Origin of the sequence: Polynucleobacter sp. Fuers-14 (genome assembly GCF_018882045.1) — a bacterium.
Taxonomy (GTDB): domain Bacteria; phylum Pseudomonadota; class Gammaproteobacteria; order Burkholderiales; family Burkholderiaceae; genus Polynucleobacter.
This window is the reverse complement of record NZ_JACVPG010000021.1, coordinates 57672-115342: the sequence shown is the minus strand read 5'-3', so window position 1 is coordinate 115342 and position 57671 is coordinate 57672. Positions and strand designations below refer to the sequence as shown.

At 46.3% G+C, this 57671-nt stretch carries 55 protein-coding genes (2 of these 55 cut by a window edge); 31 read left to right on the top strand and 24 right to left on the bottom strand.

Features of this window, described 5'->3' with window-relative positions; genetic code table 11:
• The 3 genes from ICN40_RS10525 to ICN40_RS10515 form a co-directional block, all read left to right on the top strand.
• On the top strand, positions 1-429 hold the end of the coding sequence (locus ICN40_RS10525) for a right-handed parallel beta-helix repeat-containing protein (protein WP_216243883.1). It extends 1635 nt beyond the left edge of the window; 429 of the gene's 2064 nt are visible here — the last part of the coding sequence; the start codon falls outside the window, past its left edge; its stop codon occupies positions 427-429.
• Positions 430-543: 114 nt separating this feature from the next.
• Entirely contained in the window at positions 544-942 is a 399-nt protein-coding gene (locus tag ICN40_RS10520; protein WP_216243882.1) for a hypothetical protein, read from the top strand.
• 56 nt (positions 943-998) lie between these two features.
• A complete protein-coding gene (locus ICN40_RS10515; RefSeq protein ID WP_237767789.1) occupies positions 999-1256 on the top strand; it encodes a hypothetical protein in 258 nt (85 codons plus the stop codon).
• 32 nt (positions 1257-1288) lie between these two features.
• On the opposite strand, the gene ICN40_RS10510 is transcribed toward ICN40_RS10515, so the two are convergent.
• Positions 1289-2167: a hypothetical protein gene (locus tag ICN40_RS10510; protein ID WP_216243881.1), complete on the bottom strand. Its 879-nt coding sequence runs from the start codon at positions 2165-2167 to the stop codon at positions 1289-1291.
• Positions 2168-2384: 217 nt separating this feature from the next.
• Between ICN40_RS10510 and ICN40_RS10505 the strand changes: the two genes are divergently transcribed.
• Positions 2385-2600, top strand: coding sequence for a YdcH family protein (locus ICN40_RS10505; RefSeq protein WP_216121390.1), 216 nt, complete (start codon positions 2385-2387; stop codon positions 2598-2600).
• Between the two features lie 39 nt (positions 2601-2639).
• On the opposite strand, the gene ICN40_RS10500 is transcribed toward ICN40_RS10505, so the two are convergent.
• Positions 2640-2984 carry a zinc ribbon domain-containing protein YjdM gene (locus ICN40_RS10500; protein WP_216243879.1) on the bottom strand — a complete coding sequence of 115 codons (345 nt, stop codon included), beginning with the start codon at positions 2982-2984 and terminating at the stop codon, positions 2640-2642.
• 65 nt (positions 2985-3049) lie between these two features.
• On the opposite strand from ICN40_RS10500, the gene ICN40_RS10495 reads away from it, so the two are divergent.
• Positions 3050-4849: an AsmA family protein gene (locus ICN40_RS10495; RefSeq protein ID WP_216243877.1), complete on the top strand. Its 1800-nt coding sequence runs from the start codon at positions 3050-3052 to the stop codon at positions 4847-4849.
• A gap of 27 nt (positions 4850-4876) precedes the next feature.
• Here ICN40_RS10495 and ICN40_RS10490 read toward each other — a convergent pair whose 3' ends face one another.
• Genes ICN40_RS10490 through ICN40_RS10480 form a run of 3 tightly spaced genes read right to left on the bottom strand, consistent with a single transcriptional unit; the run spans position 4877 to position 5717 of the window.
• Positions 4877-5224 carry a phage holin family protein gene (locus tag ICN40_RS10490; protein ID WP_072583858.1) on the bottom strand — a complete coding sequence of 116 codons (348 nt, stop codon included), beginning with the start codon at positions 5222-5224 and terminating at the stop codon, positions 4877-4879.
• A 60-nt stretch (positions 5225-5284) separates the two neighbouring features.
• On the bottom strand, positions 5285-5485 hold the full coding sequence (locus ICN40_RS10485) for a SlyX family protein (protein ID WP_072583859.1): 201 nt from the start codon (positions 5483-5485) through the stop codon (positions 5285-5287).
• A gap of 10 nt (positions 5486-5495) precedes the next feature.
• Complete coding sequence (locus ICN40_RS10480; RefSeq protein ID WP_072583860.1) at positions 5496-5717, bottom strand: hypothetical protein; 222 nt, start codon at positions 5715-5717, stop codon at positions 5496-5498.
• Between the two features lie 33 nt (positions 5718-5750).
• On the opposite strand from ICN40_RS10480, the gene ICN40_RS10475 reads away from it, so the two are divergent.
• Positions 5751-6749, top strand: coding sequence for an LLM class flavin-dependent oxidoreductase (locus tag ICN40_RS10475; protein ID WP_072583861.1), 999 nt, complete (start codon positions 5751-5753; stop codon positions 6747-6749).
• Here ICN40_RS10475 and ICN40_RS10470 read toward each other — a convergent pair.
• Both ICN40_RS10470 and ICN40_RS10465 read right to left on the bottom strand, forming a co-directional pair.
• Entirely contained in the window at positions 6744-7160 is a 417-nt protein-coding gene (locus tag ICN40_RS10470) for a putative toxin-antitoxin system toxin component, PIN family (RefSeq protein ID WP_216243875.1), read from the bottom strand. The two genes, ICN40_RS10475 and ICN40_RS10470, sit on opposite strands and share 6 nt — an antisense overlap.
• A 9-nt stretch (positions 7161-7169) precedes the next feature.
• Complete coding sequence (locus tag ICN40_RS10465) at positions 7170-7715, bottom strand: YaeQ family protein (RefSeq protein ID WP_072583863.1); 546 nt, start codon at positions 7713-7715, stop codon at positions 7170-7172.
• Between the two features lie 120 nt (positions 7716-7835).
• Here ICN40_RS10465 and ICN40_RS10460 point away from each other — a divergent pair, with 120 nt between their 5' ends.
• From ICN40_RS10460 to ICN40_RS10450, 3 genes are all read left to right on the top strand, one after another.
• Entirely contained in the window at positions 7836-9449 is a 1614-nt protein-coding gene (locus tag ICN40_RS10460; protein ID WP_216243873.1) for an NAD(P)/FAD-dependent oxidoreductase, read from the top strand.
• An 18-nt stretch (positions 9450-9467) separates the two neighbouring features.
• Positions 9468-10883: an oxygen-independent coproporphyrinogen III oxidase gene (gene hemN, locus ICN40_RS10455; protein ID WP_216243872.1), complete on the top strand. Its 1416-nt coding sequence runs from the start codon at positions 9468-9470 to the stop codon at positions 10881-10883.
• A 169-nt stretch (positions 10884-11052) separates the two neighbouring features.
• Positions 11053-11691 carry an OmpW family protein gene (locus ICN40_RS10450; protein WP_216243870.1) on the top strand — a complete coding sequence of 213 codons (639 nt, stop codon included), beginning with the start codon at positions 11053-11055 and terminating at the stop codon, positions 11689-11691.
• A gap of 59 nt (positions 11692-11750) precedes the next feature.
• Here the strand turns inward: ICN40_RS10450 and ICN40_RS10445 are convergent, their stop codons facing one another.
• Positions 11751-12347: an AAA family ATPase gene (locus ICN40_RS10445; RefSeq protein ID WP_216243868.1), complete on the bottom strand. Its 597-nt coding sequence runs from the start codon at positions 12345-12347 to the stop codon at positions 11751-11753.
• A gap of 67 nt (positions 12348-12414) precedes the next feature.
• Here ICN40_RS10445 and ICN40_RS10440 point away from each other — a divergent pair, with 67 nt between their 5' ends.
• Positions 12415-14349, top strand: coding sequence for an ATP-binding cassette domain-containing protein (locus ICN40_RS10440; protein WP_072583867.1), 1935 nt, complete (start codon positions 12415-12417; stop codon positions 14347-14349).
• A 9-nt stretch (positions 14350-14358) separates the two neighbouring features.
• On the opposite strand, the gene ICN40_RS10435 is transcribed toward ICN40_RS10440, so the two are convergent.
• From ICN40_RS10435 to ICN40_RS10420, 4 genes are all read right to left on the bottom strand, one after another.
• Entirely contained in the window at positions 14359-14667 is a 309-nt protein-coding gene (locus ICN40_RS10435) for a chaperone modulator CbpM (RefSeq protein WP_072583879.1), read from the bottom strand.
• A 5-nt stretch (positions 14668-14672) separates the two neighbouring features.
• Positions 14673-15653, bottom strand: a complete 981-nt coding sequence (locus ICN40_RS10430) for a DnaJ C-terminal domain-containing protein (protein ID WP_216121406.1) — start codon at positions 15651-15653, stop codon at positions 14673-14675.
• Positions 15654-15714: 61 nt separating this feature from the next.
• Positions 15715-17262 carry a UxaA family hydrolase gene (locus ICN40_RS10425; protein WP_216243866.1) on the bottom strand — a complete coding sequence of 516 codons (1548 nt, stop codon included), beginning with the start codon at positions 17260-17262 and terminating at the stop codon, positions 15715-15717.
• 53 nt (positions 17263-17315) lie between these two features.
• Entirely contained in the window at positions 17316-18017 is a 702-nt protein-coding gene (locus ICN40_RS10420; protein ID WP_216243865.1) for a pirin family protein, read from the bottom strand.
• A gap of 86 nt (positions 18018-18103) precedes the next feature.
• Between ICN40_RS10420 and ICN40_RS10415 the strand changes: the two genes are divergently transcribed.
• Positions 18104-19513, top strand: a complete 1410-nt coding sequence (locus tag ICN40_RS10415; protein ID WP_216243864.1) for a TAXI family TRAP transporter solute-binding subunit — start codon at positions 18104-18106, stop codon at positions 19511-19513.
• A 4-nt stretch (positions 19514-19517) separates the two neighbouring features.
• Here the strand turns inward: ICN40_RS10415 and ICN40_RS10410 are convergent, their stop codons facing one another.
• From ICN40_RS10410 to ICN40_RS10400, 3 genes are all read right to left on the bottom strand, one after another.
• Positions 19518-19976 carry a phosphate-starvation-inducible protein PsiE gene (locus ICN40_RS10410; protein ID WP_143143912.1) on the bottom strand — a complete coding sequence of 153 codons (459 nt, stop codon included), beginning with the start codon at positions 19974-19976 and terminating at the stop codon, positions 19518-19520.
• A gap of 108 nt (positions 19977-20084) precedes the next feature.
• Positions 20085-21359, bottom strand: coding sequence for an NAD(P)/FAD-dependent oxidoreductase (locus ICN40_RS10405; protein WP_216243863.1), 1275 nt, complete (start codon positions 21357-21359; stop codon positions 20085-20087).
• Between the two features lie 14 nt (positions 21360-21373).
• Positions 21374-21706, bottom strand: a complete 333-nt coding sequence (locus ICN40_RS10400) for a c-type cytochrome (RefSeq protein WP_072583593.1) — start codon at positions 21704-21706, stop codon at positions 21374-21376.
• A 180-nt stretch (positions 21707-21886) separates the two neighbouring features.
• Between ICN40_RS10400 and ICN40_RS10395 the strand changes: the two genes are divergently transcribed.
• The 6 genes from ICN40_RS10395 (at position 21887) to ICN40_RS10370 (ending at position 28646) form a co-directional block, all read left to right on the top strand.
• The gene (locus ICN40_RS10395) at positions 21887-23608 is read left to right on the top strand and encodes a glycosyltransferase family 39 protein (RefSeq protein WP_216243862.1); all 1722 of its coding nucleotides are present in this window, start codon (positions 21887-21889) and stop codon (positions 23606-23608) included.
• Entirely contained in the window at positions 23605-24843 is a 1239-nt protein-coding gene (locus ICN40_RS10390) for an exo-alpha-sialidase (protein WP_216243861.1), read from the top strand. The genes ICN40_RS10395 and ICN40_RS10390 overlap by 4 nt, the downstream gene beginning before the upstream one ends.
• An 8-nt stretch (positions 24844-24851) precedes the next feature.
• Positions 24852-25454 (top strand): hypothetical protein, encoded by a 603-nt coding sequence (locus tag ICN40_RS10385; RefSeq protein WP_255561310.1) that lies wholly within the window; start codon positions 24852-24854, stop codon positions 25452-25454.
• Positions 25455-25635: 181 nt separating this feature from the next.
• Entirely contained in the window at positions 25636-26820 is a 1185-nt protein-coding gene (locus ICN40_RS10380; protein WP_072583467.1) for a DUF3300 domain-containing protein, read from the top strand.
• 22 nt (positions 26821-26842) lie between these two features.
• Complete coding sequence (locus ICN40_RS10375; RefSeq protein WP_216243858.1) at positions 26843-27211, top strand: Rap1a/Tai family immunity protein; 369 nt, start codon at positions 26843-26845, stop codon at positions 27209-27211.
• A gap of 83 nt (positions 27212-27294) precedes the next feature.
• Positions 27295-28646 (top strand): IS3 family transposase gene (locus ICN40_RS10370; RefSeq protein ID WP_374222789.1). Its coding sequence is split into 2 segments (ribosomal slippage): positions 27295-27757 and positions 27757-28646, totalling 1353 coding nucleotides; the frame shifts between segments, so codons are not numbered across the junction.
• 64 nt (positions 28647-28710) lie between these two features.
• Here ICN40_RS10370 and ICN40_RS10365 read toward each other — a convergent pair.
• The 6 genes from ICN40_RS10365 to fabI all read right to left on the bottom strand — a co-directional run bounded on the left by ICN40_RS10365 (position 28711) and on the right by fabI (position 35091).
• Entirely contained in the window at positions 28711-29700 is a 990-nt protein-coding gene (locus tag ICN40_RS10365) for a tripartite tricarboxylate transporter substrate binding protein BugD (RefSeq protein ID WP_216243857.1), read from the bottom strand.
• Between the two features lie 94 nt (positions 29701-29794).
• Entirely contained in the window at positions 29795-30640 is an 846-nt protein-coding gene (locus ICN40_RS10360; protein WP_216243856.1) for a CoA ester lyase, read from the bottom strand.
• 38 nt (positions 30641-30678) lie between these two features.
• Entirely contained in the window at positions 30679-32055 is a 1377-nt protein-coding gene (locus tag ICN40_RS10355; RefSeq protein ID WP_216243855.1) for an MmgE/PrpD family protein, read from the bottom strand.
• Between the two features lie 18 nt (positions 32056-32073).
• On the bottom strand, positions 32074-32958 hold the full coding sequence (locus tag ICN40_RS10350) for a MaoC family dehydratase N-terminal domain-containing protein (RefSeq protein WP_216243854.1): 885 nt from the start codon (positions 32956-32958) through the stop codon (positions 32074-32076).
• Between the two features lie 22 nt (positions 32959-32980).
• Complete coding sequence (chrA, locus tag ICN40_RS10345) at positions 32981-34297, bottom strand: chromate efflux transporter (protein WP_216243999.1); 1317 nt, start codon at positions 34295-34297, stop codon at positions 32981-32983.
• A gap of 8 nt (positions 34298-34305) precedes the next feature.
• Positions 34306-35091: an enoyl-ACP reductase FabI gene (fabI, locus tag ICN40_RS10340; protein ID WP_072583474.1), complete on the bottom strand. Its 786-nt coding sequence runs from the start codon at positions 35089-35091 to the stop codon at positions 34306-34308.
• A 50-nt stretch (positions 35092-35141) separates the two neighbouring features.
• Between fabI and ICN40_RS10335 the strand changes: the two genes are divergently transcribed.
• From ICN40_RS10335 to ICN40_RS10315, 5 genes are all read left to right on the top strand, one after another.
• Complete coding sequence (locus ICN40_RS10335; protein ID WP_216243853.1) at positions 35142-37010, top strand: extracellular solute-binding protein; 1869 nt, start codon at positions 35142-35144, stop codon at positions 37008-37010.
• A gap of 11 nt (positions 37011-37021) precedes the next feature.
• Complete coding sequence (locus tag ICN40_RS10330; RefSeq protein WP_192846863.1) at positions 37022-38086, top strand: microcin C ABC transporter permease YejB; 1065 nt, start codon at positions 37022-37024, stop codon at positions 38084-38086.
• Positions 38083-39108 (top strand): ABC transporter permease, encoded by a 1026-nt coding sequence (locus ICN40_RS10325; protein WP_072583477.1) that lies wholly within the window; start codon positions 38083-38085, stop codon positions 39106-39108. The genes ICN40_RS10330 and ICN40_RS10325 overlap by 4 nt, the downstream gene beginning before the upstream one ends.
• The gene (locus ICN40_RS10320) at positions 39105-40742 is read left to right on the top strand and encodes an ABC transporter ATP-binding protein (RefSeq protein ID WP_216243852.1); all 1638 of its coding nucleotides are present in this window, start codon (positions 39105-39107) and stop codon (positions 40740-40742) included. The genes ICN40_RS10325 and ICN40_RS10320 overlap by 4 nt, the downstream gene beginning before the upstream one ends.
• 137 nt (positions 40743-40879) lie before the next feature.
• The gene (locus ICN40_RS10315) at positions 40880-41527 is read left to right on the top strand and encodes a C40 family peptidase (RefSeq protein ID WP_216243851.1); all 648 of its coding nucleotides are present in this window, start codon (positions 40880-40882) and stop codon (positions 41525-41527) included.
• A 26-nt stretch (positions 41528-41553) separates the two neighbouring features.
• Here the strand turns inward: ICN40_RS10315 and ICN40_RS10310 are convergent, their stop codons facing one another.
• The gene (locus ICN40_RS10310; protein WP_143143913.1) at positions 41554-42477 is read right to left on the bottom strand and encodes a patatin-like phospholipase family protein; all 924 of its coding nucleotides are present in this window, start codon (positions 42475-42477) and stop codon (positions 41554-41556) included.
• Positions 42478-42663: 186 nt separating this feature from the next.
• On the opposite strand from ICN40_RS10310, the gene scpB reads away from it, so the two are divergent.
• The 9 genes from scpB to ICN40_RS10265 all read left to right on the top strand — a co-directional run bounded on the left by scpB (position 42664) and on the right by ICN40_RS10265 (position 55755).
• A complete protein-coding gene (gene scpB, locus ICN40_RS10305) occupies positions 42664-43392 on the top strand; it encodes an SMC-Scp complex subunit ScpB (RefSeq protein ID WP_072583481.1) in 729 nt (242 codons plus the stop codon).
• Positions 43393-43398: 6 nt separating this feature from the next.
• Positions 43399-45195 (top strand): pseudouridine synthase, encoded by a 1797-nt coding sequence (locus ICN40_RS10300; protein ID WP_216243850.1) that lies wholly within the window; start codon positions 43399-43401, stop codon positions 45193-45195.
• Positions 45196-45368: 173 nt separating this feature from the next.
• A complete protein-coding gene (gene rimP / locus ICN40_RS10295; RefSeq protein ID WP_072583483.1) occupies positions 45369-45860 on the top strand; it encodes a ribosome maturation factor RimP in 492 nt (163 codons plus the stop codon).
• Positions 45857-47338, top strand: a complete 1482-nt coding sequence (nusA, locus tag ICN40_RS10290; protein WP_072583484.1) for a transcription termination factor NusA — start codon at positions 45857-45859, stop codon at positions 47336-47338. Before rimP ends, nusA begins: the two co-directional genes overlap by 4 nt.
• 13 nt (positions 47339-47351) lie before the next feature.
• On the top strand, positions 47352-50111 hold the full coding sequence (gene infB / locus ICN40_RS10285; protein ID WP_216243849.1) for a translation initiation factor IF-2: 2760 nt from the start codon (positions 47352-47354) through the stop codon (positions 50109-50111).
• Positions 50112-50116: 5 nt separating this feature from the next.
• Positions 50117-50497 (top strand): 30S ribosome-binding factor RbfA, encoded by a 381-nt coding sequence (gene rbfA / locus ICN40_RS10280; RefSeq protein ID WP_072583486.1) that lies wholly within the window; start codon positions 50117-50119, stop codon positions 50495-50497.
• 3 nt (positions 50498-50500) lie between these two features.
• Positions 50501-51412: a tRNA pseudouridine(55) synthase TruB gene (gene truB / locus ICN40_RS10275; protein ID WP_216243848.1), complete on the top strand. Its 912-nt coding sequence runs from the start codon at positions 50501-50503 to the stop codon at positions 51410-51412.
• A 51-nt stretch (positions 51413-51463) separates the two neighbouring features.
• A complete protein-coding gene (typA, locus tag ICN40_RS10270; RefSeq protein WP_072583488.1) occupies positions 51464-53281 on the top strand; it encodes a translational GTPase TypA in 1818 nt (605 codons plus the stop codon).
• A 110-nt stretch (positions 53282-53391) separates the two neighbouring features.
• A complete protein-coding gene (locus ICN40_RS10265; RefSeq protein WP_216243847.1) occupies positions 53392-55755 on the top strand; it encodes a Tex family protein in 2364 nt (787 codons plus the stop codon).
• 48 nt (positions 55756-55803) lie between these two features.
• Here the strand turns inward: ICN40_RS10265 and ICN40_RS10260 are convergent, their stop codons facing one another.
• Both ICN40_RS10260 and ICN40_RS10255 read right to left on the bottom strand, forming a co-directional pair.
• Positions 55804-56757, bottom strand: coding sequence for a transglutaminase family protein (locus ICN40_RS10260; RefSeq protein WP_255561309.1), 954 nt, complete (start codon positions 56755-56757; stop codon positions 55804-55806).
• Positions 56735-57671 carry the 3' portion of a circularly permuted type 2 ATP-grasp protein gene (locus ICN40_RS10255; RefSeq protein ID WP_255561321.1) on the bottom strand. It continues 1625 nt past the right edge of the window, so 937 of the gene's 2562 nt are visible here — the last part of the coding sequence; the start codon falls outside the window, past its right edge; it ends in the stop codon at positions 56735-56737. The genes ICN40_RS10260 and ICN40_RS10255 overlap by 23 nt, the downstream gene beginning before the upstream one ends.

The window sequence follows — 57671 nt, the reverse complement described above, 5'->3', positions numbered from 1 at the left end:
TACAACAATTCTGTTATTCCGCAAAACACCTTCTCTGGCAACGCAAGATACGGAATTGAAATTGTCGGTACTGCAAATAACAATACTGTATTTAACTCTGTAATTGGCCTTGGAACCACTCAGGTTTCTGCTTTTGGTAATGGACTGGGTGGTATTTATATTGGCGGAGGAAGTAACAATAACTCTGTTATCGCCTATACACCTTCCAGTTCATATACTGCAATGTCTAGTGTAATCAGCGGAAATACAGGGGATGGTGTTCTTATTGCTGATACTGCATTTAATAATACCGTTCAAGGAAATTATTTTGGTTATGGTAAACGTTCTATTGTCGGTAATTTGGTTGCGGGGCTGTTTCCCAATTCACTACTTCCGGTTCATGTAACGAGCTCTGGCTCGGGGAATGTGACCACCCCGAACAACCCTTAATATGAGCATTAGTCTAAAACTTACTTAAGTTGCCGTTGATTTATAAAAGCCAGCTAGTCTTTGACTGGTTGGCTTTTTTATTTCCTGGCATGCCAATATGAAAGAGATTGTGTCATGACAAAACTCATCATTTATTTATTAGTAATCGCAGAATTCTCTAGTTTTGCTTTCGCACAAATGCCGCCCCCAATGATGCCTCCTCAAGGAATGCAGCAGGGCATGCCTAGATCACCTCAAGGGGGTCCAGTTGGCCCAGGAGGCATGATGCGCGATGATCCTCATGGACCCGTTGACCAAATTAGTCGTGGTCTTGGAGTGACGCCAGACCAATTTAGAGCTTGCTTTAGTGATGTCAATCCTGCACCCCAAGGGACATTACCGGGTTCCAATCAGAAGCACGCCAATAAGCAAGTTCTCTTAAGCTGCCTCCAGCGTGCAAATCCGGGTATTACCAATGACAGCCTAGATGCAGTGATGGACCAATATAGGCCTGGGGGCAGGGCGGCTCAGTAATTTGGGCGTCCTAAGATAGAATCAATCTATCCCTCATCTTTTAGGCGGCATTGAAAATGGTAAGTCATTACTTAGTGGTTTTTCTAGGCCTGATGTTAGCGGCCTGCTCAACACCAGTCAGTCAGTTTGGTGTGTACAGGCAATCAGATGGCACGGTTGGTGTTCATGCGCCCAAAGATGCAAAAGAAAATGAAGCCCAGGAAGTGGCATTAGAGGAGTGTAAAAAGGAAGGGAAGAGAACTGCGACGATTCTAGAAAGCAGAAAAACGGTCAATGACCGTTTTCCCTTAACTTATATCTACCTTTGCAGATAGTGACGATTAGTTAAATCGCCATTGATTAGTGCTTAGCTAAGCAACCACTTCTTAATCGACTTATTGACACACATCGCATCTAAAGCAAGGCCAAAGAACTCAGAACCATTGGTAACCATGCTTTCGATTGCTTCCACTTTGCCAGACTTGATGCCACGCAAATAGGTTGCAGCACGGTAACGCAAGAAGTGCTCAGTTTCACCATTTTCATTCTCGGTTGGGCAGATTTCTAGGCTGCCATAGCGAGTTTCTGGGTTAATGTTGAGAACGGCTAGGCTTAAAGCCCCAACCAATTTCTCAGGCACTGGGATAGGCACATAGGAGTAGAGGGAGATCATCATTTCCTCTTCATCTACTTCAATGATGTGATCAATATCCAGCACATCTTTTTCGGTTAACTCTGTCTCGCCAGAATCGCCACCACCAAATGTGGATTCAAACTGCAACATAGCAGTATTGCTTCCTTTGGAGATCTCGATCATGTCAGGGTAGCCAAGCAAACCTTTCCACCAATACATCAGCGAGAAAGTGCAGGGCTTTACTTCAACCAATCCCTTGTTAGTAGACTTTGCAAAATACAGGCCGTAAAACTCATCATCTTGCTCTAGACCATATTGGTCAACTTTAGGTGATTTAGATGAAGCAGGTTTTGCAGTCTTCTTGGCAACTTTTTTCACTGCTGGCTTTTTGGCCGCAGGTTTCTTTGCCGCTAATTTTTTAACTGCTACTTTTTTGGCAGCAGGCTTCTTTGCGGCCACTTTCTTGGCTGCTGGTTTTTTCACTACCTTTTTGACCGTCTTTTTGCTTGCTACTTTCTTAGCGGCAACTTTCTTGACAGCTTTTTTAACAGGGGCTTTTTTTACCACCTTGGTAGCTACTTTCTTTTTTGCTGGAGACTTCTTTGTAGCCATGGTTTATTACCCTTCTTTCGGTAGTTATCGTGCTTGATGCACTATCTGATATTACTGCAAATTCCCTCGGGAATTCGCCTTTCCTATATGGGGTTTGTCCCCCAGATTGCAAGGGGAGGGGTGAAACAAATAGATTGAGGAAGGCATTGTTCTTGGAATGGAGGGTTGCTACACTAAAAGCGTGAAGTTTTGTGCAACCTAAATATCAAGAGGGCTTATGTTTCCTGAATATCGCGAACTCATCACCAAGCTGAAAACGACAGATCGTCATTTCTCGCATTTATTTGATAAGCACAACAATTTAGATCAAAAGATCCAAAGAATGGAGTCCCATTCAGAGCCGAGTACCCCAGAAGAAATCGAGACCTTGAAAAAGGAAAAACTCCTTTTAAAAGACCAGATTTATGCCGTCTTAAAGAAGGCTAGTAGTTAAGCTCCTGGTGAATTAGAAAAGCCTAGATGCAAAATGCTTCTAGGCTTTTTTCAGGAAGCAGGCTTTGAGTAGCATATTGCCTGCTTCTGTTTTGCAGTCGACTTCGTGATCACCTGATACCAGGCGTATCCCTTTAATCTTGGTGCCGACCTTCAGGGTAGTGGAGGAGCCTTTGACTTTGAGGTCTTTGATGAGGGTGACTGTATCGCCATCTGCTAGAAGATTGCCATTGGCATCTTTGACAATGAGCCCAGCCTCAACCTCTTCTAAAGCAGCGGCCAAAGGCCATTCATGGCCACACTGGGCGCAAACATAATTTTCCCCATCGGGGTAAGTCATATCTTCCTGGCAGGCAGGACACTTCGGTAGATTATCTGTGCTCATCACTTCATTTTAGTCTAGGGGTGATGGTCTTGGCTCATATCTAGTACTCGATTTAGAATGGGTAGGTGAACAAAACCCTGAAGATTTCTCTTATTGCTCTGGTAGGCTGTCTTGCCCTAGTGGGTTTGGGCGCATGGTACGCATCATCTTTTATAAATCCTGCTCAGGTAACCAAGCTTCTGAGTTCTTCGGTCAAAGATGCAACTGGGCGTGAGTTGAAAATCACCGGTCCAGTAAGCCTGAGTCTTTTCCCATCAATTAGCGTAAAAGCCGAACAGGTGTCTTTGAGCAATGCCTCATGGGCAAGCAATCCTGATATGTTTGTATTCAAGCAGATTGAATTAGATATTAGGATACTTCCGCTTCTGAAAGGTAGCGTTGAAATCAGCAGAATCGGTGTAAGAGGACTAGAGGCGAACTTACAAACCAATAAGGCTGGGGAGGGTAATTGGAATCTCACTCCGCCTACGATAGTTGCCAGTGGTTCGGCAACACAGGCTGTAACTAGCGATTCTTCTAGTAATGCCCTTGTCTCCATTAAAACTCTTGATGTCGTAGATGCCCGTATCAATTATCAAGACGGAGAAAAAGCAGCCAGCCCGATTAGTATTCCTAAACTTTCTTTAGATGCCGGTGACGGGAAGTCTACGATTCTGGTGGATGTTCAGCGTGCTAACTACGCCCTGAATCTAAAGGGTAAAACAACTTCACTGCGTAATACTTACTTCGCTTGGAATCAATCTCCAGTAAACCTAGATCTAGATTTGGTTCTAACCTTAAACGGTAAGTCGCTTGCGATTACGGGCGACATTGATAAAAAGCCAGATCTATTACCAAAATTCAATATCAATCTCAATTCAAAGTCCTTTGATTTAGCGCCTTTAGCGGGTTCTGTTGTTATTGCTGGAGCAGCTGGAAAAACTTCCTCGGCTTCCACACATAAAGCCCAAGGAAAGTATTTATTCTCCGATGACGCGCTGCCTTTTGATCTTTTACCTTTAGCTGATGGCTCGGTCAACATTAATATTGCTGAGCTTGGGATTCCGCATCAGGCGCCGTTTACTAACTTCAAAACGACACTCCAATTTCAGAAGGATAGGATTGATGCGAGCAATGTCAGCTTTAATATAGGCAAGGGAAGTGCCCAAGCGCAACTTTCCATTACTCAGTTCACCAGCCTTGCGCCTAAGATTTCTGTGAAGGGTATTGCTAAGGACTTTACTTTAGAGCAAATTATTGCCGTCACCGATTCAAGCGCTAGAGTTTCTGGTGGTGATACAAAAGTGGCCTGGAACATACAGGGAAGTGGTGTGAGCCCACATCAAATGGTTAGTCGAGCCAATGGGGCTATTCAGGTTTCAGTAGGGCAAAGTAAATTAGATTCGAAGTTCATCAATAAAGGCGGGGACTTTGTCATCACTGTAATAGATGCAATTAATCCGATGTATAAGAAATCTAATCAAACTACTTTGAATTGTGCTGTTGCCTACTTACCCATCAATAGTGGGCTGGTAAATATTCAGAATTCAGTTGGCATTGAGACGGATCGTCTTGACATCACCCTAGCGGGCTCGATCAATCTTGCCAGCGAGGCTCTCAATATCAGTATTAATCCAAGAGAAAAATCAGGCCTGACAACGGGCTTGGATCTGGCCGGACTTGTAAAGATTGAGGGAACATTACAAAACCCGCAAACTGGGGTGAATAAGGCAGGGGTGGTGAATAGCGCCGTCTCTATTGGATTGGGTTTCTTAACCGGCGGTATTAGTATCGCAGCGGAGAATGCTAAATCATTGGCGACCAAGTCGCAGCCATGTAAAACAGCGCTGCACTCTTGGTCTGATATCTATCCTGCTAGCAAGTAAGCCTAGCGAAGCTCGTAAATCAGCTTCTTAAAAAACTAAGCCGCTGACAAAGAGGCTAAATAAAGAAATAAAGATGCTGGCAAAGAATGCGGTCCAGAAGCTGGAGATCGTAAAGCCACTCACCACTGCAGAAACCAGCATCAATACCAAGGCATTAATCACGAGCAAGAAGAGGCCCATGGTTACTACCGTTAATGGTAGCGTGAAAAGAACGAGCAAAGGCTTAACGATCGCATTAGCAAATCCTAAGAGGAGGGCAGCAATTAATAATGAGCCGCCATCCGCAAAGCGCAAGCCACTAAAAATATAACTGGCAACCCAAAGGGATAAAGAAGTTAAGCCCCACTGGACTAGAAATAGAGTTAAGTTACTCATGGATGATTCCTTTGCTGGTGTTGAAAGGGGTTTATGCCTAGTGACTATATTAGCAGTTGATTAATAGTGCGGGGGGATTTCATCCTGAGAACTTGCGCCGCCGCCTCCACCGCTGCTGGCTTGTTCTTTAATTGCCTTTAATTCGCGATACAGAAATTCGATTTGCTGTTGCTGTTTATAGACGGTCTCATTGAGTTTCTCAATTAAGTCTTCCGTGAAGCTCAATTTGATTTCTAGATTAGTGATGCGTTCTTCTGACATAACTTACTTTCTATTCTGAGATAAGCTCAAATCGCCCATCTTCCATTTCTGCTTTGGGTCTAATCCAAAAATCATGCGATTGCATGGATTCGTAAACATAAGCTGGCTCCAGATTTGCCTCTACGTTAGCCAAGAAGGCCACCTTATAAAATCCACCAGTCTTAATGTGGCGCAATCTACTGCCTGGCTTAAATAGGCCATCGTCAGGATCAGCCATTTTGGGTTTACTCATGTCAACAATGCACTTTCTCGGTATGATCTAGCGATGGCAAATTCCATCCCATACTCCATTCTAGATATATCTCCGATTCCTCAGGGTTTTACTGCTGCCGATGCACTGCGCAACTCCTTGGATGTGGCAAGGCATGCCGAAAAATGGGGCTATACCCGCTATTGGGTAGCAGAGCATCACAATATGACGGGCAATGCGAGCTCTGCAACTGCAGTTTTGATTGGCTATATTGCTGCTGGCACCTCCCATATCCGAGTGGGCTCTGGCGGCGTTATGTTGCCAAATCATGCTCCTTTAGTAATTGCTGAGCAATTTGGCACCCTAGAAGCTTTATACCCAGGAAGAATTGAGCTTGGCTTGGGTCGTGCACCTGGTACCGATCAAATGACTGCCAGGGCATTGCGCAGGGATTTATTGGGTAGCGATGATCGTTTTCCACAGGATGTCCGTGAGTTACAGCATTATTTTGGCCCGTTACAAGAAGGGCAATCTGTAAAGGCGATACCAGGGGTCGATAGCAATGTTCCGATCTGGATTTTAGGTTCTAGTTTGTATGGAGCTCAATTAGCCGCTCACTTTGGCTTACCTTATGCCTTCGCTTCTCACTTTGCGCCAGAGCAACTTTTAGAGGCAATGAAGATTTATCGTGAGCTCTTTAAGCCATCGGCACAACAAGATAAACCCTATTCAGCATTTGTGATGAATGTAGTTGCAGCAGATACAGATGAAGAAGCTCAACATCTATTTACTACACTGCAACAGAATGTTGTCAGAATGCGGCGCAATACCCGCGGGCAATTACCACCCCCAATTACTGACATGAATGAATTTTGTGAGCCTCATGAACTAGCAGCGGCAGATCATACCTTGCAGGTTTCAGTAGTGGGTTCGCTAGAGACGGTAAAGCGGGGGATTCGTCGTTGGTTGGATCTTACTGGCGCAAACGAAATCATCTTGACTGGGCAAATTTTCGATCATCAGGCTCGTCTCAGATCTTTTGAGATTGCCGCACAGGCCGCGCAAAGCCTATAAGATCGCTGCGTTGTAATCTGCGGTAATGAATACTTGTTCTTTTGCAGCCTGATTCGCAAATCGCAGCACTGCATTGTCTTTGCTGATTAAGAAGCAGGGCTTTGCAGTGTAAGCAAGGTCTAAAAAGACTTGATCATCTGGGTCTTGGCATATCCAGGGGGCTTTGGCCAAGTTTTTATCATCCATCAATCTTGCTAAACCATGCCATTGCTGGCGAATTTGCTCTTGTTGCACTTCATCGAGCGAAAACAGAGGGCGAGCAATCACATCAGCAAATTCTTCTAAAGTGTTTGGAGTTGCGAGCGCATCTATTTTGCCTTCGATCAGCGTTTGCTTTAAATGAAGCGCTCTAAAGTCATTAAAGACAAAAAGATCTAGCAAGACATTGGTATCGAAAACTACTACCTTCATTTTTAAGGCCTATTGATTGTTGCGCCAAATCTCTGGAGTAATGGTGACCTGCCCTTTATCAGAGGAGACGTAAGCTTCACCATCTTGAACATTGACATGGATCACCATGCTGCGCTCAACCAACTTGTTCAGCTCTTCCGCTTGTTCTGCTGGTATAGCGATTATTTGTAAATTGCGAGCACGAGTGAGTTTGTTAGCAATGCCATCCCACCAGATTTTGCTGGTATGTCCGCCATAGCAATAGACAATTACTTGATCAGCACGACCACAGGCTTTCAGAATACGACGCTCGTCTGGTTGGCCGATTTCAATCCACAACTTGATTGCATCGGTAAGATCTTTAATCCACAGATCGGGTTCATCGGTATCACTCAAACCCTTTGTAAACGCTAGATCCTCATTTGCCTGCAATGCAAAGGCGATGATGCGGACCATCATGCGCTGCTCAGTCTCAGAAGGGTGCTTAGCAATAGTTAACGAATGACTGCCATAGTAATGGCGATCAGAATCTGCGACATGAAGGTCGGCTTTGTGGATAGTTGCGCGTAGAGCCATGACCTATTATCGCCTTTATGAACCAACTCCTGGCCTGAGTGAGCTCATAACCAGTATTATTTGGCTTGAGGCTCATGATGAGCCTAGAAATGCCTCAAATTACTGTGTACCGTAAAACCCATGATCCGTATTACTGAATTACGTCTACCAATTGACCACGCTCCAGAATCTTTGGAGAAGGCGATATTGAAGCGTCTCAATCTAGATGCCAAAGACTTAATACGATTTGAGGTCTTTAAGCGTAGTTACGATGCTCGAAAGAACGTCGCCCTCTCTTTTATCTATACGGTTGACTTATCTGCAAAGCATGAAGAAGTTCTTCTGAAGCAATTTGCTGGAGACATTCATGTAAGACCATCCCCGGATACGAGCTACCACTTTGTAGCAAAAGCCCCTGAAACTATAGACTCTGGCAAAGCGCTGCGTCCAGTGGTCGTTGGATTTGGCCCATGCGGTATTTTTGCCGCTCTAGTGTTAGCGCAAATGGGTTTTAAGCCAATTGTCCTTGAGCGCGGCAAGAAAGTTCGCGAACGCACTCAAGATACTTGGGGCTTGTGGCGTAAGAATGTTTTAAATCCAGAATCCAATGTGCAATTTGGAGAGGGCGGGGCTGGTACGTTTTCAGATGGCAAGTTGTACAGCCAGATCAAAGATCCTAAGTTTTATGGACGCAAGGTCATTCATGAGTTTGTGAAAGCTGGCGCTCCTGCAGAAATTACGTATGTAGCTAAGCCGCATATCGGCACCTTCCGCCTAGTTGGCGTGGTAGAGAAGATGCGCCAAGAAATTATTGACTTAGGTGGTGAGATTCGGTTCTCGCAAAAGGTAATTAGCTTTGATATTGAGAATGAGCAAATTACCGGGGTCAAGATTGAGGGGCAGGCAGATCTACCTGCCAACCATGTCATCTTGGCTTTGGGACACAGTGCGCGGGATACCTTTGAAGCCTTGCATCATGCTGGCGTCTTCATGGAAGCTAAACCCTTTTCTGTTGGTTTTCGGATTGAGCACCCACAATCTCTGATCGATAAAGCACGCCTGGGTCCTCATGCTGGCAATGAGTTAATTGGCGCGGCAGATTACAAATTAGTCCATCACGCCAAAAATGGTCGTTCCGTCTATAGTTTTTGCATGTGCCCCGGAGGGACAGTAGTCGCTGCTACCTCCGAACCGAATCGAGTCGTAACCAATGGCATGAGCCAATATTCTCGTAATGAACGAAATGCCAATGCAGGCATCGTTGTTGGCATTACGCCTGAGGATTACCCGGGTGGCCCATTAGCAGGCATTGAGTTTCAGCGTGCTATTGAATCAAAGGCTTTTGAATTGGGTGGTAGAACTTATGAAGCGCCGGGTCAGCTGATTGGCGATTTCTTAGAAGGGAAGGCTTCCACTCAGTTTGGTGGCGTGATGCCGTCGTATAAGCCCGGCGTTCATTTAACGGATCTGGCAGAAAGCTTGCCCGCTTATGCCATTGAGGCGATTCGTGAGGCGATTCCTGCTTTTGAGAAGCAAATTAAAGGCTTTTCTATGAAAGATGCCGTTTTAACTGGTGTGGAGACGCGCACTTCCTCTCCTTTGCGAATTACTCGAGGCGCGAACTATCAGAGTCTGAACATTAAAGGTCTTTACCCAGCAGGCGAGGGCGCAGGTTATGCGGGTGGAATCTTGTCTGCAGGAGTTGATGGGATTAAAGTAGCAGAAGCAGTGGCGTTAGACTATCTGTCAAAGTAAATACCCCATAAGAATCCTATGAACTCTGTAGTAACTCATTCATCAGCCGAAGAAAAAGAAGTACTTTTTCATCCTGAGCTGTTGAAAAAGTTTGATATCAATGGGCCGCGTTATACGTCCTACCCCAGTGCTGATCGATTTCATGGGGACTTTTCTGAAGCTGATTATCTTGAGGCATTGGAGCGGGTAGCTCAAGCGAATGAGCCGCTGTCCTTATATTTCCACTTACCATTTTGTCCCAATATTTGTTATTACTGCGGCTGTAACAAGATCATCACCAAGGATCATGGGCGTAGCGCCAAATACATCAAATATCTCGCTAAAGAAATGGCCATGGTTACTAAAGCCATGGGTGCTCAGAAAAAGATTCCCGTTACACAATTGCATTGGGGTGGTGGCACGCCTACTTTTCTATCGCATGAAGAGATGACTGAGTTGATGCAGCACACTCGCGAGTATTTTGAGCTACTGCCTGGCGGTGAGTATTCAATTGAGATAGATCCGCGCCGTGTTACTGAGCAAGATATTGCACTCTTGGCTGAATTGGGCTTTAACCGTATTAGCTTGGGCGTTCAGGATTTCAATTTGGCAGTTCAAGAGGCAGTACATCGCGTGCAGACTATTGAGGAAACCCAAGCAGTCATGGATTGGTCTAGAAAGTATGGGTTTAAATCCAGAAGCGTTGACTTGATCTATGGCCTACCAAAGCAAACGCCAGAGACTTTCAAGGAAACGGTTGATGCGGTCTTGGTAATGAACCCCGATCGTCTCTCTGTCTATAACTACGCACACTTGCCGCATATTTTCAAGCCGCAACGCCGTATTGCTGAAGCTGACTTGCCTGCGGCAGCAGATAAGCTGGATATTCTCTCCAATACCATTGCACGCTTAGGTGAGGCGGGGTATGTCTTTATTGGTATGGACCATTTCGCTAAACCAGATGATGAATTAGCTATTGCCCAAAGAGAGGGCAAGTTGCATCGCAATTTCCAAGGCTACTCCACTCAGGCAGAATGCGATCTTCTGGCATTTGGAATCTCTTCTATCGGTAAAGTCGATGATTGCTACTCTCAGAATGTCCGAACTTTGGATGAATATTACGAGGCGTTAGATGCGGGTCACTTACCGGTGCTTCGAGGTTTGCGTCTTGATGAAGACGATCTGATGCGTCGTGAGTTAATTGGTGAGTTGATGTGCCAATTTGCCTTAGACACCAAAGCTTTTGCGACATCACATCAAATTGAATTCTCAAATTACTTTAAGACGGAAATAGAAGAGCTTAAGAGTCTAGAGGAGGCTGGTCTCCTCAACTGGGAGGGTGAAAGTATTCTGGTTCCCACCAAAGGTCGTCTCCTTGCTAGGCGGGTAGCCATGACTTTTGATCGGCACCTCAGAGAGTCTCAAGCCAAAGGGACCTATTCCAAGGTTCTGTAAGGGTAAGTCTGAGGTAATTTGATCTAGATCAAATAAGCCCAAAAACTCTGTTGCTTTTTAACCAATAAAAAATCTCCAGCCTCAGTCAATTTGATTTACATCAAATTGCACTCCCTTCATCAATTCGAAAATGATTTCATCGAAATTGATAAGAAAAAGGGAAACCATCATGCGTATTAAGACACTCGTAGCAGCAATGGCTGCTGTAGCATCCTTAGCCCCAATCGCGGCTCAAGCTCAAGCTGAAGAAAATCCATGGATGGTTAGAGTTCGTGCTGCAGATTTGCTATTTCAAAATGGCCAATCTGGTATTGCTCAAAGTGCTAACTTGAAGGCTCAGAATCGTTGGATTCCAGAGTTTGATGTTTCATATTTCTTTACTAAAAATATTGCCGCTGAATTAGTATTAACTTGGCCACAGCAAATTAATATTTACGGTAATCTAGGCGCTGGCCAACAAAACGTAGGCAAAATTACTGCATTACCTCCATCTTTGATCGCCCAGTATCACTTCACAGATTTAGGTGCAATTAAGCCATACATTGGCACTGGTATTAACTACACTATCTTCGGTAATCGCCAAAATTTCCCAGCAGCATCTAACTCTGTACAGGTTGAACCATCAAGCGTAGGTTTTGTAGGTCAAGTTGGTGCTGACTACATGCTTGATAAAAATTGGGGCTTAAATCTTGATCTCAAGTATGTAACGATGGCTACTAATGTTCAAGCAGTAGCTGGCGGCGCAAACCTTGGAAAATTGACATTGAATCCTTGGATTCCAGCGGTTGGTGTGACTTACAAATTCTAAGAATTTAGTTCTTAGGTCTTGAGGTAGAGCCCCTAAGGGGCTCTATTTTTTTCTTAACTTTATTGAATCAGGGCATCAATTAGCTTTTCAAATGCAGCTTCGTTCAAAACGAAGTTATCAAATCGATACAATGAGAGGTGGCTTGGCGGTTCAGTCCTGCGCTTAGCATATTGCTCCCAGTGAGCAAGTTTCCACTCATCTCTTGGGTCAGCTCTTATCTCCATCCGTTTTTTGGCCTCACGCTCCTCTAGATCAATCCAGGCAACCTGAATTGAAGTCAGTGCTGGCACCCCCAATTTTTGCGCGTCAAACATCTTGCCACTCTGAATCTCCTTCGAGAATGGGCCGATCAGAATGACATTAACCCCTAAAAGCAAATTCTCTCTGGCAATATCAATGAGACCTTTGTATTCCCAATCGCGCAGGTTCTCAAGGTAAAAGGGGCTGTCGCGATCATTCGGGTTTTGAGTGGTAAGGTCCATGACGTGGGCGCTGAAGGCGCCATAAACGGTGTCTTTGTCTAAAAAGAAAAAATCTTCCCCAGTTTTCTCAATGATCAGAGGTAAAGCCTTTTTGGCTAGAGTCGACTTTCCTGTGCCGGCATGTCCTGCAAAGAGGATCAGGCGGGGCGCAGAGGGGGTTAATTTACAGACCATAAGTAGCTAGTCTCGCAGAAATAAGTGGAAATATCTCCTCTTTTAGGGAAGTGACGATAATGTCGCCATGGCTTTAATCGTACTCACTGATGCAAAACTGGCTTTTGGCCACGTTGACCTCCTCGCAAACACCGCTTTTTCACTGGAATCCGGTGAACGTGTTGGCTTAATTGGCCGCAATGGCACTGGTAAATCTTCCTTGTTGAAGATATTGGCCGGTATAGAAAAAATGGATGATGGCCTGTTGCAATATCAGCAAGGCCTCAGAATTGCTTATGTTCCTCAAGAGCCTATATTTGAGGCGGAAGAGACTATCTTCGAGTCAGTATCCAAAGGCGTTGCTCAAGCTAAGGCCTTGCGCGAGGAATATGAGGCTCTCAGCGTTGGTGAGTGGGATGATGCTTCCCATGATCGACTTGACGAAGTGCAGTCGCAATTAGAGGCTTTGAGTGGTTGGAATTGGGAGCAACGTGTTCATGAGACATTAGATCGTTTGCATTTAGAGGCTGATCTCAAAATCAATACACTTTCTGGCGGTACTAAGAAGCGGGTTGCCTTAGCGCGTGCTTTAGTTGAGATGCCTGACGTGCTGCTACTTGATGAGCCAACCAACCATTTGGATTTAGATTCGATTGCATGGTTAGAGGAATTGCTCAAAGAGTATCAAGGCTCAGTAATTTTGATTACCCATGATCGCGCCTTCTTGGATAACGTCTGCACCCAGATTGTTGAGCTCGATCGCGGTATTTTGCGCAGTTACCCTGGTAACTTTACGCAATATGAAGTTTTAAAAGAACAAGAACTAAATTCTGAATCTTTAGCTAATGCTCGTGCTGATAAATTATTGGCGCAAGAAGAGGTCTGGATTCGTAAAGGGGTTGAGGCACGCCGCACTCGAAGCGTTGCCCGAATTGCCCGTTTAGAAAAATTACGGAGTAGCCGTGCCGAACGCAGAGATGCGATGGGGCAGGTGAAGTTGGCTGTTTCTGCTGGAGATCGAAGCGGCAAGATTGTGGCTGATCTTCAAAACGTTAGTAAAACCTATGATCGTCCGATTGTGAAAGATTTCACAGCAACGATTTTGCGCGGCGATAAGGTTGGTTTGCTGGGTCCTAATGGCGCAGGTAAAACAACTTTGCTCAAATTGATTTTGGGAACTATTGCGCCAGACTCCGGCACTGCAACTATGGGTACACGTATTGAGGTGGCTTACTTCGACCAAATGCGCGAAGGGTTAGATCTGAACGCTTCACTGGAAGATTACATTAGCCCAGGTAGTGAGTGGATAGAAATCAATGGCAATAAAAAGCACGTTAAGAGTTACCTGAGTGATTTCTTATTTGCTCCTGAGAGAACTAATTCCCCGGTAAGTACTTTGTCAGGCGGTGAGCGTAATCGTTTATTACTAGCACGCCTATTTGCGCGGCCTGCAAACGTCTTGGTCTTGGATGAACCAACTAACGACTTAGATATTGATACTTTAGATTTGCTTGAGCAACTCTTGCAAGACTATAAGGGCACGGTCTTCTTGGTCAGTCATGATCGTTACTTCCTAGATAACGTTGTTACTAGCATTATTGCCAACGAGGGTGATGGCTTCTGGCGTGAGTACGAAGGGGGTTATGAGGATTGGAAAATCCAGAAAGCGCGCTCAGACAAAATTCGTGCTGCCAATGGCAATGCCAACACAAAATCTGTAGATAAGCTTGAGGTCAAAGCAGAGGCAAAGGTAGAAGTTAAGGCAGAAGTTAAGCCTGTAGCTAAAAGTGGAGTTCAGAAACTCAATGGCAAAGAGCGCCAAGAACTGGAAGTTTTGCCATTACAGATCGAGACATTGGAAACTGAGCAAGCCGATATTGGTATTGCCATGAGCAATCCCGATCTCTATAAAAATGAACCTGAGTTGGCAGCGAGCATGCAAGCGCGCTTGAGTGAAATCACTGCTGACTTAGATCAAAAGCTGCAACGCTGGGAGCAGCTATTGAGTCGTTCAGAGTCTTAGTGCTATAGCCTAGTCGCGCGGTAAACGAGCGCGCAACTGGGCGATTTCATCAAGCAGGTCCAGCGCCAAGGCAACCCCAGGCACATTTAATTCGAGATCATGGGTGAGGTGCGCTGCGGTTTTTGCTCTTCGCAAAGAGTCGCCACTAAAGCGCCAATCCTGAGGTGAAGAGCCAGCTGGACTTAAAACACCTTCGGATACCCAAGTCATGATGAGATCTTCTGGTGTGCGGGATGCATGGGAGAGCTCCACAATGGTCATGTGCACCTCATTCTCTACAACAGCACCCTCAATCCAAGTGATATTAGTTTGTGTCATATCAATCATCCCTTCAAGTGTGTTCTAGGGTTGAAATCAAAAGCCTTCTCAAAGGTTTGATAGGCTTCTTTTTGTGATTCAGTATCAGCAGGAGGCAAGGCGATAGAAGGTACCGCATATAAATCACCTGGCTCTGAACTTGGTATGCCTTTACCTTTAAGGCGCATTTTTCGACCAGCAACAGTTCCTGCGGGGATCTTCAATTCTAAAGTGCTGCCTGCAGGAGTGGGGACGTTGACGGTAGTACCCAGTGCCGCTTCCCACGGTGCCAAAGGAATATCAATGAAGACATCTTTGCCTTCTACGCGATAAATGGCGTTAGGATGAAATTCAATTTCGAGATAGAGGTCACCAGCAGGGCCCTCGCCGACACCAGGACCACCTTGGCCAGAGAGTCGCAGATTTTGGCCAGCCTTAATGCCTTTAGGAATACTGACATCTAACTTGCGTTCTTGGGTGCTGACGTGGCCGCTCGCATCTTGCACGGGCATATGTAATGCAATAGTGCGCTTAGCTCCGTTATATGCATCAGCGAGATCAATCAAAATTTTGGCGTGATGATCTTGGCCTTTGAAATTCATACCCTGGCGAGGATTGCCACCACGACCACCTTGGCGATGTTTTCCGCGACCGAACAGAGATTCGAAGAATTCACTCTGATCACCTTCAAAGCCACCACCATAACCTGGATGACCACCACCAAAACCGTCATCAGAATATTCAAAGCCTTCATTCCAATTTGGCGGAGGGGTAAAGTCTTGGCCGTTTTTCCAGTTCTCGCCAAAGCGATCGTAGGCTGCGCGTTTCTCAGTGTCCTTTAATACGGCATAAGCTTCGCCGATTTGCTTGAACTGCTCTTCAGCACCAGGTTCTTTATTAACATCTGGATGGAACTTGCGCGCCATCTTGCGATAGGCTGATTTAATCTCAGCTTCAGTGGCGCCACGAGCTACGCCAAGAGTTTCGTAGTAATCCCTAAATTTCATAAGCCTGTTTCAGTTCGGTTTCTGCCTGGGTTAAGCTAATAGGATTGATTCTACAGTTCTCTTAGCTCATTACACCAATTTGCCATGGAACAAATTCATAGTCTCCCAGGCCAAGAAGTTCGCTTTTGGAGGCCTCCCCGGAGGCGGTACGCAGAAATAACTCAAATATCCGTTGTCCCATTTCCTGGACGGATACCGTGCCGTCCAAAATCTCACCGCAATTGATATCCATGTCTTCAGTGAGGCGCTGATACATTGGGGTATTGGTGGCTAGTTTGATACAGGGCGCAGGCTTAGAGCCAAACATAGACCCGCGGCCGGTAGTAAAGGCAATCAGGTTGGCGCCTCCAGCAATCTGGCCGGTGGCCGATACAGGATCAAACCCCGGAGTATCCATAAATACGAAGCCTTTGGTGCTCACTGGCTCTGCATACTTATAGACTTCCATTAGAGGGCCAGTGCCGCCTTTCATGGAGGATCCTAGAGATTTCTCAAAAATATTAGCGAGACCACCAATTTGATTGCCGGGACTTACTTGTCCGTTAATTTGCACATCTCTACCAACAGAGTATTCATCTTTCCACCAGCGAATTCGTTTAATGAGCTTTTCACCTACTTCTTTGCTAACAGCGCGACGGGTGAGGGTATGTTCCACGCCATAAATCTCTGGTGTTTCTGAAAGAATGCCAGTGCCACCATGACGGGACAAAATATCAATCGCTGCACCTAGTGCTGGATTGGCTGTGATTGAAGAAAAGCCATCGGAACCGCCACACTGCAAGCCAACAGTCAGGTGACTTGCTGACACTGTTTCCCGTTTTGCTTGATTAGCTGCAGGTAGAAGCGCTTTGACAGCTTCGATACCAGCCTCAATAGTTTTGCGCGTGCCACCCGATTCTTGCATGATGAAGGTGTGCAGAGTATTTCCTTCGGCCAGGTCTTCTTGCTCCATCAAGCCTTTTAGTTGATTACGCTCACAACCGAGACCCACAATCAGAGCGGCTGCTAGGTTAGGGTGACGAGCATATCCAGCCATAGTACGGCGAAGCAATTGCATTGGCTCACCACTCATTTCCATACCGCAACCGATGTCATGACTAAACGCCACGACTCCGTCTACATTGGGAAAATCTTTCAATCTTTCGGGGGTAAACCAAGCTGCAATTTTGTTCACAACGGTTGCCGAACAGTTTACTGTCGATAGAATGCCGATGAAATTACGTGTTCCTACTTTTCCATTGGGTCTGACATAGCCCTGGAAGGTAGCTCGTTGAGCTTCGGGCAACAATTGGGTCGGCTTATATTCGCTTGCATAAGCGTAGTCACGATCAAACTCGCGAAACTCAGTATTGTGACTATGCACCATCGTGCCGGGTTCGATGTCTGTATTAGCAAAGCCTACCGTCACGTTGTATTTCAGAATTGGCTCGCCCTTGAGGATCTTTTTGGTGGCAATCTTGTAGCCAGCAGGCACTTGGCTGCGACTTGTAAAATTCTCACTAGGAACTTCAGCGCCAATTCCAACATCAACCCGGGCGACCACAATATTGTCATTAGGATGCAGACGAATAATAGGGCCAGCCAGTTTTTTTTCAGAGGTTTCAATCATGATCTTAAAGAATTAAGGGCGATATCCGATCGTAAGCTTATACAAAGTAATATTTAATGACTCAAGTCAAAAATCAGAACTTCTGCATCCACCCCATTGCCTATTTGCAAGAAAGATTCGTCTTCAATCATGAGAGCGTCTCCACGAGACAATTTATGACCATTCATCATGAGCGTTCCGCGGATGAGATGAGCATAAGCTTTTCGTTTTGGATCAAGTTGCAGGCTTGCCGTCTGTGAGTCGTTAAAAAGTCCGGCATATATCTTGGCATCTGCATAAATTTTCACAGCACCATCGTTTCCGGTAGGAGAGGCAATGATTCGCAGCTTGCCATCTTTTTCTACTTCTGGGATGGATTTTTGTTCATAGCTTGGCTCAATTTCTAATACATTAGGCTCTATCCAGATCTGTAAAAAATGCGTGGTTTGGTCTTTGGCGTGATTGAATTCGCTGTGAGTGACTCCACTACCGGCACTCATGCGCTGGACATCTCCCGGGGGGATTCCTTTGATATTGCCCATGCTATCTTCGTGCGCCAACTCTCCAGATAGTACGTAACTAATAATTTCCATATTGCGATGGCTGTGCTTGCCAAAACCCATTCCTGCAGCCACGCGATCCTCATTAATGACGCGCAGATTCCCCCAGCCCATAAAGCGGGGGTCATGGTAGCCCGCAAATGAGAATGAGTGAAAGCTTTTAAGCCAGCCATGGTCAGCATAGCCGCGATCTTGGGATTTTCTAAGATTTATCATGTTTTTGGGGTGTTAAAAGTCTAATTGAAAGAATCAGAATAAGCCTATTATCATTAGCTTTAATGATATTTGCCGATCGGTAGCGCATGGGAAGCTTTAAACAAGACATAACAGAAACGTATTTAGGGCTTTCTGAGAGCGCTCGTGAGAAGTGGGATGACTTTGCCCAGTTCCTGCAGGAGGCTTGGCCACTCCTTGTTCTCTTGCTGGCAATACTGATGGGGATCTGGTGGTATGCAGATCCGCCCCCTCCAAGACATGTCCTCATGGCCACCGGTTCATCGGGCAGTTCATACGAAGCCCTAGGGAAAAAGTATGTAGAGTTTTTCAAGGCAAAGGGTATTACTTTAGAGTTGGCAGCCACAACAGGCGCGCAAGAAAATATTGATCGCTTAGCAGATCGTGATGACCCCGTACAAGTTGCTTTTGTTCAGGCTGGAGTAGACCACGCTAAGGAAGTAACTGGAATTCAGTCCTTGGGTGCAATTGCCTATGATCCTATTTGGTTTTTTTATCGAGGTTCGGAGCTAAAGGCTACCGAGTCCGATTCGGTTGGCGTCGTATTTCAACATTTTGCCAATAAAAAGATTTCTGTCGGAATTGAGGGCAGCGGTACCTATGCTCAGTCAACCAAAATACTGAAGGCCGCCGGCTATGAAAAAGGAGTGCAAGTTCTCAATCTTGCTGGGCATGATGCGGTGAAAGGACTACAGGCGGGCGAGATAGATGGAACCTTTATTGTGGATTCCTATGATGCTCCCAATGTACAGGCCTTGTTAAACGATAAGTCGTTGCATTTAGTCACTTTTAAACGTGCGGCAGCCTACGTCAAATTAATGCCTTATCTCAATATTTTGGATGTCCCCCAAGGGGCTTTTAATTTGCCACGTAACTTTCCATCTACGGATATGAAGCTGTTGGCAACAACAACAAATCTATTGATTGATGATCGCATGCATCCGGCGATTCAATTTCTATTTTTAGAAGCTGCCAGACAGATTAATGGCAAAGAATCTTTCTTTGCTGAGCGCGGAGAGTTTCCATCCTTTAAAGATTCCATGTTGCCTGAAAGTCCCGTCGCAATTCATTACGAGAAAAATAATTACCCCTTATTGGTAGCCTATTTCCCGTTCTGGGTGGCCGAGCTTATTAATCGCCTCATTTTTGTATTGCTGCCTTTCTGTGTATTGGGCTATCCGCTTTTACAGGCTCTGCCAGGATATCGCGCTAAGCGCATGCAAAATAAGATCAATCGCTTATATGTTTCTTTAAAATCCTTGGAGCAAGAATTACTGAATGGGTTTGACGATCAACAGCGGGATGAATATCTAAAGAGGCTTAATTTACTTGAGTATCAAGCTTTAAATATTAAAGTTTCTAAGCGCCTGTCTAGCGACTACTATGCCTTGCGAGCTAGCATTGATTATGTGCGTAATTGCTTGAATAGGGGCGTGCACCCCTATCAATTTGATGAAGGCATTGATCCTGACTTATAGGGCTTTATTCGCTATCACCATTTCTGCTGGGAAATTTAAATGAAGCGTAACGAACTACTGCATTAGCCAGAGCCAAAATGAGAATGGTAAGCCCCATAAAGAGGATCGCCATATCAGCCTCGTGCTTGGTGTTAACTAAGTCAATGATGAGGCGAGTTACTGCAGTAATCGCTACATAAATCAAAAAGCGAACTGGCATATGATTGGTTTTGAAATAAATCCCGACCATGGCGCCAATTTCGAGATAGATAAATAGCAAGAGCAGGTCTTCGATTGAAGCCGATCCTTTATTAACCATACCCAGGAACGCAACAGCTGCTGACCAAACGGTTGCGGCACCGATTCCAAATAATGCAATCCGATGAAATAAAGAGACAAATAAGTTTCCAATGGGAACGGTCCATCTTTCAATGGCATCTTCTAATTTGGATGCATCTTTTGGTGAGGTAGGGGTCATATTCATTAAGCCTCCGAGTTTTTTAATCTGTTTTGTTTAGTATAGGTATCTATGCAGCCATGTAAACAAAAAAAGAGGCGCCAAGCCCCCTTTTTTTGGAAGTATTGACTTAGATCAACCCAGGCTGTCCGCCCAAATATTATGAGCCCAGCCCCAGGCATATACCCCTTCAAGTGTTGAGGGTGCCGGAGATAGTCCGCCTGCACCATGAACAGGCTCAAAAGTTTTCTTAGCGGCACTGTATTGATGAACGCTAGCCACGTGAATTACTTCTCGTTCGTTCACAAAACTGTAGCAAGTATTGTTCACTACTGGCGCTGGATTAACTTCCCAGTTACTGAGTTCAGCCACAATCGCGGCAGCCGCCACTTTGGCATGTTGATTGGCCATGTGCCCTGACTTAGGCATTGCTGGCGCTACTTGAATCGAGTCACCCAAGACATGAATGTCTTTTTGTGCAGTAGATTCAAAGTTGAGATAATTCACATTAACCCAGCGGCCGTTAGAATTTGCTAACCCAGTTTTGACGGCAATCTCACCGGCGCTCATCGCCGGTAGAAGATTTAAAACATCTGCTTTAATATCTTCTTGCACTTCAAATTTCAAAGTTTTTGTTTTTGCATCCACGGCGGTGACATTGTATTTGGGCAAATACTCAATCAATCCTGGGTACTGTTCTGCCCACACCCTCTTAAAGAGCGCACCTTTTGAAGTGACATCTTGGTTAGCATCCAAAATGAGAACTTTAGACTTAGGCTTGTGGTGCTTAAGATAGTTTGCTACCTGGCAGGCTCGCTCGTAAGGTCCTGGAGGGCAGCGATAGGGGGCTTCTGGAACGCTGATTGCGAAGGTGCCACCATCGCGCATTGCTGCCAGTTGATTGTGTAGGGCTACTGTTTCGGGGCCTGCTTTCCAGGCCTGGAGGGTAACGCCTGCTGTATTGGCTTGAGCCAGTCCTTCAATACTGTTCATCATTAAGGCAACACCGGGTGAAACGATCGCTTTGTCATAGCGTAAGGTTTTCCCAGAGGCAAGCTTGACTGTTTTTTTATCGGGGTCGATGCTGGAGACGCTGTCCTGAATGATCTTCACGCCATGACGCTTACTCAGATTGTCATAAGGGGTCGTGATTTCAGATATTGTGCGTGAGCCACCTACAACTAAATTAGATAGTGGGCAGGAAACAAAGGCTGCATTGGGCTCAATCAATGTCACCTTAGCAGTGTTGTTAGAGAACAAGCGTAAATATTTAGCAGCGGTAGCGCCACCATATCCTCCGCCAATCACAAGGATTTCTGCCTTTTGTAAATTAGCGTGGGCTTGACCAGAAAAGCCTGCCAGCAAACCAAGTGCGGCGGTGCTCTGACCTATAAAGTGTCGACGATCCATGGTGGGCTTCCTTGTTAGTTCTTGCCAAGTTGATTGGCGATGGTATTAAGCTGTTCTTCGGTATAGCCCTTGGTAAGCTGCGGCATGATAGTGCCGTCCAATGACCCAGATTTATAAGCCATCAATTTTTCTAATATTTGCGCGTGAGTAAGATTGTTGATGAGTGGGATGTTGCCATCAACAACACCGTTTCCGTCAGTGCCATGACAATTTGCGCAGGTTGCTGCAAGACTACGTTTATATAAATTGCTTGCATCTGGATTTTGCGCTAAAGAAAGACTGCTCCATAGACACAATCCAATATATGTCGATACTACGATTCCGGGTCTTGAAAACAGTGCTCGCATGCGGCCTTTCTCCATTCGAATTATTTTTTTGACTCATAGGTGTATTGCTTTATGAGTATCTTAATCAAGAAATCCATAAAAAGTAGCGCTTACCTCAGATTCATTTTTCATAAGCTCATTCGAAAATGCGGGCCTGATGTATTTTGTTGGAATTTCCTATAAGCCCTATAAACTACGGGTATGAGAATTTCATTTTCTTACCGTTCCGCCTTATTGATACTCCTTTTAGGTGTATTTACCTACCTTTATGGTTTGGATAGCCGATTTGCGCCAAAAAACGGTGATGAGTATCCCTATATGCATATTGTGCGCATGACGGCGGACTCGGCCCAATGGCTGCCACTGCAGTCTGAAATGGATGGCATTAAAAACACTAAGCCGCCACTGATATTTTGGCAGGGTATTGCTAGTACGCATTGGGCAAGCGAATGGAGTTTGGCAAATTTGCGTTGGCCTAGTGTTTTATATACCGCACTAACGGCATTTTTCTTATTTTTAGCAGTCCGACGTTTCAGTGGCAAAACGCAAACTGGAATATTGGCGGCATTAGTTTGGCTTTCCTTTTTTGCAACCTATCGCTACGGTCGACCATTCTTAGCGGACCCCCCAGAAGTATTTTGGGTATCGCTACCATTTATGGCGATTTTGTATTGGGGTAAGAGTGCGTTTGAATCTAAACTCTTTTTCCCATTGATGGCGGGGATTTGTTTTGGTCTTGCACTATTTGCAAAATCTTTTGCCTACATCGTTCCTGCTACTTTTGCTTTGGGGCTGTATTACTGGCGCTGGCGGCAGTGGAGCATTCCTCAAGTACTCATCCGCGACCTATATAAGTTGATCCTGATTGCTGTACTTGCTCTAGGGGTATTTGCCTTGTGGTTTGCCATGGATCCATATCCAGTGGCTGTTTGGAACGAATTTGTACTGGGCGAGAATGCCGGTAAGTTTGCTGCTCGCCAGTCTAGTTATTTGATGGATTTGCTGCGCGGTGGAGACAGCATTTGGCTTTTAATTTTGACGACGATTGCTAATGCAGGCTTATTTAGCTTTGTATTGATATCAAGTTTGATGCAATGCTGGCGTACACGTCGCTTTCTGAATTTAGAAGAGGTGCTATTACTGCTTTTGATAGCAGCGTTCTTTATTGTGTTCAGCTTACCTAGTCAGCGTTCAGGTCGTTATCTTTTGCCAGTGATGCCAGCCTTTGCGGCGCTGATTGCCTTATATTGGGATAAGTTGCCTTTATGGGGCTTCCGCATTGCCTTGCCCTTGCAATTACTGGTGTTATCGCTCTTGCTTTGGATTGGTATCAATCTTCAGTTCTCACAATTTATGGGTGATGCTGGCGCATGGACTTATTCCTATTGTCATTGGATTCTCATGGCGGCAGGAATATTGCTGGTCTTGCTTGGCTTACTAAATCGGCGTTTCACTAAAACCATTTCTTTGGCAGCCTGCTTTTTGGTTTATTGCGGGTTGACTAGTAGTCTTGCTCCATTAGAAGGGCGCTTAGGGCGCTACTCGGTAGAAACGATTACTCGGTTGGCAGGCAGGGATGTTTGGATTCCTTGTGACTATCGAGCCAAGGATGAGGAGTATCGATTGTTGCTACCAGGTGCGAAGCTGCATGGCTATTTAGCGAAAGATGCTAGTGATGTCGCAACTCTGACATCCGCCTACCCTCTAGTTGCGGTGCACACTTCTTTGGGCACTCAGCCTGCACTATGTGATTCTTGTAAGATTGTTGGACAAAGAATGGAGATGAGGGCCCGTCACTCTAATGAAGAAATTCAGGAAATGTTGATGGGGCATATTGGTAAATATTTATTTGTTAATGAATACCTGATCTCTACACCGGTAGCGAACCCAGATTTATCGAACTTAAAGGATGTTTGTAGATGAGTCGTGTCATTGCTCTTTGTTTTTTGTTGCTTGCTGCAGTGATTGGCTTTCTGCATATTGATAGTCGCCCAGTATGGGCGCCATTTGCTACTCCTTCTTTCCAAGTAGATGATGTTCTGGATGGGCCTGTAGTAACGAAGACAAAAGATCTCATCAAGATTAATATTTCCGTACCGCAATCACGTTGGCTTCCTGATACTGGCGCTGCCTCAGTCCATGCAGCTTCAATGATTGCCCTCAAGGATGGTGCAGTGAGAGCTTTTTGGTTTGCCGGTAGTCGCGAAGGTGCTGCTGATGTATCGATCTACAGCTCCGTATATGACCCGAAGTCTTCTAGCTGGAGTGCACCCATTGTTGTGATGGATCGCATTAGTGCAGAGAAGGGGCTTTCACGTTATATCGCCAAGTTAGGCAATCCTGTACCTGCCAGATTGGCTGATGGACGTCTGCAATTGTTCTTCGTCACCGTCTCTATTGGCGGTTGGGCGGGTAGCTCAATTTCTGCAATAACTTCGGATGATGAAGGTTTGACATGGAGTAAGCCGCAACGCCTCATTAGCTCCCCGTTACTGAATTTAAGTACCCTCGTGAAATCCCCTAATGTAATGTTCGCTGATGGCCTACTAGGATTGCCTGCCTATCATGAATGGATAGGGCGTTTTGGCGAGTTTCTCAGAATAGAGGCAGGTCAAGTAATCGATAAACGTCGTATGAGTTCTGGGCGCGGTGCGATTCAGCCACTCGTATTTGTAAATGACGCGCAAGATGCCAGTGCATATTTCCGGCAAACACGGAGCTCTGGGTTACCAAAGAAAATCCCGGTTAGTCATACCCAAAATGCGGGTCAAACATGGCAGCAGACAGAAGATTTGGATATTGCCAATCCCAATTCTGCAGTTGCTGGGCTTGTTCTCAAAAGCGGTGCTCGCATTTTGGTTTTAAACAATATTGAAAATGGGCGCTATCGTTTGGTCTTATTGATGAGCGATGTTAAATCTGGGCAATGGCAAACCGTTGAGGTATTGGAGGACGATGAAGCTATATCTGAAGCTCAACGTAAAGAGTTCTCATACCCTTACTTAATCACTGTAGACGGTGATGATGTACATTTAGTCTATACCTGGGATCGCAAGAAGATCCGACATCGTTATTTTTCTGGTGCTTGGCTAAGACATGCCTATCAGCAAATAAACAGTGCTGAAGCAGATGCGGTTTATCAGGAGGTGCAGCAATGAATCAGTTCATGCAAATCATAGCTTTGATTGAATTATCCATTTCCTGTGCGGTAGTGGGTATTTGGATCTTGCAAAAGTTTTCTCCAAATGCTTTTCCATTCGCTATCAAAGTACTTTTAGTCCTTCTGATGGGAAATATTCTGTTTTGGCCATTTGGTATGAATTTACCTTTGGTTGCCTATGTGCGTGGCTTGACTGGTGATCTGAGCATCGTGCTGACTTTATTGTTGTGGGGCTCATTGCTACCAGCCAATAAGCCTGCACCGATTGTTTTTAAATTTGTGGTGGCAATCATCGCATTATGTTTTTATCCATTTGCCCTGGGCTTGGGAATGGTCGATCCTTATGCATGGGGTTACGGATCCATACCATTCTTAATTGCGGTCCTATTTTTTGCCCTAGTCTGTGGCTTGGCAAATTGGATGAAGGGTGTATGGATTATTGCTATCGCCATTCTTGCTTGGACAGTCCATTGGCATGAGTCTGCCAATCTTTGGGATTACTTGCTGGATCCATTCTTGACCATCTGGGCTATATGCGCCTGTATTGGCATGATGTATAGAAGGAAAAGGGACAAAGCCCGCTCTGGATATTTGTTTAGACCGGGTTAGGACTCATCAAACGCAAGTTTGTAAAGTAATATGCATCTAGTGAGTTATTGAATTTATATAGATCAATGCTGAGGCAGATATGAAGCAGACAAGTCAACAAAGTATTTCTGTGTTGAGTAAGAAAGTGGGGTTGCTAACGTTAGTAATGATCACTTTTGGATCCCTTCTCAATGGATGCGTTATGAGCCCTGATCCTTATCAATCTAGCGGATATTACCCTCAAGGTTATGTGCAAGGCGGAGGATACGCTGGATCCGGCTACAACGCTGGCCCGCAAACTATTTCTTCAGAGCAATTACAGTCATTGGTCTCGCCAATTGCGCTGTATCCCGATTCTTTGCTGTCGCTGATGCTGCTGGCCTCAACCTACCCGTTAGAGGTAGCAGAAGCTCATAATTGGCGAGCTAGCAATGCTTCATTGGCGGGTGATGATCTGCAAAATGCACTCAAGGCCCAATCTTGGAACGATAGTGTTAAATCTTTAATGTCGTTTCCAAAAGCATTCAATATGATGGGCAATAAATTGCAGTGGACCCAGAATTTAGGTAATGCTTATAAGCTCCAAGCCGCAGATACCATGAAAGCAGTTCAAGCTCTCAGAAAAATGGCTGTTAAGGCCGGTACCCTAAAGACTAATAAGCAAATTACCGTAACAGCTGATGCGGATGGGAACGTCTTGATCAGCCCAGCCAATACAAAAGTAGTTTACATCCCAACCTATAACCCCACAGTTGTTTATGGGCCCTGGCCATATCCAGAGTACCCTCCGTATCCTATCTACAACCCAGCTTGGGGTCTGATGACTTTTGGTGCGGGATTTATGATCGGCGATGATTTTTGGACGCAACCCAATTGGAATAATGGCACGATTAATTCTACGAACATCAATGCATCTGGGCGCATACCCTCTCGTGCAATTATCGGACCAGCAAATGTTGCTAACCAGCAGCGCTTGCTGAACGACTGGAAAAATAAAGCTACTCCAGAGGAGAGGCAGGCGGCCAGAATGGATGGTCAGCGCGCTAATAATGCTTTTCAGAAAGATGCAACTCCTGAAGAAAGAAGTCAGGCAGCGCGATTAAATCAAGAAGCGCGCAATGATGCCCAGATGGATAGATCTAATCCCAATATCTATCGCGAGGCCGCTCAAGAAAACGCTTTGCGAGATCAGGCACGCTTTGATGGTAATCAAGATCGCTCACGTAGCTTTGACGAGGGTGGGCGAGATGGTGGATTTGGCGGTGGTCATATGGGTGGATTTGCCGGTGGTGGTGGCGGACATATGGGCGGATTTGGTGGCGGTGGAGGCGGTGGTGGCCATATGAGCGGCTTTGGCGGTGGGCACATGAGCGGTTTTAGGCGTTAACATTTATTGAGAGAAAAGAATCATGAAAAAATTCACAGCAACATTTGTACTTATTGCATCCATCCTTTCCTTTGCTCCAAGTGCATTTGCGCAGAAGGATCTCCCGGCGGATGATGCTAGTACTGCTGCATTTGTTGAGCTCTGCAAAAATCCTGATGATGAGCAAGGCCGCAGTTTTTGTTTTGGCTTTGGCGAAGGAGTCTATCAGGGATACTTGGCGAATCGTCGTCCAGATGCCAAGCCAGCCATTTGTTTTGTAAATAAGAGCGAGACTCGTAATGAGGTCTTGCAAAAGTTCCTGGTATGGACCAAGACAAACCCTCAGTTTAATAAAGAGAAAGCAGCTAAAACTTTAATGCGTTTCTTTGCTGATAATTACCCCTGTAAATAAGAACTCAGCACAATAAAAAAGCCAGCGAGATGAACTGACCCCCAAAAGTTGGACATTATGTCCAACCAAGGGGGTTTTGTTTTATGAGCAAGTACAGCAAGCAGTTCAAGCTAAAGGTAGTTAAAGAGTTTCTAAGGTCAGGCGGTCTTAGGCGGGTAGGTCACCTATTTAAGATTAGCCATTCAGATGTCCGCAAATGGGTCTTGGCCTATCAAGCCCATGGTCATAGCGGTCTTAACCCCAGCTTCCAACGCTACTCCCCAGATTTTAAAGTCCAAGTTCTGCAGCACATGGCTGCGCACCAGATATCAGCAAGGCCAGCTGCCGCCCACTTCGGCATTGGGAGTATGACTACGATTTTGCAGTGGCAAAAACTCTACAATGAAGGCGGTATTACAGCCCTTGCCAATCGACCGAGAGGACGACCGCCGATGTCTCAATTTAATATCAAAGCATTACTCAAAAAGCCGATCTCTGAGCTCACGCCGGCAGAGTTGCGAAGACGCTTAGAGTATGCCGAGGCAGAGAGTGCTTACCTAAAAAAGTTAGAAGCCTTAGCTCAGAGCAAAGCAGTAAAAGAGAGCAAGCCCAAGTAATTACTGAGTTAAGGCTGCATTACCGTTTACTAGATTTACTCCAGATTGCCAAGATGGCGAGAAGCGTCTATTACTACTGGCGGGATGCCAGTAGTAAAGCCGATCCTTATCAGGATGCTAAAGAGCATATCACCCAGATCTTTAATGCCCATCGGGGTCGCTATGGCTATCGGCGAGTGCTACTAGAGCTACGCAATCAACAGCAATACTTAAACCACAAGACCGTGCAAAAGCTGATGGGCCAACTTGGCCTAAAGTCCACTGTTCGCCCTAAGCGCTATCGGTCCTATAAAGGCACTATCGGTAAGGTGGCACCGAACTTATTAGAGCGTAACTTTGCGGCCAGTAAACCCAATCAGAAGTGGGTTACTGATGTGACGGAGTTCAACATCAGGGGTGAGAAGGTATACCTCTCACCGATCTTAGATCTATACAACCAAGAGATCATCTCCTATGAGATTGCCGATCGACCACAGATTAGCTCAGTAATGCAAATGCTCCAAAGCGCATTTAAACAACTGGGACCAAAAGACAAGCCTATGTTGCACTCAGACCAGGGTTGGCAATACCAGATGGGGCTTTATCAACAGGCCCTTCACCAGCAAGGCATTACTCAAAGCATGTCCAGAAAAGGCAATTGCCTAGATAACGCTGTCATGGAGAACTGGTTTGGGATTATGAAGACCGAGTTCTTCTATCAAAAGAAGTTTGAGGATGTTCAGTCATTTAAGGCAAAGCTAGAGGAATACATCCACTACTACAACCATGATCGAATCAAACAAAAACTAAAGGGATTAAGCCCGGTAAATTACCGAACTCAATCCCTCGTGCTAACCTAACTAAACTGTCCAACTACTGGGGGTCAGTTCAAGATGCTGGCTTTTTTATTTCTAAGGTAAGTCCTTAATCAGCATAGGCTCCAGCCTTGCGAATTACAGGACCCCATTTATTAATCTCAGCCTCAAGATATTCTTGCAAGCCTTTTGGAGTTCTCTTAGCTGGTGGAACAATTTCAATATTGGACTCTGCTAAACGAGCCTTTACTTCAGGGTCATTCAAAGCAACGTTAAGCGCCTTATTGATTTTATTGACAACTGCTGGAGGCGTGCCTTTAGAGACATACATACCGTGCCAAACTTTTACTTCAAAACCTTTCAAGCCTTGTTCATCCAAGGTGGGTATGTTCGGTAAGGCTGGCAGGCGTTTTGGTGTGGTAACACCATAGGCTTTTACTAAACCATCTTTAATATAAGGAACAGTCTGCGTGGTCTGATCGCAGAGTAGGTCAACCTGGCCACCAAGCAAATCGGTTAATGCAGGGCCGGTTCCTTTGTAGGGAACGGTTGTTAATTCCACGCCTTCACGCGACATAAATAAAAGGCCGCACAACTGAGACACCGCACCAGGACCAGCGTTAGCTAGCGTCACTTTATCCTTATTGGCCTTGATGTAGGTCTCTAATTCTTTAAAGTTGTTTGGTGGGAAATTCTTGCGACCCAAAAGCACCATTGGTACATCCACGACTTGGCCGATGTATTCAAAGTCCTTCATCGGGTCAAAGTTCAATTTTTTATACAAAGCCGGCGCAGTAGCCATGCCCATGTGATGAATAAAAATCATGTAGCCATCTGGAGCGGAACGCGCAACTCGGGTGGCTGCAATGGTGCCGCCTGCGCCAACAGTATTCTCAACAATAACGGTTTGACCCAACTCTTTACCCATCGGCACGGCAATCAGACGGGCAACAGCGTCTGTAGGTCCGCCGGCAGCAAAAGGTACAACCAAGGTGATGGGCTTATTTGGATAGGGATCTGCAGCTAACACATTACCTGCAATAAATCCTAGGGTAGTGATTGCATAGAAACCGGCAAATAGTGATTTACGTAATTTCATTTTAGTCTCTAGTAGTAGTTATAAAAATTATATGAGTGCAAAACAACTCTGGGTCATTTTGCCAGTTTTGCAACTCCTTAGACATAGGAAACTCTTAGTGTTTACCAGCAATTGCCAGGGTTCTTTTGGCTAGTAGCACCACGGGTCGATCAATCATACGGCCATCTAGCTTTACAGCGCTGCCCTTGGAGGCCACATCTGCCTCAACGACCCGTTGGGCCCAGGCTAGTTCTTCTTCGGTTGGCGTAAATGCCTTGATGACGATAGCCACTTGTTTTGGGTGAATACAGATTTTTCCGCCAAAACCCATACGCTTTGCGCGTTCTGAGTCATCGGTAATGCGCTCAATGTCGTCAGTAGATGGTGTAACCCCATCAATAGGAGGGGCAATCTGTGCAAGTCGTGATGCTAAAACGATCTGAAACCGAGCTGTTTGTAATTCGATCTCTTGGCGGTCGCAGACCATGCCCAGATCCGCTTGTAAATCTAAATTACCCAAAGCAAGGCGAATCACTTGGTTGGAGTATGCAATTTCTTTCAGTTTATCCAAGCCAATTGCCGTTTCAATCATGGGAATAATTGCAGTATTGGGGAGTATGAGGGCGGCACCATTAATTTGGTCGAGTGATTCGCTTTTGGGAATCAATAGACAGGCAACTTCAAGTTGTTGCGCGAGAATTAAATCGCCTGAATAAAATTTACTACCAGGTGAGTTTGTACGAATGACTAGACGCTTCTTTTGCTCAGGACTAAAGCTAGGCCATGCAGTGCGAATGGCGTCACGCGCACTCTCTTTGTCTTCCTCCGCAACGGCATCTTCTAAATCCAAGACAACACCGCTAGCACCACTATCGAGGGCTTTGATAAATCGTTCAGGACGAGTGCCTGGTACAAATAGAAAGTTAGTGCTAAAGCCTAGTGGTGTATCAAGTGGGTTCATATCAATCTAGAAAATAAGGGAGCGAGTAGTGGGTTTACTTATGCGGATGGCAGTAGAAAGCCTATCTTGGCTTGTTTGCGGATATTCCACAAGAGATCAATTGCTTTACTCATCTCTGTTGGGCTAGCACCCCCGCTAAAAGCAGCTAGGCGCATTGCCTTGTCTGTTATCTCTATGCGAGATAGGGTATTGCCAGGGTCGCCTTTAGGTTCGTCTACGCGACCCTCCAGAATTTGTCCATTGTTCAGATGAACTTTGACTTTGCCAATCCAACGTTGCGGATAAGCACTATCAACCTCTGGATCGAGAGTCATCGAGACGCGCTCACGGAAGGCGCAGATTGCATCATCATGAAAGTGCTGATCAAATTCTTGCAGGCCAGCAAATTGGTAATGTGCAACCAAAGCGAGGACCGTTCCCATAGAAAACTTAGACTGATGCACGGTAGCAGGGTCAGTTACCGGGCCCAATACATCAATAGCACCTTGGTGAACCAAGGTTTCTACTTTCGCAATATCGTTAGGCGTTAGTTTGTTTACCAACATGACTTGAAGTAGGGCGTCAGCAGCGGGGTGAGTATGACGACAGGAGGCGTAATACTTAAAGCTTGTTTCTGCTAAAGCCCAGCGAGTACCTAAACGATCAACCAATTTACTGGGGTCACTATCGCTTGACATGCCTGCCGCTAATCCCTGCTTGCCTTCCAGGATATGTTCAGCACCTGTAAAGCCAGCTTGTGCAATATAGGCAGACATTAAGCCAGTGGAGGCCGCATGGGCGGTATGTAGTTGTTTGGAGTCTGCGGCATCACGCAGAAACTCCCAAAGGCCGGCTGATTGAGTCCCCGCAGAGCCAAAGGTATGGAGCATTTGTTCTGAATTGAGTTTGAGTAGGCGACCAGCTGCCGCAGCAGCAGCTAATGTGCCGGCCGTTCCGGTGGTATGAAACACTTTGTAATGAGAGCGACCTAAAAATTCCCCAACCCGAATACCTACCTCGTAGCCTGCCACTGCAGCAACCAATAAATCTTCACCAGAAGCGCCAATGGCTTGCGCGCAGGCTAATGCTGGAGGAAATACCACCGTAGCTGGATGAAAGACTGATCCATTGTGGACGTCGTCTTGTTCTGCAACATGTGATGCTGCTGCATTAGCCATTGCCGCTAAAAAGGGGCTAGAGGTTTTGCGAGAAACTAAAACTTCAGAGGGGCCAGCGTGTGTTGCATCAAACCCACCCATATTTTGGGCAAACTGAGTAATGAGTTCCACTGGGCGCGAGCCTTTGCCAGCAATAGCTGAACCAAACCAATCAACCAATAGGTCTTCGGCGCGGCTCATGACGTCGCTTGGAATATCTGCAGCTTTTAAATTGGCCGCAAAGCTAGCTAGCTCACGAGAAAGGTGTTGAGTGGTCATCAGTAAACCTTCATGTGTTTAGGCTAGAACACCGGTTGCTTGCATAGTGAGCCAGCCTTCATGGTCCTCCGCCCAAATGGAAATGGTTTTTCCACTCGGATCTTTTTCTAGATCCGGCTTGGCATTGACTTTAAAGATGTTGATATCAAAAGTAGGGCGTATAGCGCGGAACTCAAAACTTTTAAGCTTGCATCCTAGAATGCTTTGGCGCACTAGATCTACCAATAGTGTCGCAATCAAAGGGCCGTGCACGATTAAACCGGGGTAGCCTTCAACTTCAGTGACATATTTGCGATCATAGTGAATGCGATGGCCATTAAAAGTTAATGCTGAATAACGAAATAGAAGTACGTCATCAGGTGTAATTGTTTTACTCCATTTAGCATCCGTCGGTGCGGCAGTAGGGGCAACAGGTTTATCGTCTGGCCCGGGCGCATCCCGATACACAATGTCATGCTCTTCAATAATCGCTAGAACGTTCTGGTTGGAGATTTTGTGATTGACCAATACGAAAATTAAATCACCGGTGCGACCTGCTTTATGGGTTACTGACTCAATCGTGGAAACGCGTTCAATCTCGTCGCCAACAGCAAGTGGTTTTAACCATTCAATGCGGCTACCTGCCCACATACGACGAGGTAGTGGAACTGGCGGAAGAAAGCCACCACGTTTTGGATGACCATCAGGTCCGATTTCGGATTCGCGGGCGTGGGGCAGAAAATACAACCAGTGCCACAGCTCAGGTAAAAAAGTTCCCTTACTTGGTGCAGCATCATCGCGATCTAAGGTTGCGGATAATGCGCGCACGGGGGCTGCTGTGACGGTATCTTGCAGAGACTCGGTTTTACCAAGCCATTCTTGCAGGTGGGTGATAGTTTGAGGTTCGATTCGCATAAGTTCCATTATGCCAATCTTGTGAAAAAACTCACCCTATCAAAATAGAGATGTAGTAGAAGAGTAATCCAGCTAAGGCTGACCCGCCCAATACCGAAAGAACACCCTTTTGAAACTTAAATAAAGCTAAACCAGCTAGAGCGCAGATCAAAATCGAGATCCAAGAGATCGAGCCGCCAAAGCCCCTTGGTAAAAAGACGTGATAAGCAAAGAAGAGGCCTAGATTAGCAATGACACCAACGACTGCCGCTGTGATTGCTGTTAGCGGGGCTGTAAATCCTAGCTTGCCATGTGTTGACTCAATTAACGGACCGCCTACTAAGATAAAAAAGAAGGAGGGTAAAAAAGTAAACCAAGTGGCAACGCAAGCACCAAGCACCCCAAACCAAAATGGATTGGTATTGCCAATGAGGTGTTGGATATGTCCTGCAAGATAACCAACAAAAGCCACTACCATGATGAGTGGTCCTGGCGTAGCCTCACCTAGCGCTAAACCATCAATCATTTGGTTGGCGCTGAGCCAATGAAAGTGTTCGACTGCTCCTTGGTATACGTAGGGTAGAACTGCGTACGCACCACCAAAAGTCATCAAGGCGGCTTTGGTAAAGAACCACGCGATATTTGGGTACAAGGTCTTCCAGTCAAAGATGGCTATTAATACACCAATAGGAAGGAGCCAGCAAGTAAATGCGACAAGGCTATGACGGACCGCTTTTGAATAAGTAAATTTGGCGTGCTCGGGAGTAGGGGTGTCGTCATCAATGATGGCGCTACCAAATTGTTTTGCTTCTTTTGTGCTGTGCCCACCAGCTTGTTGGAAATATTCTGGATAGCGTTTACCACCCCAGTATCCGATTGCTGCTGCAATCAGTACGATGATGGGAAAAGCGAGATTCAGAATAAAGATGGCTAGAAAAGATCCAAGAGCGATCCATTGGAGTGCTTGGTTATGAATTGTGCGTTTACCAATTCGCACGGCAGCGTGCAACACGATTGCAGTCACTGCAGGTTTGATGCCAAAAAAGATGGCGGCAATCCAGGGGACTTGTCCGAAGGTGAGATATACCCACGACAACCCAATCAAAATGAACAGGGAAGGCAGCACAAAGAGCGTACCCGCTAGGATACCGCCCCAGCTGCGGTGCATGAGCCAGCCAATATAGGTCACTAGCTGTTGGGCCTCTGGCCCTGGTAATAGCATGCAGTAGTTCAGCGCATGTAAAAAGCGCCGCTCAGAAATCCAGCGACGCTTTTCAACTAACTCTTGGTGTAGAACGGCAATCTGTCCTGCTGGCCCACCAAAACTGATGAAGCCTAGCTTAGCCCAAAACTTCAGGGCCTCGCGCATTGGAATGCTCAAACTTCATCCATTCCGCCAACCACTTGACTAAAGCCGTTGTCAACGTAAATGATTTCAGCGGTGATGCCATTGGCTAAGTCAGACAATAAGAATGCAGCAGTATTGCCTACATCATCAATCGTCACATTACGGCGCAGTGGAGCAGTTTCCTCAACCGCTTGCAAAATCTTGCCAAAGCCTTTAATGCCAGAAGCGGCCAAAGTTTTAATTGGGCCAGCAGAGATGCCGTTAGCGCGAATGCCTTTAGGGCCAACTGAGCCAGCGAGGTAGCGAACGGATGCTTCAAGCGATGCTTTTGCTAAACCCATAGTGTTGTAGTTAGGAACATTCTTCATGGATCCTAAATAAGTCAATGTGAGTAATGAGGATTTATCACGCAACATCGGGAGCGCTTCTTTTGCCATTGCTGGGAAGCTGTAAGCAGAAATGTCGTGAGCAATCTTGAAGCCTTCACGAGAAAGACCTTCCAAGAAATCGCCAGCAATTGCTTCGCGTGGCGCAAAGCCAATCGCGTGTACAAAACCATCAAATTGGGGCCAGGATTTGGCTAAATCCTTAAAAAGGGCGCTGATTTGTTCGTCGCTGCCCACATCGCAGTCAAAAATCAGTTCGGTATTGAATTCTTTTGCAAAATCAACGATACGGTCCTTAAAGCGCTCACCTACATAGGTAAAGGCTAGTTCAGCACCTTCGCGGTGGCAGGCCTTGGCTATGCCATAGGCAATAGAGCGGTTGGAGAGGAGGCCGGTAATGAGGATTTTTTTGCCGGTGAGAAAGCCCATGTTGTGTCCTTTACTTCAAATATGATTAGCTATCTACAATTGTTGCATATATGCCCACCTTAAAGCCCATTCGACAAATTGCCTATTTATTGCTGCTAGCCCTGCTAGCGGGGCTAGGGGCCAATATAGCTCTGGCAGGACAAGGGATTGCACAATACGGCAAGCCTAAATATCCCGATGGATTTGCCCATTTTGATTACGTTAATCCCAATGCTCCCCGCGGTGGAACCCTGGTCTTGCCAAATCCAGGGCAAAGAACGAGCTTTGATAAATTCAACCCATTTACCCTGAGAGGTATCACCGCTCCCGGTATTGAATTGATGTTTGAGTCATTGGCCGAGGGAAGCGCTGATGAGGTCTCCAGTATTTACGGTTTATTAGCAGATGATATTCAGGTAGCCAAAGATCACAAATCGGTCACCTTCCATCTTCGATCTGAGGCAAAATTTTCAGATGGCAGTCCAGTCTTGGCTGCTGATGTTAAATATAGCTTTGATACCTTGATGAGCGGTAAAGCGCATCCGCGTTATAAAACGACTTTTGCGGATATTAAAGAAGCGGTTGTTTTGTCTGATCGATCCATCCGCTTCGACTTTAAGAATGACAATACTGAACTACCTATCCTGGCAGGAACATTCCCAGTGTTCTCGCGGAACTGGGGCAAGCAAGCAGATGGAACGGTGATTCCATTTGAGAGTCTTGCCTTTGAAACGCCAATCGGTAGTGGGCCTTATTTGATTGAATCTTTCAAAGCAGGTAAATCGATTGTTTTTAAAAAGAACCCAAACTATTGGGCTGATCAACTCGGAAAACCGTTAAATATCCGCGTAGGCTTTTATAACTTTGATCGAGTCCTTTATAAGCTTTACAGCGATGATGCTGTTAGGCTGGAAGCCTTTAAAGCGGGGGAGTTTGATGCTCTGGTTGAATATCGCGCCAAGATCTGGGCTAAAGGGTATGTGGGCTCTAAGTTTGATCAAGGTGTTCTCTTAAAGAAAGCATTCCTAAATCACAATGGCGCTGGCATGCAAGGTTTCGCTATGAATGTGCGACGGCCTATTTTTAAAGATGCGCGTGTGCGCGAAGCCTTAGGCTATGCACTTGATTTTGAATGGCTCAATCGCCAAATATTTTTTGATCAGTACAGCCGTATCAATAGTTATTTCACCAACAGTGATTTGAGTGCCAACTTTGATGGCCCTCGCAAACCTACAGAGTCAGAGCTAAAGCTACTCAAGCCCTTAAAAGCAAAATACCCACAGTGGGTTCCGGATGCAGTCTTTGGCCCGATGCCTGCGGCGCCATCAACTAAGTCGCCTGGCAGCCTACGCCAGAATTTGAAGAAAGCCCGTGAACTCCTTCTTCATGCGGGCTGGCAATATCGTGACGGTGCATTGCGCAATGAAAAGGGTGAGCCATTTCGTTTTGAGATAGTTGAAGATGGTGGATTTTTCTTGAGAGTGATTTCTGCTTATGTACGCAACTTAGAAAAGCTGGGAGTGCAAGTAGATATTCGGACCAGCGATTTTGCTTTGCATCAAAAGCGTATGAATGAATACGACTTTGATATGACCACCGTCAGATTTCAGGACTCCCAAAATCCAGGAAATGAACTCTGGGACCGCTTTGGCAGTCAGGCCGCTAAAGAAAAAGGCTCTGATAATGTGATTGGCGTGCAGTCTCCCGTGGTGGATGCTTTGATTGATGAAATTACCAAAGCACAAAATCGGGAACAGCTAAGAACCGCAACGAGAGCTCTAGATAGAGTTCTGTGGAATAGTTACTACGTTGTGCCGCAGTGGTACAACCCAACCCATCGCGTTGCCTTTCGCCACGAGATGCGTTATCCAGAGCCTCCTTTGTATTACTCGGCCGAGGCATGGATCATGCAAAACTGGTGGAAAGAAGAGGCTAAATAATGCAAGGTCAAATGCGCGCCTATATTTTTAAACGTTTGCTTCTAATGATTCCGACAATCTTGGGGGTGCTAACTCTTACCTTTGCAGTAGTGCAATTTGTTCCAGGTGGTCCAGTAGAGCAAATGGTATTGGAGTTAAAAGGGAAGGGCGGTGCTGCAACAGGCGGCTCCGAGTCCTCCGGATCCGGATCAACCTATCGCGGCCGTCAAGGTGTCGATGCACAGCGTCTAGAGGAAGTTAAAGCCTTATACGGTTTCGATAAGCCGCCACTCGAACGCTATTTCATGATGTTGGGCCGCTTTGCCAGATTTGACTTGGGTGAAAGCTACTACCAACACGAAAGCGTTTGGACTTTAGTGGTCTCTAAGTTGCCAGTCTCGATCAGTATTGGACTGTGGACCTTCTTTATTACATATTTAGTTTCCATACCCTTAGGAATAGCTAAAGCAGTACGCGATGGCTCTCGCTTTGATGCCGTCACCAGCAGCATGATCTTGGTGGGTTATGCCATTCCTGGTTTTGTGCTGGGTGTCTTATTGCTGGTGCTGTTTGGTGGAGGCAGTTTCTTACAGTTATTTCCGCTACGAGGCCTTACTTCGGATAATTGGAGTGATCTGAGTTTGTTTGGCAAAGTCATGGATTACTTGTGGCATTTAGTGTTGCCGATTACCGCCTCTGTTTTGGGTAGTTTTGCAGTAGTGACTATGCTGACCAAGAATTCTTTTCTAGAAGAGATTCGTAAACAGTATGTTCTGACTGCACGAGCAAAGGGTCTTACCGAAAAGCAAGTGTTGTGGAAACATGTGTTCCGTAATGCACTCTTGCCTTTAGTAACGGGTTTCCCGGCAGCATTTATCGGCGCATTCTTTACTGGCTCACTGTTGATCGAAACACTATTCTCATTAGATGGACTCGGTTTGCTTTCATACGAGTCCGTAATGCGTCGTGACTACCCAGTAGTCTTTGGCACTCTGTATTTATTCACTCTGATTGGCTTATTCACTAAGTTAATCTCTGATCTTTGCTATGTTTATGTGGACCCACGCATTCAGTTTGGTGCAGGAGGCGGCTCATGAGTCGTTGGCAGCGCTTCAAGAATAGTCGCATGGGTTATGCAAGCTTATGGATCTTTATGGTCCTGTTTGGTTTATCGATGTGCGCCGAATTGATTGCGAATGACAAGCCTTTAGTGGTGCGCTATGAAGGCCATTTCTATTTTCCGATTGTGAAGAGTCAGCCAGAAACTGTCTTTGGTGGTGACTTTGCGACTCCAACTGATTTCTTAGATCCCGATATTCGTCAGAACATTACTAGTAATGGAAACTGGGCAATCTACCCGCCGATTCACTATAGCTATGAGACGCTCAATTATTTTTCACAAGTGCCTAATCCAGCACCACCTTCATGGGAGAACTGGTTGGGGACTGATGATCGTGGGCGCGATGTTTTGGCTCGTCTGATCTATGGTTTCCGCTTATCGATTCTTTTTGGTCTTGCACTAACGATTGTTGGCGTGAGTGTGGGCATCATCACTGGATCCTTAATGGGCTTCTTTGGAGGAAAGTTTGACCTAGTCTCTCAGCGCCTCATAGAAATCTGGTCAGCTATGCCAGAGCTGTACTTGCTCATCATTTTTGCCTCGATCTTTAATCCTAGCGTTTCCCTGCTGATTATTTTGTTGGCCGCTTTTGGTTGGATGGGTCTATCAGATTACGTCCGTGCAGAATTTTTCCGCAATCGCGCCCTGGAATATGTGCGTGCAGCAAGAGCATTAGGTTTAACCAATTTACAAATCATGTGGCGTCACATCCTGCCTAATAGCTTGACCCCAGTGATTACCTTTTTGCCATTTCGCATGAGTGCCGCCATTTTGTCCTTAACCAGTTTGGACTTTTTAGGCTTGGGTGTACCCCCGGGCACTCCAAGCTTGGGCGAACTGCTCTCTCAAGGCAAAAGCAATCTCGATGCCTGGTGGATCTCTCTATCAACCTTTGTTGTCTTGGTCGCAACTCTGTTGCTATTAACTTTTATGGGTGAAGCATTGCGTAATGCTTTTGATTCTCGTAAGGCTGGCGTAATGAGCGGAGGTCGCTCATGAGTTTGCTTCGTTATGAAGATCTGTGCATTTCATTTGGAACGGGTCGTCGGGAAAAGTTTGCAGTCAATCATCTTGATTTAGAAATCGGCATTGGTGAGCGTGTGGCATTGGTTGGGGAATCCGGCTCAGGTAAGACGCTGACTGCATTGGCGCCATTACGTTTAGAGCCCGAGGGCGCCAAAGTCTCTGGAAAGATTCTGTGGAATAAAAAAGATGGGAAGGGCACGGTAGATTTGCTCTCGATGTCTATCCAAGATATTCGGGAGATTCGCGGTCGTGAAATTGCGATGGTGTTTCAGGAGCCGATGACGGCCTTGAACCCGCTCTTTACTGTGGGCAATCAAATTATTGAAGCAGTGCAGATCTATCAACCTTTGATATCTAAAGCGGATTCGATTGATGCCGCGATTGATTTGCTTCGTAAGACGGGAATACCTGAGCCTGAGCGCCGCTTTCATTCTTATCCACATCAACTCTCAGGCGGCCAAAGACAACGCGCCATGATTGCGATGGCTTTGGCATGTAAGCCTCGGCTACTGATTGCCGATGAGCCTACGACAGCTTTAGATGTGAGCTTGCGTTTGCAAATCTTGGATTTACTCAAAGAGCTCCAAGAAGAATCTAAAGATCATGGCGGTATGGGCATTCTGTTGATCACCCACGATCTCAATTTGGTGAAGCATTTTGCACAACGTGTCGCTGTGCTCAATCAAGGTAACTTGATGGAGGCTGGGCCAACCAAACAAGTGTTTGAACATCCAGAGGATCCTTATACGCGCACCTTGGTCAATAGTGAGCCGGTACGCGACCTGGCACCTCTGATGCCATTAGCTCCAGTGTTGTTGAAAACAGAGGATCTCTCGGTTGCTTACCCGAGCGAAGAATCAGTCTCTTGGTTTAAAAAAGCGCCATCACATAAAGTGTTGAAAAAAGTCAGCTTTGCATTAAAGCAAGGACAGACCATTGGTGTGATTGGAGAATCTGGCTCTGGCAAAACCACCCTAGGTATGGCTGTGCTCGGTTTGCTAGGTGATTCAATGGCAGAAGTGACTGGCAATGTTGATGTGCTTGGCAGCGATTGGCAAAAACTCATGCCTATGGAGCGACGTGCGATGCGTTCTAGCTTGCAGGTGATCTTTCAAGATCCCTTTGGCTCGCTGTCACCGCGCATGAACGTATTGCAGATTATTTCTGAGGGATTGGATGTGCATTTTCCGAAACTATCTACTGCAGAACGTGAGACACGTGTAGTGGATATGCTTAAAGAGGTGGGTTTAGATCGTTCTGCGCTTCTGCGCTACCCCCATGAATTTTCTGGAGGACAGCGCCAAAGAATTGCGATTGCGCGTGCCTTAATTTTGCGCCCACAAATTTTGGTATTAGATGAGCCCACCTCGGCATTGGATGTCTCTATTCAAAAGCAGGTGCTTGCCTTATTGACCGAGCTGCAAAAAAAGTACAACTTAGCCTATCTCATGATTAGTCACGATCTAGCAGTCATTAGAGCAATGTCTCACGAAGTGATGGTTCTCAAAGGGGGCAAGGTGGTGGAATTTGGTGATACCGAAACCCTCATTAAGCATCCCCGTCAGATCTATACCAGGGAACTATTTGCAGCTGCAGAGTTGACTTAGATGGCGGATCAAACCCCCCTTGAATGGGCTAATTTGGTGCATGCGCCCTGATATAAAGCAATTTTATCATTATAAACAAAGACTTAAGCATAGAGTGAAGACTTGGTTAATTGAGGGTTCTTTGTTAAACTGATCCGATGTCATTGAAAAAAGCACTTCTTTTAAAACTGCTGGGCCTAGGTTTAGGCGCCATCATCTCTGTATCTGCCTATGCGGTTGATACGGCGGTAGAGGCATCTGCGGATGCTGTAGTTCCCAAAGAAAGCATGTTCCAAGCAGGGCGCTCCTACATTGCCCGAGTATCGGACCGCTTGGCCGATACCGTGACTGGCAAGTCAGACGAATTAATTAACCGCGCTATGGAAGTCATTGGCGTGCGCTATCGCTGGGATACAGAATTACCGCAGTCTGGATTAGATGGCAGTAGCTTTGTTGGCTACGTCTTCAAAGATAAGTTGGGATTCTTATTGCCACGCAAGTCAACGCAAATGAGTCGTGTTGGTAAGCCGATTAGCCGTGAAGAATTGCAGCCAGGAGATCTTGTATTTTTTAATACGATGCGCCTCACTTTTTCTCACGTCGGAATTTATGTGGGCGATAACAAATTCATTCACTCACCTTCCAAAGGCACCAATGTTCGAGTGGATGATCTCGGTAGCCTCTATTGGGATAAACGTTTTGACGGGGCACGTCGTTTAGACGGTAGCGACAATCTCGATGACTCTGAGCGTCAAGAGCTTCTTAACGAAGTCAAAAATCTTAAGCGTAATTCACGCAGCCTTTAATCAAGCCCTCTGCAGCCTGATGGTTGCTAGCCTTTCAGCTTCTCTTTAATCAAACCCATTTGCTCTTGCGCCGCAGCTTCACCGGCGAGTATGGCGGCATTTCTGGATTTGAAATCACCGCTACCCATTTGCTTTAACTGCGGCTGAATCACGATATCTGCGCTCTTGAGTTCATACTGATTGATGCTTCTCTGCATGATAGAGATGGTTTGTTGCAAAACACCTAAGGTTCCGCTGGCATCTTGATGAGCCGGCTCGGAAGAAATATTTACTGCAATGACTAAGGTTGCCCCCATCTGTCTTGCATAGCTGACTGGTACTGGTGCCACTAAACCGCCATCGACATATTCTTTGCCGCTGATCACTGCCGGCTGAAATACTCCGGGTACGCTGCAAGATGCGCGAACGGCTAAGCCTGTATTGCCTGTTCTAAATAGAACCCCTTGGCCAGATTGCAATTCAGTAGCAACAATTCCCAAAGGGATGCGCATTTGTTCAATCGATTTATTTTGCACTTCTCGATTCACCATATTTTGCAGGGCATCACCCTTGATAAGTCCGCCAAATCGGCCAGCAAATGGGAGGCCCCAGTCGGCAATCGTGGCCTCATCTAGATTGAGGGCTAAGCGATTGAGATCATTCCCAGTGGCGCCTGATGCGAGTAGGGTGGCAATCACGCTACCAGCGCTACTACCAACAACAATATCGGGTCTGATGCCTTGGGCTTCTAATGCCTTGATGACGCCCACGTGAGCAAAACCTCGAGCTGCTCCAGCGCCTAGAACTAGGCCAACCACAGGTTTTTTACTCCCAACAAGGCTGCAAGAGCTCAAACCTACGCCCCCAAGGAGGGCGCCCATGCCAATTCCGAGGCCAAGGAGTCGACGGCGCTCCAAGGAATGGATGGCCTGAGGCCTGGATAAAGGGGGTTTTGTGGAATTCTTATGCATATGGCTATTGTATTGAGCCTACCTTATAATGGGCGCAAGGTGAACGAAAAGTACTTCGTTTCAGCGCGGGCATATCCCAAGAAGAATTGATGAGATGGATTGTCCGTAGTAGCTTGAGAACACCAAAACCCATTACTAAATACCTTTTAAAGCCTAGTCAGGATTACTCCTGGTAGCCCGAATTTTATGGACGATCACAATAAGCGCGTCATTGAAACAGCCCTCCTGTGCGCACAGGAACCACTCACCGTTGCTGATTTGTCTCGCTTATTTATAGAAGACATCACTACGGCAGATATCGATGAAGCATTAGTCGAGCTGCAACGCGCTTGGGATGACAAGGGTATGGAATTGGTGCATATCGCAACTGGCTGGCGTTTTCAAAGCCGTCTTTCGATGCGTGAGTACCTTGATCGCCTGACTCCAGAAAAGCCGCCGAAGTATTCACGTGCTGTTATGGAAACTTTAGCCATCATCGCTTACCGCCAACCTGTAACCCGTGGTGAGATCGAGGAAATCCGTGGTGTTGCTGTGAGTAGTAACGTAATGAAGCAATTAGAAGATCGTGGTTGGGTTGAGGTAATTGGTCATAAAGAAACTATTGGTCGCCCAGGCTTGTATGCCACCACCAAACAATTTTTAGATGATCTCAGTCTGACCAATTTACAAAGCTTGCCGATTTTGGAAGATGCGGCGCCAATGGCTGCTGCAGCGCAATTAGGTCAAGCGGTGATGGAGTTTGATCCATCTGCCACTGTTGAGACAGTAGTGATTGATGCGGATGCTCAAGAGGTGAGCGAGATTGACGAAGAGACAACCGAAGCCACTTTAGAAGAAGCCAGCATTGAGGTTTCTGAAGAAGAGGCTAATGAAGTTACCCCTGAGTCTGAAGACAACCCAGACGAAACAAAATAATAATTAATGACAAGCCCTAACGAAAACGATTCATCCCCGGTAGTAAATCCATCGGCAACCCCTTCTAATGCAGATGCTGCACCATCGAACTCGGATGGCCAAAAGTCTGAAGGCGGAGAGCGTGGTGAACGTCGCCCGCGCCGCCAAGGTGCCGGAGGTAGTAAACACCCATTTAATAAGAAGCGCCCATTTAATAAAGATCGGCCACGCCGTGAAGGTACTGATTCCAATGGTCCGCGCGAAGGCGGTAATAATCAAGGCAATAACCAATCTTCTAAATTAGCTCCCAATCCAGCTGAGAGTGAGGCTTTGTTTGCCTCAGTTGTCTCTGGTGAGTTTGACGCTGCTTTAGATGCTCCTGAAGTTGAGGAATTAAAAAATCCTGATAGTGTGAATGAGAATGAGGTATCTCATCAAACTGGTGCAGAGCGTCGCGCGCAGCGTGCACAACGCTCACGCGAAGATGAGGATTCAGATGCGCCAACGGATGAGGAAATGAGTAGTCTGCAGTTTGCGAACGTTGATGATCTCCCACTCAGTTTGCGTGATGAAGTTTGGTCTGACCTCGATGGTTTAGATGATGATGCTGATGATGAAGATACCGTTAAGTTGCACAAGGTATTAGCTGATGTTGGTATGGGATCCCGTCGCGATATGGAAGACTTGATTATTCAAGGGCGCGTATCAGTTAACGGATTACCAGCGCATATTGGTCAGCGTATTGGACCAACAGATCAAGTGCGTATCAATGGCAAACCTGTACATCGCAAGATTCAGACTAAGCCGCCGCGCGTGATCATGTATCACAAGCCGGCAGGTGAGATCGTTAGCCAGTCAGACCCAGAGGGTCGTCCAACCGTATTTGATCGTTTACCTAAACCGCGTCAAGGACGCTGGATCGCGGTAGGTCGATTGGACTTTAATACCGAAGGTCTTTTGTTGTTCACCACTTCTGGTGAGTTAGCAAATCGCTTAATGCATCCCCGTTACGGTGTCGAGCGTGAATACGCCGTGCGCATCTTGGGCGACTTGAGTCAAGAAAATACTTCGCTCTTAAAGAGTGGTATCACGCTCGATGATGGCCAAGCTAAATTCTTGCGCCTAGCGATGGGCGGCGGCGAAGGCGCTAACCGTTGGTATCACGTTGCATTAAGTGAGGGTCGTAATCGCGAAGTGCGTCGTATGTTCGAAGCAGTTGGTCATACAGTCTCTCGCTTGATTAGAACTCGTTACGGCATTTTCTTATTACCTCCACGCCTCCGACGTGGCAAATGGGAAGAGATTGAGGCTGGCGGCATCTATAACTTGATGAAGTCTGCTGGTTTAAAAATGCCACAGCCTCAAGATAAGGGCCGTGGCCCTAACCCTAATAATCGAGATCGTCGTCCAGTTGGAGAAGATTTCCAGCCAGATCCAATGCAAACCTCCGTTTCCTACTGGGGATCCCGTGATGCTCTAACCCTTGCTAGTGGCCATAACGGCCTAACGCATCAGGGTAGAGGTGGAAAACCTGGTGGCGGCAGTGGTTCTGGCGAAGGGCGCGGATCTTTTCGGGGTCGTACTCAAGGTGGCAGACCTGGACAGGGTGGTCAAGGCGGTCGAAGTGGGCAAGGCGGACAGGGTGGTCAAGGCGGTCAGGGCCAAAACCGCAGTAAAGGCAGCAAAGTTCACCACGGGCAGTCTGCTTTTGTGACGGGCAACCCCCAGAGTCCTGGAAATGGGCCTAAACGTAGCGCACCAAAAGGGCGCAAACCCTTCAATAAAGGACCTAGAAAACCCCGTAATCCGGGCGAAAGCTTCTGATTTGTATCGGTTTTATGCCAAATAGGCTATAATTTTGGTCTTACAGCATGATTCTGCTGTATTTAGTAGTTACCGACTGATGTTGCGATCAACGTAAGTCGGCCTGTTCTGAATTTCAAGAATATGGGCTTTGAAGCCCATTTTTTTTTGCCATTTTGGTATGAGGGGATGTCGTGAAGGATCAGCAGGTTATTTCTGCAGAGCTGGAAAACTTAGGTTACACGCTAGTAGAGATTGAGCGTGAAGCCGGAGGATTGCTGCGCGTCACGATTGAAAACCCAGATTACGAACGCTTGATTTCTGTTTTGGATTGCGAGAAGGTGAGCCATCAATTGAGCTACACCTTGCCAGTTGAAAACATTCCTTATGAGCGTTTAGAAATTTCATCTCCAGGATTGGATCGTCCAGTGAAAAGTGCCGCTGATTATGAGCGCTTCGCTGGAATGCAAGTGGATTTGAAATTGCGCGTGGCAGTTGGCGGTCGCAAGAATTTTCGTGGTGAGTTACAAGGTTTGCTGAGTGGTGAATTGAATTCACCGGATGCAAAGTTTGGTTTGGTATTTGAGGGTGCTGATGGTCAGCCTTCTCAATTGGAGTTCTCTTTAGCCGAGGTCGATAAGACTCGGTTGGTCCCTGTTATTGATTTCAAAGGAAGAAAGTCATGAGCCGAGAAGTTCTCATGTTGGCAGACGCGTTAGCGCGTGAAAAGAACGTTGATCAAGCAATTGTGTTCGAGGCGTTGGAGATGGCTTTGGCCTCTGCGACCAAGAAGCGCTACGCTACAGAAGACGTGGATATCCGCGTTTCAATTGATCGTGAAACTGGTGAATACGAAACCTTCCGTCGCTGGTTGGTTGTGCCCAATGAAGCTGGTTTGCAAGAGCCGGACAAAGAGATTCTGCAATTTGAAGCCCAAGAGCAACTCGCCGACATGGAAGTTGGTGACTACATCGAAGAGGAAATTGAATCTTTAGCATTTGGTCGTATCGGCGCACAAGCTGCTAAGCAAGTCATCTTGCAGCGCATTCGTGACGCTGAACGCGAACAGATTTTGAACGACTACCTTGAGCGTGGCGAAAAAGTCATGACCGGTACCGTCAAGCGTGCCGACAAGAATGGCCTGATCATTGAATCCGGTCGTGTTGAAGCCTTGCTGCGTCGTGATCAAATGATCCCAAAAGAGAACTTACGCTCTGGTGATCGTGTTCGCGCCTATATTCTTAAGGTGGATCGCGAAGCACGTGGCCCACAAATCGAACTCTCACGTACTTGCCCAGACTTCTTGATTAAGTTGTTTGAGAACGAAGTTCCAGAAATGGAACAGGGCTTACTGGAGATTAAGGGCGCTGCCCGTGATCCTGGTGTGCGCGCAAAGATTGCTGTGATTACTTATGACAAGCGCATCGATCCAATTGGCACTTGCGTTGGCGTGCGTGGTACACGCGTAACTGCTGTCCGTAACGAAGTAGCCGGCGAAGCGGTCGACATCGTATTGTGGTCTGAAGATCCAGCGCAATTTGTGATTGGTGCTTTGGCTCCAGCTCAAGTTTCATCAATCGTGGTTGATGAAGAGCGTCATGCGATGGATGTAGTGGTTGACGAAGAGAATTTGGCAATCGCTATTGGCCGTAGTGGACAGAACGTTCGTTTGGCGAGTGATTTGACTGGTTGGCAGATCAACATCATGACTCCTGAAGAGTCTGCTGAGAAAACTGAAAAAGAAGCTTCTTCTGTACGTCAATTGTTCATGGACAAGTTGGACGTAGACCAAGAAGTGGCTGATATTTTGATTGAAGAAGGTTTCAACACATTAGAAGAAGTGGCCTACGTACCATTGTCTGAAATGTTAGAGATTGATTCATTTGATGAAGATACTGTGAATGAGTTGCGTACCCGCGCTCGTGACTCTTTGTTGACCATGGAGTTGGCAAAGGAAGAGCGTATTGGTGAGGTTTCACAAGATTTACGCTCCCTGGAAGGGATGACTACAGAGCTGATTGCTAAGCTTGCTGACAATCAAGTACATACCCGTGACGACCTTGCTGAATTAGCTGTTGATGAGCTAGTTGAGGCGACACAAATTGACGAAGAAACTGCGAAAACGCTCATCATGAAAGCGCGCGAACATTGGTTTACTTCATGAGAGGAAGTAGTGCATGGCAACAACAGTAAAAGTACTCGCTAAAGAATTAAAACGTACCGCGCCAGACCTCTTGGAGCAGTTGAAGGCGGCCGGTATTGAAAAGGGTTCTGAGGACGATGGCATTACCGAAAAGGACAAAACTGTCCTGCTTGAGCATTTGCAAAAAGAACATGGCAGTGCAGATTCTGGCGCTCGCAAAAAGATTACTTTAATCAAGCGTGAGAGTTCAGAAATTCGTCAAGCGGATTCTGCTGGACGCACTCGCACGGTACAAGTTGAAGTTCGTAAAAAACGTGTGCTCGTTAAGGCCGGTGATAAGGCGCCTGAAGAGACTCCGATTCCAGTGGCTAAAGAAGTTGCTCCAGCAGCACCAGCTAAACCCATAATTTCTGAAGAAGAATTAGAGAAACGCGCAGCTGAAGCAACGCGCCAGGCTGAGTTATTGGCGCGTCAAGAAGCAGAAATGAAGGCCGCCGAAGAAGCACGTCAAAAAGAAGTTGCGGCTCCAGTAATTGCTAAAGAAGAAGCGCCTGTAGATGCAGCGCCGGCTGCTGCCGCAGCGGCAGCAGAGAAAAAGGCAGCAACAGATAAAGCCGCTAAAGATTTAGCGGCTAGCAAAGAAAAAGAATTAGCAGATATTCGTGTTCGTCGTGCTGCTGCTGAAGCTGAGGCTTTAGCAATCCGCGACATGATGAGCGCTCCTGCACGTGTTCTCAAAGCGCCAAGTGAAATTGCTGCTGAAGAAGCGAAAAAAGGTACTTTGCACAAACCTGCAAAAGTTGAAGGTGCTGATGATAAGAAGAAGGCTGCTGCTAAAGTTGGCGGCAAGACTATTAAATCTTCCGAGACATCATCGACTTGGCAAGAAGAAGGCGCTAAGAAACCTGGTGGCCTAAAGACGCGCGGAGATTCTTCTGGTGGTGTTGGTGGTTGGCGTTCAGGCGGTGGTCGTAAGAAGCAACGTCAAATTGCTGAAGCGAACGTAGATACCAACTTCCAAGTGCCAACAGAAGCTATAGTGCGTGATGTTCATGTACCAGAAACCATTACTGTTGCTGAGTTAGCTCATGCAATGGCGGTGAAGAGTGCAGAAGTGATTAAGCTCTTGATGGGTATGGGCCAAATGGTCACCATCAATCAAGTGCTTGACCAAGATACCGCAATGATTCTTGTTGAAGAAATGGGTCACAAAGCCTTTGCTGCAAAATTGGATGATCCAGATTTAGATCTCGGTACAGACGGTCATGATGCGGAGTTGTTGCCGCGTCCTCCAGTTGTAACGGTGATGGGTCACGTTGACCACGGTAAAACTTCCTTGCTCGATAAGATTCGTGCAGCCAAAGTAGCTACTGGTGAGGCTGGCGGCATTACTCAGCATATCGGTGCTTACCATGTGGAAACTCCGCGTGGCATGATTACCTTCTTGGATACCCCGGGTCACGAAGCTTTTACGGCAATGCGTGCTCGTGGTGCTAAGGCGACCGATATTGTGATCTTGGTAGTTGCTGCTGATGACGGTGTGATGCCGCAAACAAAAGAAGCGATTCACCATGCACTTGCAGGCGGCGTTCCAATTGTTGTGGCAATTAACAAGATTGATAAACCAGAAGCCAATTCTGAGCGCGTCAAAACTGAGTTGGTGGCAGAGCAAGTGGTTCCTGAAGAATACGGTGGCGATGTGCCATTTATTCCGGTATCCGCAAAAACTGGTGAGGGCATTGATGCTCTCCTTGAAAACGTTTTGTTACAAGCAGAAATCCTCGAGCTCAAGGCCCCTAAAGATGCTCCAGCACAAGGATTGGTAATTGAAGCGCGTTTGGATAAAGGTAAGGGTCCTGTTGCAACCATATTGGTTCAGTCGGGTACTTTAAAACGTGGCGATATGTTGTTAGCGGGTTCAACTTACGGTCGCGTACGCGCCATGTTGGATGAAAACGGTAAGCCATGTAATGAAGCGGGCCCATCTATCCCAGTTGAGATTCAAGGTTTAGGAGATGTTCCTGCAGCTGGTGAGTCAGTACAAGTGGTTCCTGATGAGCGTAAGGCTCGTGAGATTGCACTTTTCCGTCAAGGTAAGTTCCGTGATGTGAAGTTGGCTAAACAGCAGGCATTTAAGCTTGAAACCATGATGGAAAACATGGAAGAAGGTGCCATTGAAGCCAAGTTATTGCCGTTGATCATCAAGGCTGACGTGCAAGGTTCTCAAGAAGCTTTGGCGCAGTCATTAATGAAGCTATCTACACCGGAGGTGAAGGTGCAAATTGTTCACGCAGGTGTTGGTGGTATTACTGAAACTGACGTGAACTTGGCAGTTGCTTCTAAAGCGGTTATTTTTGGATTCAATTCCCGCGCGGATGCAGCGGCTCGTAAGCTGGCTGAAAACAATGGTGTGGATATTCGTTATCACAACATTATTTATGACGCAGTGGATGAAGTGAAGTTGGCGCTGAGCGGCATGTTGACTCCAGATAAGAAAGAAGAAATCACTGGTCTCGTTGAGATTCGTCAAGTCTTCTTGGTATCTAAGGTTGGCGCTATCGCGGGTTGCTTGGTGGTTGATGGAATCATCAAACGCACATCTAGTGTTCGTCTCTTGCGTGACAACGTCGTTGTTTGGACTGGTGAACTGGACTCTCTCAAGCGCTTCAAAGATGACGCTAAAGAAGTTCGTGCCGGTGTCGAGTGCGGCCTGTCATTAAAAGGCTATAACGACATTAAAGAAGGTGATCAGCTTGAGGTATTTGAAGTTACTGAAGTTGCACGTTCACTCTAAGCAATATGCATAAAACTAGCCCGCATCGTAACCAGCGTCTCGCCGATCAAATTCAGCGAGACCTGGCCGAACTTATTCCTCGTGAATTGCGCAGCCCGAGTTTGGGCTTGATTACTTTACAAAGTATTGAGCTCACACCGGATCTGGCCCATGCCAAAGTGTTCTTTACGGTTTTGGGTGCTGAGCCTGAGCATGCTTTAAAAGCGCTTCAAGAAAAAGCAGGGTATTTGCACTCACTCTTGTTTAAGCGTTTGCATATTCATACTGTTCCTACCTTACATTTTCACTATGACAGCTCAGTAGAGCATGGCATAGAAATGTCTCGATTGATCGATCAAGCCGTTGATAGTGATCGCAGCAGCGACCACAAAGACGAGACTAAATAGTTCATGTCAATACGGATCGACGGCGTAGTGCTGCTAGATAAACCTGCTGGAATGAGTTCACAGGGTGCCGTTACTGCAGTCAAGCGCGCCTTTAATGCTGACAAGGCTGGCCATACTGGTACTTTGGATCCAATGGCGACCGGCTTACTGCCTATCTGCTTAGGCGAAGCAACCAAGTATTCACAAGATTTGCTTGAAGCAGATAAGTCTTATATCGCTCGAGTAAAGTTCGGCTCACGCACTGATACCGGCGATGCTGAAGGTCTCATCATTGAAGAGTTGCCTTTACCTGTTTATGCAAGCACAGTTGAAATCAAATCTGCATTAGATGCTTTACTTCCAAAATTTACGGGGCCGATATCTCAAGTGCCGCCAATGTATTCCGCACTCAAGCGTGATGGCAAACCTTTATATGAATACGCTCGCGCAGGTGTTGAGTTAGAGCGCACTCCACGAGATATCACCATTCACGTCATTCGCTGGACTGACATTGCTTGGCCCGAAGCTACGTTAGAAGTCAGCTGTAGCAAAGGAACTTATATTCGTGTTCTGGCAGAAGATATTGGTAATGCCCTAGGATGTGGCGCCCATTTAGTTGGCTTGCGTCGTACCGAAGTAGGGCATCTCAATCTTGAGCAGTCCTTTACGATTGAAGCGATACAAAGCGGCCTGCAAAATAGTGCTGACTACATATTGCCTGTTGATGCCTTGCTACAAACATTGCCACACTTAACAGTGGATGAGCAACAAGCGAAACGTCTTGAAATGGGGCAGCGTGTTCCGCTGAACTTACCTTCCATTGAAGCATTGGTACGCATTTATCGTGCAACTGCTGCTCCTCATAACTTTATTGGTACTGCTGATTGGCGTTCTGGTGTTTTGCATCCAAAGCGCTTAATTTCGCAGGCCCATTAATTAATTAATATTTATAACCCTTTTACTTATCTTTAACTCAAGAAGCTTCACATGACTAAACGCGCACTTCGTAACATCGCCATCATCGCCCACGTTGACCACGGAAAAACTACCTTGGTTGACCAACTCTTGCGCCAATCTGGCACATTCCGCTCAAATGAAAAAATGACCGAACGCGTCATGGACTCAAACGACTTGGAAAAAGAGCGTGGCATTACTATTTTGTCCAAGAACTGTGCAGTGGAATATGACGGTACACATATTAATATCGTTGATACACCAGGACACGCGGACTTCGGTGGTGAAGTAGAGCGCGTACTCTCGATGGTTGACGGTGTATTGCTCTTGGTTGATGCGGTTGAAGGTCCAATGCCACAGACCCGCTTCGTTACCAAGAAAGCCTTGGCATTAGGTTTGAAGCCAATCGTTGTGATTAATAAGGTTGACCGTCCAGGCGCACGTTGCGACTACGTGATCAACGCAACTTTTGAATTGTTTGACAAACTAGGCGCCACTGAAGAGCAGTTAGATTTCCCGGTGATCTATGCATCAGGCTTGAATGGTTATGCAGGAGAGTCAGAAGATGTGCGTGAAGGTACTATGCGCCCCTTGTTTGATGCTGTTCTGAAGCACGTTCCTGTGCGTGATGACGACGCAGAAGGCCCCTTGCAATTCCAGATTTCTTCAATTGACTACAACAGCTATGTTGGCAAGATCGGTGTTGGCCGTATTAGCCGGGGCCGCGTGAAGTCAGGCATGGAAGTGGTCTGCATGAATGGTCCTGATGGCACGCCATTCAAAGGCCGTATCAACCAAGTATTAAAATTTAAAGGTCTCGAGCGAGAAATCGTTGACGAGGCGGTTGCTGGTGATATCGCCCTCATCAATGGTATTGAAGATTTGGCCATTGGTACAACAGTATGTGCGGTTGATAAGCCAGATCCATTGCCAATGCTCAAGATTGATGAGCCAACCTTGACCATGAACTTTATGGTGAACACTAGTCCATTGGCTGGTCGTGAAGGCAAGTTTGTAACTAGCCGTCAAATTCGTGAACGTTTAGACCGCGAATTGAAGGCCAATATGGCTCTGCGCGTAAAAGAGACTGATGATGACACCGTATTTGAGGTATCAGGTCGCGGCGAGTTGCATCTCACTATCTTGGTAGAGACCATGCGTCGTGAAGGCTATGAGATGGCCGTTTCCCGTCCACGCGTTGTCTTTCATGAAGAGAATGGCGTCAAAATGGAGCCGTATGAGAACTTAACGGTTGACGTAGAAGATGCCACTCAAGGTTCTGTGATGGAAGACTTGGGTAAGCGTAAGGGTGAGTTGCAAGATATGGTGAGTGACGGCAAAGGCCGCACCCGTCTTGAGTACCGCATTCCTGCACGTGGTCTGATCGGCTTCCAGGGTGACTTCATGACCATGACTCGCGGTAATGGTTTGATGAGTCACACATTTGATTCTTATGCTCCAGCGAAAGATGGCATTTTGGGTGAACGCCATAATGGCGTATTGATCAGTCAAGATGATGGCGAAGCAGTTGCCTATGCTATTTGGAAGTTACAAGATCGTGGTCGTATGTTTGTTAGCCATGGTGATCCTGTATACGAGGGAATGGTTATTGGTATCCATAGTCGTGACAATGACTTGGTTGTTAACCCAATCAAGGGTAAGCAATTAACCAACGTTCGCTCTTCAGGTACTGACGAAGCAGTTCGCTTGGTAACACCAATTGATTTGACCTTGGAATATGCGGTTGAATTCATTAGCGATGATGAGTTGGTTGAAGTAACGCCGAAAAGCGTACGTATCCGTAAGCGTCACCTGAAAGAGCACGATCGTAAGAAAGCATCCCGCGAGTAAGCTCTTTCCAGCTACACAACAAAAGTCACCTCCGGGTGGCTTTTGTTCTTCATTGAAATCAAAACTATAAATTAATCATTTATAAGTTAAATAAATAAAACTAGATATACATGCTGCCATCAATTGAACAACGCCTTGCCCAAGAACTTGCTGCTAAACCTGCTCAAGTAGCTGCTGCTATAGCCCTGATGGATGAGGGGGCTACCGTGCCATTTATCGCTCGTTACCGCAAAGAAGCTACCGGTGGCTTGGATGATACGCAGTTACGTTTATTGGAAGAACGTCTTAGCTATCTTCGTGAACTAGAGGATCGCCGCAAGACAATCGTTGCCTCCATTGAGGAGCAGGGCAAGATGGCGCCAGAGTTGCTGAAAGCCATAATGTTGGCAGAGGATAAGACTCGCTTGGAGGATCTTTACCTGCCGTATAAACCTAAGAGAAGGACTAAGGCACAAATTGCTTTAGAGGCTGGCTTAGAGCCCTTGGCAAATGACCTCCTCAATAATCCCAAGCTCGATCCTGAAACAGAAGCTGCAAAGTATCTGAAGGAGGCGTTCCAGGTCGATGGGACAGATAATCCTGGCGTTGCGGATACCAAGGCTGCGCTTGAAGGAGCACGTCAAATTTTGATGGAGCGCTTTGCAGAAGATGCAGCATTGGTGCAATCTCTTAGAGAGTATTTACAAGATCACGGTGTAGTCGAATCCAAAGTGATTGCTGGTAAAGAGCAAGAGGGAGAGAAGTTCGCTGATTACTTTGATTACTCTGAGCCGATTAAAGCCATTCCATCTCATCGTGCCTTAGCTTTATTCAGGGGTCGTCGGGAACAGATGTTAATGGTCAACCTGCGTCTAGATACTGAAGAAGAAAAGCCAAAATGGGATTCTCCTCACAATCCTTGTGAAAGCCGGATAGCCAATCATTTCAAGATTAAAAACGAGGGGCGACCTGCCGATGCTTGGTTAGCCGATACTGTTCGCTGGACTTGGCGTATTAAGTGCTCACTGCATTTAGAGTCTGAGCTGATGACAGCGTTACGTGAGCGCTCAGAAACTGAAGCGATTAATGTATTTGCTCGCAACCTTAAAGCCCTATTGCTGGCAGCGCCTGCTGGCCCAAGGGTAACTATCGGTCTCGACCCCGGCATGCGCACTGGTGTGAAAGTGGCCGTAGTGGATGCTACTGGAAAAGTAGTGGACACTGAAGTAATTTACCCGCATCAACCAAAAAATGATTGGGCTGGTTCATTACATGTTTTGGCTAAATTAGCTGAGAAGCACAATGCCACCTTAATCTCGATTGGTAACGGTACTGCATCTCGCGAGACTGATAAATTAGCCCAAGAACTGATTAAGGCTAAGCCAGAACTCAAACTCACCAAGATTGTTGTTTCTGAAGCGGGTGCTTCTGTTTACTCTGCATCTGAATATGCCTCAAAAGAATTGCCCGGGATGGATGTATCGCTCCGTGGCGCAGTATCGATTGCACGTCGCCTGCAAGATCCATTAGCCGAACTGGTAAAGATCGATCCTAAATCAATTGGTGTGGGTCAGTACCAGCATGATGTGATGCAAACCCAGTTGGCTAAATCATTAGTCGCAGTAGTTGAGGATTGCGTGAATGCTGTCGGTGTTGATGTGAACACGGCTTCAGCCCCATTGCTAGCACGGGTTTCCGGTTTAAGCTCAACAGTGGCTGAGGGAATAGTGGCCTATCGCGATAGCAAGGGTGCATTTAAATCGAGGGCGGATCTCAAGAGCGTTCCGCGACTCGGCGATAAAACCTATGAGCAAGCTGCTGGATTCTTGCGCATCATGAATGGCGATGATCCATTAGATGCTTCTGCAGTTCATCCTGAATCTTATCCTTTGGTAGAAAAGATTCTGAAGGATATTAAGAAAGGCGTTAAAGAAGTGATTGGTGATGCTAGTTTGCTGAAGTCACTTTCACCAGAAAAGTATGCTGATGGCCAATTTGGTCTGCCTACTGTTACTGACATTATTAAAGAATTGGAAAAGCCTGGTCGAGATCCACGCCCTGAATTTACTACTGCAACTTTTAAAGATGGTGTCGAGAAAATTAGCGACCTCAAAACGGATATGATTTTAGAAGGCGTAGTGACTAACGTTGCCGCCTTTGGTGCCTTTGTTGACATTGGTGTACATCAAGATGGCTTGGTGCATATCTCTGCTTTATCTAATACCTTCGTAAAAGATCCGCATAGCGTTGTTAAAGCGGGGCAGGTTGTGAAAGTCAAAGTGCTAGAGGTAGACGAAAAGCGTAAGCGTATTGCATTAACGATGCGCTTAAGTGATGAAGCCCCAAAGGAGAGCACCAAGGCGGGAGCCAAAACTGAGCAAAGAGCCCCCAATCGCCCTAGGTCAACAGAAAACAGAAAACCACAGGAAGATAGAAGGTCGGATGCGCCCATTAATAACGCCATGGCCATGGCATTAGCTAAGTTAAAAAAATAGCAGCTTATTTTTTGTATGAGTGCAGAAGCCTAAAGGTTCTATCGATCCTTAGGGGTTGATAGGCATTACCGTTACAGCTACATCAAGCGTATGGTCTGCTCCGCCATGAATGACGCCACGGATGGGGGAGACATCGGAGTAATCTCTTCCCTGGGCCAAGTGAACATAATCTTCCCCAGGGGTTCCGTAGCCCCAGCGATTATTGGTTGGGTCTAGATCACACCAAATGCCCTTACCTAAAATACCGTTTTCATCCATGCTGGGAACATAAACTGAGACCCAAGCATGTGAAGCATCGCCGCCAATCAGTCTTGCTTGACCAGGCGCAGGATTTGTCAGAATATAGCCGCTCATATATTTTGCTGGAATGCCGATACTGCGGAGCGACGCAATCAAAATATGTGCAAAGTCCTGGCAAACACCTTCACGCTTATTTAGCGCCTCTAGTGCAGGGGTGTTGATATCGGTACTTTTACTAACGTAATGGAATTCGCTATAGATACGCTTCATCAAATCAATTGCTGCATCTAGTATCGGTCTACCAACCGTGAAATTAGCCCTCGCAAATTCTGCGAACTCTGGTCTCAAAGTAATGAATGGAGATGTAAATAGAAATTCTGAGGCAGCATCCCATTGAGTATTGGAGTGATACCGGAAGTATTCGCGTACCAGCTCCCATGGTGCAGTTTCCTGGGGCTTAGGGCCATATTCAGTAGCTGTAGTCTCGATCAGCGACTTGGCTCTGATGAGTAATTCACTGTGCCTATTCTGCAAAGAAAAGAAGGTGCAAACATTTCCATGGCTATCTATGTTTTCTTCGCTCCAAGAAGGCCTTGGGCTCACCTGAACTTCGGACTTTAATACCCGTTGTGTTTCTAAATCTGCCGGCTTGAGGTGGGCAAAATGCTGCGCAATCTCAACATCAGGATCATAAGCGTAACGGGTATCGTGGGTAATTTCTAGCAACATAATTGGCGCATTACATTTGGATGCTGTATTCATTAGAGTGAATCAGATTGAAATAGCGTGCGCTAATTGCATCTGAAACATTCCAGGCAGATTGCGAGCAATTGCTCAAACAATTTCTTAGGTTGGAGAGATTATCAAGCCCATCGGCAGTCGATAAGGTATATAAGTTGTAATCTAGTAAATTAATGACGCTACGGGTTAACTCATCCGGGTTATTTCGCTCGGTGCCCGCAAGTTTAGAGAGTCTGGCGCGGAGTGCTTTGCTAACCCAGGCCAGGGAACGTGGGTTTTCATCATCCATCACTAGTAAGCTAATTAAAGGGGCTATCTCGCGACTTTGTTGGTGCTGCGCATGGAAAGTGATCGTGCTATCAAATAAATTGAGTAGAGCGGTATAACCTGAGCCGTCTGCATTTGGATTATTAAGTAAGCCAGAAACGATAGCTGAATCTAATGCGTTTGTCAGAAAGGCCAGCCTCTCGATATGCCTTCCAATGGAAAGTAGTTGCCAGCCATCATCACGTGTCATACGGTCAGTTTGAGCGCCAGTGATCGCCGCTAAGCAACTACTTGCACCATTTAAAGCGTCGATAGCGAGAGATGCAGAAAAATCATTAAAGGTATTGGCTTTATGGCAATCAGCTTGAAATTGCTCAATGCAATGATTGATAGTGCTCCATTGCTCCGGGGAGAGTCGTTCTCTTACATTAGAAGCCGTGCGTTTCATGGCATTCAGGTTATAGCCCACGCTGGTGACGCTGTCGCTGGCATTGAGAGAGCTAATTAAAGTGCGCTCAAAAATTCGGTGACGCATATCACTCTGGTCAAAAGTACTTGGTACACCTTCAGGCACAAGCCCGTAGTAGTGACATAGTTTTTCTAGCCAAGACCACAATGCACGGGAAGGGGTGTATTCGCTGTTAATCTTTTCAAGATAAAGCTTAGCC

Coding starts and splice junctions, on each gene's coding strand:
- ICN40_RS10520 (WP_216243882.1), top strand. CDS start 544: ATGACAAAACTCATCATTTATTTATTAGTAATCGCAGAATTCTCTAGT.
- ICN40_RS10515 (WP_237767789.1), top strand. CDS start 999: ATGGTAAGTCATTACTTAGTGGTTTTTCTAGGCCTGATGTTAGCGGCC.
- ICN40_RS10510 (WP_216243881.1), bottom strand. CDS start 2,167: ATGGCTACAAAGAAGTCTCCAGCAAAAAAGAAAGTAGCTACCAAGGTG.
- ICN40_RS10505 (WP_216121390.1), top strand. CDS start 2,385: ATGTTTCCTGAATATCGCGAACTCATCACCAAGCTGAAAACGACAGAT.
- ICN40_RS10500 (WP_216243879.1), bottom strand. CDS start 2,984: ATGAGCACAGATAATCTACCGAAGTGTCCTGCCTGCCAGGAAGATATG.
- ICN40_RS10490 (WP_072583858.1), bottom strand. CDS start 5,224: ATGAGTAACTTAACTCTATTTCTAGTCCAGTGGGGCTTAACTTCTTTA.
- ICN40_RS10485 (WP_072583859.1), bottom strand. CDS start 5,485: ATGTCAGAAGAACGCATCACTAATCTAGAAATCAAATTGAGCTTCACG.
- ICN40_RS10480 (WP_072583860.1), bottom strand. CDS start 5,717: ATGAGTAAACCCAAAATGGCTGATCCTGACGATGGCCTATTTAAGCCA.
- ICN40_RS10475 (WP_072583861.1), top strand. CDS start 5,751: ATGGCAAATTCCATCCCATACTCCATTCTAGATATATCTCCGATTCCT.
- ICN40_RS10470 (WP_216243875.1), bottom strand. CDS start 7,160: ATGAAGGTAGTAGTTTTCGATACCAATGTCTTGCTAGATCTTTTTGTC.
- ICN40_RS10465 (WP_072583863.1), bottom strand. CDS start 7,715: ATGGCTCTACGCGCAACTATCCACAAAGCCGACCTTCATGTCGCAGAT.
- ICN40_RS10460 (WP_216243873.1), top strand. CDS start 7,836: ATGATCCGTATTACTGAATTACGTCTACCAATTGACCACGCTCCAGAA.
- hemN (WP_216243872.1), top strand. CDS start 9,468: ATGAACTCTGTAGTAACTCATTCATCAGCCGAAGAAAAAGAAGTACTT.
- ICN40_RS10450 (WP_216243870.1), top strand. CDS start 11,053: ATGCGTATTAAGACACTCGTAGCAGCAATGGCTGCTGTAGCATCCTTA.
- ICN40_RS10445 (WP_216243868.1), bottom strand. CDS start 12,347: ATGGTCTGTAAATTAACCCCCTCTGCGCCCCGCCTGATCCTCTTTGCA.
- ICN40_RS10440 (WP_072583867.1), top strand. CDS start 12,415: ATGGCTTTAATCGTACTCACTGATGCAAAACTGGCTTTTGGCCACGTT.
- ICN40_RS10435 (WP_072583879.1), bottom strand. CDS start 14,667: ATGACACAAACTAATATCACTTGGATTGAGGGTGCTGTTGTAGAGAAT.
- ICN40_RS10430 (WP_216121406.1), bottom strand. CDS start 15,653: ATGAAATTTAGGGATTACTACGAAACTCTTGGCGTAGCTCGTGGCGCC.
- ICN40_RS10425 (WP_216243866.1), bottom strand. CDS start 17,262: ATGATTGAAACCTCTGAAAAAAAACTGGCTGGCCCTATTATTCGTCTG.
- ICN40_RS10420 (WP_216243865.1), bottom strand. CDS start 18,017: ATGATAAATCTTAGAAAATCCCAAGATCGCGGCTATGCTGACCATGGC.
- ICN40_RS10415 (WP_216243864.1), top strand. CDS start 18,104: ATGGGAAGCTTTAAACAAGACATAACAGAAACGTATTTAGGGCTTTCT.
- ICN40_RS10410 (WP_143143912.1), bottom strand. CDS start 19,976: ATGAATATGACCCCTACCTCACCAAAAGATGCATCCAAATTAGAAGAT.
- ICN40_RS10405 (WP_216243863.1), bottom strand. CDS start 21,359: ATGGATCGTCGACACTTTATAGGTCAGAGCACCGCCGCACTTGGTTTG.
- ICN40_RS10400 (WP_072583593.1), bottom strand. CDS start 21,706: ATGCGAGCACTGTTTTCAAGACCCGGAATCGTAGTATCGACATATATT.
- ICN40_RS10395 (WP_216243862.1), top strand. CDS start 21,887: ATGAGAATTTCATTTTCTTACCGTTCCGCCTTATTGATACTCCTTTTA.
- ICN40_RS10390 (WP_216243861.1), top strand. CDS start 23,605: ATGAGTCGTGTCATTGCTCTTTGTTTTTTGTTGCTTGCTGCAGTGATT.
- ICN40_RS10385 (WP_255561310.1), top strand. CDS start 24,852: ATGCAAATCATAGCTTTGATTGAATTATCCATTTCCTGTGCGGTAGTG.
- ICN40_RS10380 (WP_072583467.1), top strand. CDS start 25,636: ATGAGCCCTGATCCTTATCAATCTAGCGGATATTACCCTCAAGGTTAT.
- ICN40_RS10375 (WP_216243858.1), top strand. CDS start 26,843: ATGAAAAAATTCACAGCAACATTTGTACTTATTGCATCCATCCTTTCC.
- ICN40_RS10365 (WP_216243857.1), bottom strand. CDS start 29,700: ATGAAATTACGTAAATCACTATTTGCCGGTTTCTATGCAATCACTACC.
- ICN40_RS10360 (WP_216243856.1), bottom strand. CDS start 30,640: ATGAACCCACTTGATACACCACTAGGCTTTAGCACTAACTTTCTATTT.
- ICN40_RS10355 (WP_216243855.1), bottom strand. CDS start 32,055: ATGACCACTCAACACCTTTCTCGTGAGCTAGCTAGCTTTGCGGCCAAT.
- ICN40_RS10350 (WP_216243854.1), bottom strand. CDS start 32,958: ATGGAACTTATGCGAATCGAACCTCAAACTATCACCCACCTGCAAGAA.
- chrA (WP_216243999.1), bottom strand. CDS start 34,297: ATGCGCGAGGCCCTGAAGTTTTGGGCTAAGCTAGGCTTCATCAGTTTT.
- fabI (WP_072583474.1), bottom strand. CDS start 35,091: ATGGGCTTTCTCACCGGCAAAAAAATCCTCATTACCGGCCTCCTCTCC.
- ICN40_RS10335 (WP_216243853.1), top strand. CDS start 35,142: ATGCCCACCTTAAAGCCCATTCGACAAATTGCCTATTTATTGCTGCTA.
- ICN40_RS10330 (WP_192846863.1), top strand. CDS start 37,022: ATGCGCGCCTATATTTTTAAACGTTTGCTTCTAATGATTCCGACAATC.
- ICN40_RS10325 (WP_072583477.1), top strand. CDS start 38,083: ATGAGTCGTTGGCAGCGCTTCAAGAATAGTCGCATGGGTTATGCAAGC.
- ICN40_RS10320 (WP_216243852.1), top strand. CDS start 39,105: ATGAGTTTGCTTCGTTATGAAGATCTGTGCATTTCATTTGGAACGGGT.
- ICN40_RS10315 (WP_216243851.1), top strand. CDS start 40,880: ATGTCATTGAAAAAAGCACTTCTTTTAAAACTGCTGGGCCTAGGTTTA.
- ICN40_RS10310 (WP_143143913.1), bottom strand. CDS start 42,477: ATGCATAAGAATTCCACAAAACCCCCTTTATCCAGGCCTCAGGCCATC.
- scpB (WP_072583481.1), top strand. CDS start 42,664: ATGGACGATCACAATAAGCGCGTCATTGAAACAGCCCTCCTGTGCGCA.
- ICN40_RS10300 (WP_216243850.1), top strand. CDS start 43,399: ATGACAAGCCCTAACGAAAACGATTCATCCCCGGTAGTAAATCCATCG.
- nusA (WP_072583484.1), top strand. CDS start 45,857: ATGAGCCGAGAAGTTCTCATGTTGGCAGACGCGTTAGCGCGTGAAAAG.
- infB (WP_216243849.1), top strand. CDS start 47,352: ATGGCAACAACAGTAAAAGTACTCGCTAAAGAATTAAAACGTACCGCG.
- rbfA (WP_072583486.1), top strand. CDS start 50,117: ATGCATAAAACTAGCCCGCATCGTAACCAGCGTCTCGCCGATCAAATT.
- truB (WP_216243848.1), top strand. CDS start 50,501: ATGTCAATACGGATCGACGGCGTAGTGCTGCTAGATAAACCTGCTGGA.
- typA (WP_072583488.1), top strand. CDS start 51,464: ATGACTAAACGCGCACTTCGTAACATCGCCATCATCGCCCACGTTGAC.
- ICN40_RS10265 (WP_216243847.1), top strand. CDS start 53,392: ATGCTGCCATCAATTGAACAACGCCTTGCCCAAGAACTTGCTGCTAAA.
- ICN40_RS10260 (WP_255561309.1), bottom strand. CDS start 56,757: ATGAATACAGCATCCAAATGTAATGCGCCAATTATGTTGCTAGAAATT.